General features: G+C 71.3%; 44 protein-coding genes and 1 tRNA gene (1 of these 45 cut by a window edge). 24 read left to right on the top strand and 21 right to left on the bottom strand.

Annotation, left to right across the window (positions count from 1 at the left end; genetic code table 11):
- The 3 genes from LZ198_RS14620 to LZ198_RS14610 all read right to left on the bottom strand — a co-directional run.
- A protein-coding gene (locus tag LZ198_RS14620; protein ID WP_253972561.1) for a CHAT domain-containing protein crosses the window boundary here: on the bottom strand, positions 1-1,368 show its start. It extends 1,659 nt beyond the left edge of the window; the window shows 1,368 of its 3,027 coding nt (coding positions 1-1,368); the start codon lies at positions 1,366-1,368; the stop codon falls past the left edge of the window.
- Positions 1,365-1,949 carry an RNA polymerase sigma factor gene (locus LZ198_RS14615; RefSeq protein WP_253972560.1) on the bottom strand — a complete coding sequence of 195 codons (585 nt, stop codon included), beginning with the start codon at positions 1,947-1,949 and terminating at the stop codon, positions 1,365-1,367. Before LZ198_RS14615 ends, LZ198_RS14620 begins: the two co-directional genes overlap by 4 nt.
- Before the next feature lie 145 nt (positions 1,950-2,094).
- Complete coding sequence (locus tag LZ198_RS14610; RefSeq protein WP_253972559.1) at positions 2,095-3,702, bottom strand: sensor histidine kinase; 1,608 nt, start codon at positions 3,700-3,702, stop codon at positions 2,095-2,097.
- An 83-nt stretch (positions 3,703-3,785) separates the two neighbouring features.
- Here LZ198_RS14610 and LZ198_RS14605 point away from each other — a divergent pair, with 83 nt between their 5' ends.
- The 3 genes from LZ198_RS14605 to LZ198_RS14595 all read left to right on the top strand — a co-directional run bounded on the left by LZ198_RS14605 (position 3,786) and on the right by LZ198_RS14595 (position 5,888).
- On the top strand, positions 3,786-4,655 hold the full coding sequence (locus tag LZ198_RS14605; RefSeq protein WP_253972558.1) for a DMT family transporter: 870 nt from the start codon (positions 3,786-3,788) through the stop codon (positions 4,653-4,655).
- Positions 4,656-4,761: 106 nt separating this feature from the next.
- Positions 4,762-5,310 carry a hypothetical protein gene (locus LZ198_RS14600; RefSeq protein ID WP_253972557.1) on the top strand — a complete coding sequence of 183 codons (549 nt, stop codon included), beginning with the start codon at positions 4,762-4,764 and terminating at the stop codon, positions 5,308-5,310.
- Complete coding sequence (locus LZ198_RS14595) at positions 5,307-5,888, top strand: tRNA-uridine aminocarboxypropyltransferase (RefSeq protein WP_253972556.1); 582 nt, start codon at positions 5,307-5,309, stop codon at positions 5,886-5,888. Before LZ198_RS14600 ends, LZ198_RS14595 begins: the two co-directional genes overlap by 4 nt.
- Positions 5,889-5,907: 19 nt before the next feature.
- On the opposite strand, the gene LZ198_RS14590 is transcribed toward LZ198_RS14595, so the two are convergent.
- Positions 5,908-7,350, bottom strand: a complete 1,443-nt coding sequence (locus LZ198_RS14590; protein ID WP_253972555.1) for a protein-disulfide reductase DsbD family protein — start codon at positions 7,348-7,350, stop codon at positions 5,908-5,910.
- Between the two features lie 62 nt (positions 7,351-7,412).
- Positions 7,413-9,242, bottom strand: a complete 1,830-nt coding sequence (locus LZ198_RS14585) for an SPFH domain-containing protein (RefSeq protein WP_253972554.1) — start codon at positions 9,240-9,242, stop codon at positions 7,413-7,415.
- 361 nt (positions 9,243-9,603) lie between these two features.
- Between LZ198_RS14585 and LZ198_RS14580 the strand changes: the two genes are divergently transcribed.
- From LZ198_RS14580 to LZ198_RS14550, 7 genes are all read left to right on the top strand, one after another.
- Entirely contained in the window at positions 9,604-10,965 is a 1,362-nt protein-coding gene (locus LZ198_RS14580) for an IscS subfamily cysteine desulfurase (protein ID WP_253972577.1), read from the top strand.
- Between the two features lie 98 nt (positions 10,966-11,063).
- Complete coding sequence (gene iscU, locus LZ198_RS14575) at positions 11,064-11,465, top strand: Fe-S cluster assembly scaffold IscU (protein ID WP_234065097.1); 402 nt, start codon at positions 11,064-11,066, stop codon at positions 11,463-11,465.
- Positions 11,466-11,500: 35 nt separating this feature from the next.
- The gene (locus LZ198_RS14570; RefSeq protein WP_253972553.1) at positions 11,501-11,902 is read left to right on the top strand and encodes a HesB/IscA family protein; all 402 of its coding nucleotides are present in this window, start codon (positions 11,501-11,503) and stop codon (positions 11,900-11,902) included.
- Between the two features lie 108 nt (positions 11,903-12,010).
- Complete coding sequence (gene hscB / locus LZ198_RS14565) at positions 12,011-12,571, top strand: Fe-S protein assembly co-chaperone HscB (protein WP_253972552.1); 561 nt, start codon at positions 12,011-12,013, stop codon at positions 12,569-12,571.
- Positions 12,568-14,412 carry a Fe-S protein assembly chaperone HscA gene (gene hscA, locus LZ198_RS14560; RefSeq protein ID WP_253972551.1) on the top strand — a complete coding sequence of 615 codons (1,845 nt, stop codon included), beginning with the start codon at positions 12,568-12,570 and terminating at the stop codon, positions 14,410-14,412. Before hscB ends, hscA begins: the two co-directional genes overlap by 4 nt.
- A gap of 1 nt (position 14,413) precedes the next feature.
- Positions 14,414-14,791 (top strand): 2Fe-2S iron-sulfur cluster-binding protein, encoded by a 378-nt coding sequence (locus tag LZ198_RS14555; protein WP_253972550.1) that lies wholly within the window; start codon positions 14,414-14,416, stop codon positions 14,789-14,791.
- A 93-nt stretch (positions 14,792-14,884) separates the two neighbouring features.
- Positions 14,885-14,968: transfer RNA gene (locus LZ198_RS14550), tRNA-Leu, on the top strand.
- 59 nt (positions 14,969-15,027) lie between these two features.
- Here LZ198_RS14550 and LZ198_RS14545 read toward each other — a convergent pair.
- Together LZ198_RS14545 and LZ198_RS14540 are read right to left on the bottom strand one after the other, a co-directional pair.
- The gene (locus LZ198_RS14545) at positions 15,028-16,080 is read right to left on the bottom strand and encodes a lysylphosphatidylglycerol synthase transmembrane domain-containing protein (protein WP_256559577.1); all 1,053 of its coding nucleotides are present in this window, start codon (positions 16,078-16,080) and stop codon (positions 15,028-15,030) included.
- Positions 16,081-16,118: 38 nt separating this feature from the next.
- Positions 16,119-17,594, bottom strand: coding sequence for an alkaline phosphatase family protein (locus tag LZ198_RS14540; protein ID WP_253972548.1), 1,476 nt, complete (start codon positions 17,592-17,594; stop codon positions 16,119-16,121).
- A gap of 365 nt (positions 17,595-17,959) precedes the next feature.
- On the opposite strand from LZ198_RS14540, the gene omp85 reads away from it, so the two are divergent.
- The 4 genes from omp85 (at position 17,960) to LZ198_RS14520 (ending at position 26,263) form a co-directional block, all read left to right on the top strand.
- Entirely contained in the window at positions 17,960-19,030 is a 1,071-nt protein-coding gene (gene omp85, locus LZ198_RS14535; RefSeq protein ID WP_253972547.1) for an Omp85 family outer membrane protein, read from the top strand.
- Between the two features lie 433 nt (positions 19,031-19,463).
- Positions 19,464-21,650, top strand: a complete 2,187-nt coding sequence (locus LZ198_RS14530; protein ID WP_253972546.1) for an RCC1 domain-containing protein — start codon at positions 19,464-19,466, stop codon at positions 21,648-21,650.
- Between the two features lie 92 nt (positions 21,651-21,742).
- Positions 21,743-23,959 carry an RCC1 domain-containing protein gene (locus LZ198_RS14525; protein ID WP_253972545.1) on the top strand — a complete coding sequence of 739 codons (2,217 nt, stop codon included), beginning with the start codon at positions 21,743-21,745 and terminating at the stop codon, positions 23,957-23,959.
- Positions 23,960-24,040: 81 nt separating this feature from the next.
- Positions 24,041-26,263 (top strand): RCC1 domain-containing protein, encoded by a 2,223-nt coding sequence (locus LZ198_RS14520; RefSeq protein WP_253972544.1) that lies wholly within the window; start codon positions 24,041-24,043, stop codon positions 26,261-26,263.
- 94 nt (positions 26,264-26,357) lie between these two features.
- Here the strand turns inward: LZ198_RS14520 and LZ198_RS14515 are convergent, their stop codons facing one another.
- From LZ198_RS14515 to fni, 6 genes are all read right to left on the bottom strand, one after another.
- Complete coding sequence (locus LZ198_RS14515; RefSeq protein WP_253972543.1) at positions 26,358-26,945, bottom strand: DUF642 domain-containing protein; 588 nt, start codon at positions 26,943-26,945, stop codon at positions 26,358-26,360.
- A 218-nt stretch (positions 26,946-27,163) separates the two neighbouring features.
- Positions 27,164-28,243 (bottom strand): mevalonate kinase family protein, encoded by a 1,080-nt coding sequence (locus tag LZ198_RS14510; protein WP_253972542.1) that lies wholly within the window; start codon positions 28,241-28,243, stop codon positions 27,164-27,166.
- Positions 28,243-29,229, bottom strand: coding sequence for a diphosphomevalonate decarboxylase (gene mvaD / locus LZ198_RS14505; RefSeq protein ID WP_253972541.1), 987 nt, complete (start codon positions 29,227-29,229; stop codon positions 28,243-28,245). The genes LZ198_RS14510 and mvaD overlap by 1 nt, the downstream gene beginning before the upstream one ends.
- A gap of 8 nt (positions 29,230-29,237) precedes the next feature.
- Entirely contained in the window at positions 29,238-30,170 is a 933-nt protein-coding gene (gene mvk, locus LZ198_RS14500) for a mevalonate kinase (protein ID WP_253972540.1), read from the bottom strand.
- Between the two features lie 4 nt (positions 30,171-30,174).
- Positions 30,175-31,503, bottom strand: a complete 1,329-nt coding sequence (locus LZ198_RS14495) for a hydroxymethylglutaryl-CoA reductase, degradative (protein WP_253972539.1) — start codon at positions 31,501-31,503, stop codon at positions 30,175-30,177.
- 32 nt (positions 31,504-31,535) lie between these two features.
- On the bottom strand, positions 31,536-32,594 hold the full coding sequence (fni, locus tag LZ198_RS14490) for a type 2 isopentenyl-diphosphate Delta-isomerase (protein ID WP_253972576.1): 1,059 nt from the start codon (positions 32,592-32,594) through the stop codon (positions 31,536-31,538).
- A 162-nt stretch (positions 32,595-32,756) separates the two neighbouring features.
- Here fni and LZ198_RS14485 point away from each other — a divergent pair, with 162 nt between their 5' ends.
- On the top strand, positions 32,757-33,167 hold the full coding sequence (locus LZ198_RS14485; RefSeq protein ID WP_253972538.1) for a hypothetical protein: 411 nt from the start codon (positions 32,757-32,759) through the stop codon (positions 33,165-33,167).
- Positions 33,168-33,216: 49 nt separating this feature from the next.
- Here LZ198_RS14485 and LZ198_RS14480 read toward each other — a convergent pair whose 3' ends face one another.
- A complete protein-coding gene (locus LZ198_RS14480; RefSeq protein WP_407667426.1) occupies positions 33,217-35,616 on the bottom strand; it encodes a TonB-dependent receptor family protein in 2,400 nt (799 codons plus the stop codon).
- 177 nt (positions 35,617-35,793) lie between these two features.
- On the bottom strand, positions 35,794-37,263 hold the full coding sequence (locus LZ198_RS14475) for an NHL repeat-containing protein (protein WP_253972536.1): 1,470 nt from the start codon (positions 37,261-37,263) through the stop codon (positions 35,794-35,796).
- 187 nt (positions 37,264-37,450) lie between these two features.
- On the opposite strand from LZ198_RS14475, the gene LZ198_RS14470 reads away from it, so the two are divergent.
- The 3 genes from LZ198_RS14470 (at position 37,451) to LZ198_RS14460 (ending at position 41,256) form a co-directional block, all read left to right on the top strand.
- A complete protein-coding gene (locus tag LZ198_RS14470) occupies positions 37,451-38,683 on the top strand; it encodes an imelysin family protein (RefSeq protein ID WP_253972535.1) in 1,233 nt (410 codons plus the stop codon).
- Positions 38,676-40,109: an HTTM domain-containing protein gene (locus tag LZ198_RS14465; RefSeq protein WP_253972534.1), complete on the top strand. Its 1,434-nt coding sequence runs from the start codon at positions 38,676-38,678 to the stop codon at positions 40,107-40,109. The genes LZ198_RS14470 and LZ198_RS14465 overlap by 8 nt, the downstream gene beginning before the upstream one ends.
- Positions 40,110-40,275: 166 nt before the next feature.
- Positions 40,276-41,256 carry a zinc metalloprotease HtpX gene (locus tag LZ198_RS14460; protein WP_253972533.1) on the top strand — a complete coding sequence of 327 codons (981 nt, stop codon included), beginning with the start codon at positions 40,276-40,278 and terminating at the stop codon, positions 41,254-41,256.
- A 27-nt stretch (positions 41,257-41,283) separates the two neighbouring features.
- Here the strand turns inward: LZ198_RS14460 and LZ198_RS14455 are convergent, their stop codons facing one another.
- On the bottom strand, positions 41,284-42,093 hold the full coding sequence (locus tag LZ198_RS14455; protein ID WP_253972532.1) for a 2-oxo acid dehydrogenase subunit E2: 810 nt from the start codon (positions 42,091-42,093) through the stop codon (positions 41,284-41,286).
- 241 nt (positions 42,094-42,334) lie between these two features.
- On the opposite strand from LZ198_RS14455, the gene LZ198_RS14450 reads away from it, so the two are divergent.
- On the top strand, positions 42,335-43,375 hold the full coding sequence (locus tag LZ198_RS14450) for a coiled-coil domain-containing protein (RefSeq protein ID WP_253972531.1): 1,041 nt from the start codon (positions 42,335-42,337) through the stop codon (positions 43,373-43,375).
- Positions 43,376-43,635: 260 nt separating this feature from the next.
- On the opposite strand, the gene LZ198_RS14445 is transcribed toward LZ198_RS14450, so the two are convergent.
- Positions 43,636-44,100: a MarR family winged helix-turn-helix transcriptional regulator gene (locus tag LZ198_RS14445; RefSeq protein ID WP_253972530.1), complete on the bottom strand. Its 465-nt coding sequence runs from the start codon at positions 44,098-44,100 to the stop codon at positions 43,636-43,638.
- A 112-nt stretch (positions 44,101-44,212) separates the two neighbouring features.
- Between LZ198_RS14445 and LZ198_RS14440 the strand changes: the two genes are divergently transcribed.
- The 3 genes from LZ198_RS14440 to LZ198_RS14430 all read left to right on the top strand — a co-directional run bounded on the left by LZ198_RS14440 (position 44,213) and on the right by LZ198_RS14430 (position 49,962).
- Positions 44,213-45,592: a TolC family protein gene (locus tag LZ198_RS14440; protein WP_323382580.1), complete on the top strand. Its 1,380-nt coding sequence runs from the start codon at positions 44,213-44,215 to the stop codon at positions 45,590-45,592.
- A complete protein-coding gene (locus tag LZ198_RS14435) occupies positions 45,589-46,737 on the top strand; it encodes an efflux RND transporter periplasmic adaptor subunit (RefSeq protein WP_407667427.1) in 1,149 nt (382 codons plus the stop codon). Before LZ198_RS14440 ends, LZ198_RS14435 begins: the two co-directional genes overlap by 4 nt.
- 78 nt (positions 46,738-46,815) lie before the next feature.
- Positions 46,816-49,962, top strand: a complete 3,147-nt coding sequence (locus LZ198_RS14430; protein WP_253972528.1) for an efflux RND transporter permease subunit — start codon at positions 46,816-46,818, stop codon at positions 49,960-49,962.
- Positions 49,963-50,035: 73 nt separating this feature from the next.
- Here LZ198_RS14430 and LZ198_RS14425 read toward each other — a convergent pair whose 3' ends face one another.
- The 3 genes from LZ198_RS14425 to LZ198_RS14415 all read right to left on the bottom strand — a co-directional run bounded on the left by LZ198_RS14425 (position 50,036) and on the right by LZ198_RS14415 (position 53,486).
- Positions 50,036-50,410 (bottom strand): DUF488 domain-containing protein, encoded by a 375-nt coding sequence (locus LZ198_RS14425; RefSeq protein WP_253972527.1) that lies wholly within the window; start codon positions 50,408-50,410, stop codon positions 50,036-50,038.
- A gap of 1,156 nt (positions 50,411-51,566) precedes the next feature.
- On the bottom strand, positions 51,567-52,481 hold the full coding sequence (locus LZ198_RS14420; RefSeq protein ID WP_253972574.1) for a glutaminase: 915 nt from the start codon (positions 52,479-52,481) through the stop codon (positions 51,567-51,569).
- A gap of 21 nt (positions 52,482-52,502) precedes the next feature.
- Positions 52,503-53,486 (bottom strand): GlxA family transcriptional regulator, encoded by a 984-nt coding sequence (locus LZ198_RS14415; RefSeq protein ID WP_253972526.1) that lies wholly within the window; start codon positions 53,484-53,486, stop codon positions 52,503-52,505.
- Positions 53,487-53,713: 227 nt separating this feature from the next.
- On the opposite strand from LZ198_RS14415, the gene LZ198_RS14410 reads away from it, so the two are divergent.
- Together LZ198_RS14410 and LZ198_RS14405 are read left to right on the top strand one after the other, a co-directional pair.
- On the top strand, positions 53,714-54,133 hold the full coding sequence (locus LZ198_RS14410) for a PaaI family thioesterase (RefSeq protein ID WP_253972525.1): 420 nt from the start codon (positions 53,714-53,716) through the stop codon (positions 54,131-54,133).
- A gap of 163 nt (positions 54,134-54,296) precedes the next feature.
- Entirely contained in the window at positions 54,297-56,729 is a 2,433-nt protein-coding gene (locus tag LZ198_RS14405; RefSeq protein WP_253972524.1) for an ABC transporter permease, read from the top strand.
- Positions 56,730-56,784: 55 nt separating this feature from the next.
- On the opposite strand, the gene LZ198_RS14400 is transcribed toward LZ198_RS14405, so the two are convergent.
- Entirely contained in the window at positions 56,785-57,495 is a 711-nt protein-coding gene (locus tag LZ198_RS14400) for a 2OG-Fe(II) oxygenase (protein ID WP_323382577.1), read from the bottom strand.
- Positions 57,496-57,671 lie beyond the last annotated feature (176 nt).

Here is a 57,671-nt window from a genome sequence, read left to right as displayed (position 1 = left end):
CTCGCGGTCGGCGAAGACGCGGATCCACGGGTCCTCGGACGCGCCGGCCAGGCGCACCAGCGCCGCCGAATCCACCGACTGCCCCGCGCTGCTCGCGAGGATGAGCGCGCCCAGGTACAGGTCCGACTCCCCGGAGCGGCGCAGCGTCTCCAACGCGGCCCCGTCGAACGGGACGTCCTCGCGCACCAGCCTCGCGTAGAGGAGGGCCAGGGGGCCACGACGGGAGAAGTCCCGGCTGGCCACGCGCGCCACCGCGTCCTCGAGGACGTGTCCGCCGTAACGCGCGTCGAGCACCCGCGACAGCGGCGTCAGTCGCAGCGCGTCCTCGCGCGAGCGCGCCGCCCGCAGCGCGTCGTAGAAGCCCAGCCGCAAGATGCCCGGGTGCACCCGCGCCTGCTCCAATGGCAGCCGCGCGCCGTCGGCCCCCGTCAGTTCGCGCGCCGCCGCATAGGCCTCCTTCCAGGCCCGTCCCCGAGCCTGCGTGGCGTCACGCAGCACGCGCTCCGCCGCCAGGGCCTCCTCGCTCCACCCTGGCTCGCCCAGCCTCGCGACCTCGCCGAAGGCCTGGGCCGCCAGCAGCGACAGGCCCAGCTCCCGCAGGACCAGTCCCCGGTTCCACAGCGCCTGGGGATGGCGAGGGGCGCGCTCCAACACGCCAGACACCAGCGCCAACGCTTCCTCCAAGTGCGCGTTGCGCTCGTCGAGGGAGGGCGCCTGACGCGCCTGCTCCAACGCGAGGAGCGCCAGGTCGCTGTCGCGGTCGGCGGACGGCGGCAGTTGCTTCATGAAGGCCAGGGCCTGCCGGGGCGCGCCATACAGCAGGTACGCCGTGGCGATGCCGCGCAGGTCGCCGCGGGCCTCCATGCGGGAGAGCTCCTGCAGCGGCAGCGCCGCCACCGACGGACGGAGGCGGGCCGCGCTGCGCTCCGGGACAAAGGCCCGGTAGCGCGCATCCACCGGGGGATACGTCACGCGCCCCTCGAAGGCGCGCGGCCCATCCAGGTCCAGCCACGCCATGCGTCCGGCGTCCCATTGGTCCACCGCGGGCAGGAGCAGCATCAACGCCAGCACCGCCGCGAGGGTCTTCAGCCCGGACAGCACGCGCCGCCAGGCTCGGAGGGGAACCGGCGCGTCGGGGACGGCGTCGGGCGATGGGCCCTGGTGTCGGTCCGCGGCGGCCTGAGCCTGGGCCCGCGCCTCGAACTCGGGCGACAGGGACATCTGCGCCAGCATCTCGAGCTGCATGGCCTCGTGGAAGTCGCGCTCGCAGACGTAGCAGTGCAGCAGGTGCTCTCGGAAACGCGCGTGCTCGTCGGGTGAGAGCTGGTCCGCCAGGAAGCGGTGCAGCTCGTTGCATTCGAGGCTCATCGGCGCGGCCCCTCGCGTCTGCGAGCCTCCGCGGTCTCCTTGAGCAGCTCCCTCAGCAGGCGCCGGGCCTGGGTCAGCCGCGCGCCCACCGTGCCGGGCGGCTCCCCCGTCAGCTCGCTGATGCGCGCGTAGGACAGCCCCTGGAGGTACAGCTCGAACGTCGTGCGCACCTTGGGCGGCAGGTACGGCAGCACCGCCTGGAGGTCCGCGACCTCGATGTACCGCCAGAGCTCATCCTCCTCTCCGCCGTCGTCCGAGTCCTCCTGGAGGCGGAACAACGCCTGGAGGCGGTCCTCCTCGCTCCGCCTGCGACGGTACCGGTCGAGGTAGCAGTTCTTGGCGACCCGCACGAGCCAGGCCCGTTGCGACGCCTCCTGCCAGTGACGCAGCTCTCCCCACCGGAGCAGGGCTCGGAGCAGCACGTCGTGGACCAGGTCCTCGACCTCCTGTTCCGAACCACGGCAGTACTTGCCCAGCACCCGGAAGAGGGGGGGCTGGAAGTGCTGGGCGAACTGTTCGAACGCGAACTCCGGCCTGTCGGTCTCACGTCCCACCACCGTCAGCCTGGGCTTCGCGCGCATACCCCCTCCTGGTTTCCACCAGAGAACGCAGCACGTCGGCTTTCTTGCCCGAACGTCACCTCCTCCACGGTCGCTCCATCCCGCGGACGAAGGAAGTGCCCTCAGGTAGGAGGCGCGCCTTCCGGCTCAGCCACCCCGCACGCGCTCAGCCCGCGGCGGCGGCCAACGGTGAGGGCTGGCGCAGCGGCAGCGCCAACTCGAAGCGCGCGCCGCCCCACCGCTCGGAGCGCGAGGCGCGCAGGGTTCCACCATGTCGCTCGACGATGCCCCGGGCGATGGCCAGCCCCAGCCCCGTGCCGGGCCGAGGGCCCTCCCGCTTGCGCCCGGTGACGAAGGGCTGGAACAGGCGGGACAGCAGCTCGGGTGGAATCCCCGGGCCGCTGTCCTCCACGATGACCCGCAGCATCTCCCCACCTGAGGCGCAGGACACGCACAGCCTGGGCGAGGGTACGTCGCGCAGGGCCAGCAGCGCATTCTCCAGGAGGATGACGAAGACCTGGATGAGCTGTGCCTGATCGGCCTCCAGCGCCGGCGCCTCACCCTCCGGAGCCTCGAACACCACGTGCGGGGCGAGCTCCCCCAACCCCTGCCGCGCGGTGGACCAGGCCAGGGCCACCGTGGCCGAGACGTCCACGGGACGCAGCTCCAGGGGCCGGGGCCGGCCGTAGCGCAGCAGCTCGTCCACGAAGTGACTGGCCCGGGCAATCTGCTCGCGCATCGCCCCGAGCGACTCCGCGTCCACGCCCTGGCGCTCCAGCAGCTTGAGGTGGGCGCCCAACACGCCCAGCGGGTTGCGCACCTCGTGGGCCACGGCCGAGGTGAACTGGCCCAGCTCCGCGAGCCGGGCGGACTGGTCCGCGCGCGCCTCCTGCGTGGCCAGGGCCTGCGCCAGCTCGCTCCCGGTGGCGCGCCCCTTGAGAAGCCGCCGCCCCAGCCACTCCTGGAAGCCCTGGCGCACCGGCTCGAAGGCGAGCGCGGCGAGGGCCAGCAGCGCGAACGCGGCGCCCCGGTACTGCGCGAGCCACGGCTGGCCGCTGCCGTCCATGAGCGTCAGCACGCCGAAGAGGAAGCCCGCGGACAACACCGCCGCCATCGCCGAATACAGGAGGCTGCGCTCCATCAACCGCCGGTCTCCGGACGGCTGGTACGCGTCGATGACGTGGACGAGCACCAGCAGCGCGGCCAGGACCAGGTAGAGGCCCCAGGGCAGGACGTACCCGCCCGACAGGAGCAGCGCGGTGCCCGTGCCCCCCGAGTACGCCAGCGCGCCGACGATGCCCAGGCTGCGCAGCAGCGGGCGGCGCGCCGGGGACTCCGCCCGCCAGGCGCGGTACAGGTGGAACAACGGCACGCTGGTGGCGGACACCGACAGCGCCATGATGGGCCAGAACAGCGGCCCGCGCTGCATCGCGAGCGTCCCGTAGAGCGCGTCCGGGGCCACCACGCCCACGCCCGTCACCACCGCCGCCACGCCGTAGGCGAACACCACCAGCCCGTACGAGCGCTGCCGGGTGAGGTCGTACGCGGCATGGAGATAGGCGGCGGCGACGAACGCGCCACTGGCGGCGAAGCGCTCTCCGAGCCAGGCCCACGAGGGCACACACAACAGGAGCAGCGACCCGCTCCACGCGGCGGTCGCCAGACAGTAGAGCGTCAACCCGAGCGCGCCGCGGCCCCTCAGCGCGGTGGTGAAGCACAGCAACAGCGCCACGCTGACGACGGGCGCCAGGCTGTAGGCGAACAAAGGCCCCATGGACGCAGTGTGGCAGATGTCCCTAGGCTGCGCGCCCCGTCGAGTCACGAGGACGACCGACGTCACCAGGAGTCACGAGCACAGTGCGGCACTTCGCGATGGTCGCGGCCGGGGCCACCCTCTGGGGTTGCTGGTCCCTGTTCCTGAGGCCCGCGGGCCTGACGTGGTCCCAGAACGCGTTCCTGGCGCTCGTCGCCATGTCCCTGCCCGTCCCCCTGCTCGTCCGCGGGGCGGCGTGGAGGGACAGGCGGGCGACCCTGGCGCTCGTCGTCGTCGGGCTGGCGGACGCGGCCAACATCAGCCTGTTCTTCGCGGCCATGAAGCACGGCCCGGTGTCCGTGGCGGTGCTCACCCACTACCTGGCCCCGCTGGGGCTGGCGCTCGCCGCGCCGTGGGTGCTGGGCGAGCGGCGCTCGGTCCGCGCGCTGGTGGCCGCCCCGGTGACGCTGCTGGGCCTGGCGCTGCTCATCGGCCGGCCGGAGGGGACGGGCGACGCGGGCCTCACGGCGGCGCTGGGCTCGGGCAGCGCCCTGTTCTTCGGCATCATCGTCCTGGGCACGAAGGCGGCGACGCGGGCCTACTCACCGGTGGCAGTAGCCTCGCTGCACGCCCCGGTGTCGCTCGTCGCCCTGCTGTGCATCGCGGGGACGGGCGCGCTGCCTCCGGCGCTGGACGGGGCCACGCTCCAGGTGTTCGCCGGGGGGGCGGTGTGCGGCCTCGCGGGCACCTGCCTCTTCAATGCCGGGCTGCGCCATGTCCCCACCGCCTCGGCGGGCGCCCTCACCTACCTGGAGCCCCTCACCGCCTCCGTGGTGGGTTGGGCCGTCTTCTCCGAGGCGCTCACACCCGTGGGCGTGGGCGGTGGACTGCTGGTGCTGGCGGCGGGGGTCTGGGTCGCCTCCGAGCGGCGGGCCACCGCCTCCGCCGCCCCCACGCCCGCCGCCGCGCCTTGAACCCTCCCCCCAACTCCCCCCTTGCAAGGTCGGGGAATCCTTTGGTCCTCTTGGGCACCCGCAGGACTTCCCCTTTCCCTGCAGCGCCTGGCGACGCCGTATGCCCATGGAAACCGCCGCAGACAGCCGTGAGTACCGCGTCGTCTTCTTCTGTCCCGCGTCGAGCGCGAGGCTGGAGAGGCTGGAGGCCCCCGTGCGCCGGCTGCTGTCGCGCATCCAGGCGCCTCCCGCGGAGCTGACGCTCATCCAGGAGTCGGGCGCGCTGTCCGAGGCGGGGTGGCAGGTGTTCCTCGTGCGCTCGCTGACGGAGCGCTCCGCGGCGCAGGCCATGGCGGCCTACGTGAGCGAGGCCACGTGCGCGCTCGCCGCCGAGGTGGACGCGGAGGTGCTCGGCCTCTACGTCGACGTCACCGCCGATTCGGCGCGCATCTGCCGCTGCGGTCCGGAGGAGGGCCCGGAGACGTTCGCCGGCCGCCGCCAGGCCGCCCTCACCCGCACGGCGGAGTGGCTGGAGGTGGCGCCCATCCTGCTCTCCACCATCTTCCAGCTCGACCTGCCGGACGCCGACTACGAGCCGGACGCGGACGACCGCTTCGTCGAGGAGAAGCTGCGCGAGGCGCGCGCGTTGATGGAGCGCTACCGCCAGGGGAAATGAGGTCCCGGACTCCGGAGGACCTCTCGGGCCGCTGTCCTCGCTGCTTCCTGCCCACCGCCCTGTGTCTGTGCGCCGAGCTGCCCCGCATCCTCACGCGCACGGAGCTGCTCGTCATCCGGCATCACAAGGAGACGCTCAAGTCCACCAACACGGCCCGCATGGCCGCGCTGGCGCTGCCCCGCTGCCACATCGTCTCCTACGGCTCGCCGGGCCAACCCTTCGACGCGTCCGTGCTCGAGGACGACGGGGACACCTGGCTCTTGTTCCCGGACGCGCAGCAGTCACCCACCGCCGACACGGCCCCGCCCCGCCGGCTCATCGTCCTGGACGGGAGCTGGGGGCAGGCGCGCCGCATGGTGCAGCGGGTGCCCGCGCTGCGCCGGCTGCCGGGGTTGAAGCTGCCGCCCCCGCCGCCGGACACGCGACGCCTGCGCCGGCCGCCGCACCCGGACGGCATGTCCACGCTGGAGGCCATCGCGGGGGCGCTCGCGTACCTGGAGGGGGACGCGGTGGCCGAGCCGCTCTACGCCCTGCACGAGCGCATGTTCGAGCAGGTGATGGCGAGCCGGGGCCGGTAGCGCGCCCGGCCCGGCCGCGTCAGCAGGCGGAGCCTTCCTCGCAGCGCGCCTTCTTCATCTCCGTGGCGAAGGGCACCGGCGCGAGGAAGCCGGTGATGCGCGGGCGCTGGAGCACCTTGCCCGCGGGCGACACGAAGGCCACCGTCGGCAGGCCCTCCACGCCGAAGCGCTCCATCAGCGCGTCGAGCGCGTCGTCGCTGTGGGTGGCGTCCACCTTGATGGTGAGGAACTGCCCCTCCGACGACTGGGAGATGACCTCCTGCGCCGGGTACGTCTCCCGGTCCAGCTCCTTGCAGGCCGCGCACCAGTCCGCGAAGAAGTCGATGAGCACGGGGCGGCCCTCCGACCGGGCCTGGGCGAGCACCTGCTCGAACTCGTCCGAGGAGAACGTGGCCTTCTTCTGCGGCATGACGTGGTGCCACCGCCACGAGGGAGCCTGGGGCGGCTCGGCCACGCCCAGGCGGACCCAGAGCGCGCCCACCGGGCCCGCGTCCAGCGCGCCGCCGCGCAGCACCAGGGCCACCACCACCAGCGTCACGCCCAGCGCCTTGAACGCGAAGTCGCGCGAGCCTTCCTTGAAGGAGCGGTGCACCGCGCCCACCAGCACGCCCACCAGGGCGAGCACGCCCGCGACCAGCGCGCCCGGCATCCGGCCCAGCTGCGCGCCCAGCCCCTTCACCACGTCGCGCGCCCAGGGCGAGGCGTCCTTCAGGTAGGACAGGGCCAGCGCGACGAGCATGATGCCCAGCACGCTCTTCACCCACTCCATCCACACGCCGCCGCGCGGCAGGCGCACCGTGGACACGCCCAGCACGAAGAAGGGCACGCCGATGCCCAGCGCGTAGATGAACAGCAGCGTCGCGCCCAGGGTGGTGTTCGCCGTCTTCGCCACGAAGGCGAGCAGGCCCGTGAGCACCGGCCCCGTGCAGGGCGCGGCCAGGAACCCCGACACGCTGCCCATCAGGAACGCGCCCGCCACACCCGCGCCGCCCACCGACGTCAGCCGCGTCTGCAGCCGCTCCGGCAGCGCGAGCTCGAACGCGCCGAACATGGACGAGGCCAGCAGGAGCAGGAACACCGCCAGCCCCGTCACCACCGCCGGGTGGCCCAGGAGCGCGCCGAAGGCCTGCCCCGTCTTCGCCGCGAGGATGCCCAGCGCGCTGAACACCACGCCCATGCCCACGATGTAGGACGCGGTGAGCAGCAGCGCCTTGCCCCGGCTCTCCGCCTTGCGGGCGCCGAACACCGACACGGTGATGGGGATGAGCGGGTAGACGCAGGGCGTCAGCGCGGTGAGCAGGCCGCCGGCGAAGACGACGGCCGCGCCGATGGCCAGGCTGCCGGACTCGAGGAAACGCGCCGCGTCGAGGTTCGCGTTGGGCCCGGTGGGCAGCAGCCACGGCACCACGGCCACCGCCACACCGGCCAGTACGGCCATCGCTCCCAGCTTCCTGGCATTCATGCGCGTCGCTCCGTCCTTCCCAGCACAGGCCCGCCTTGTATACGCAGGCCCCGGGCGACGGGCTACTGCGCGTTGGTGCCGAGCGAGGAGGCGGGCACCTTCAACCCGGCTGAACGCGCCAGGCCCATGACACCTTCCACCGCCGCCGCGATGTAACCGAAGGGATTGGCGCCATCCACCGCCGTGACGTGAACCTCGCCCATCTTCTGCTGGAAGGCCGCGGCCACCTGGGGCAACTGCTGCGCCAGCGTCATCTGGATGACCTCCGGACTGATGGTGTTCTCGATGTCACGCAGCGCCCGGGCCCGCGCCAGCTCCAGCTCCTGGCGGGCGTTCTCCCGGCGCACCTCCAGCTCCGCGATGGACACCTCCGCCTCCGCGATGGCGCGCTGGGACTGCACCACCTGGAGCCGCGCCTTGAGCTTCTCCACCTCCTGGAGCTGCTCGGCGAGCGTGCCCTCGTGCCGGGCGGCGGTCTGCTCCTGCTCGCGACGCAGCCGCTCCAGCTCCAGTTGCGCGCGGGCGTCCTCCTGCGCCTCCTCGCGGCGCAGTTGCTCCAGGGCGATGCGCGCGCGGGCCTCCTCCGCCGCCTGCTCGCGCTGCAGGCGCACCAGCTCGTACTGGGCCTGAGCGGCCTCCGCGTCCTGGACCAGCCGCTGCTTCTCCAGCTCCAGCTCCGCGCGCGCGGCCTCCGCGTCCTGCTCGCGCCTGGACTTCTCCAGGCCCATGCGCGCCCGCGCCGTCTCCGTCTCCTGCTCGCGCTGGAGCTTCTCCATGTCCGCCTGCGCGCGGCTCGTGGCCAGCGCGCGCTCGGAGACGAGCTTCGCCTCGGACAGGCGCGCCTCCGCGGCCAGCGCCTCCAGCTTGGCCTGTTCGTCCGAGGCCAGCTTCTTCTGGCGGACCTCCTGCTCCGCGGCGAGCTTGGCGAGCGCCACCTCGCGCTCCACGGACGCCTGCTCCTGCTTGAGCGTGCGCTCCTGGGCCAGCTTCGCCTCGGCCACGCGCGCGTCCACCGCCAGCGTCTCCAGCCGGGCCTGCTCCTCGGCCGTCTGCCGGCGCTGGCGCACCTCGTCCTCGGCCTCCAGGCGCTGGAGGTTGAGCTGCCGCTCCGCCTCCGTCTCCTCGCGGTGGACGAAGCGCTCCTTGGCCAGCTCCGCCTCGCGCGCTTGGCGCTCCTGCTCGCGGCGGAAGCGCGCCTGCATGTTCTCGAAGACGGTGGACGACAGGACGCGCACGTCCTGGATTTCGATGGTGTCCAGCAGCACGCCCCAGCCCGCGTCGGTCGGGTCCTGTACCCGGCCGTGTCCGGACAGCACCGGGGCGATCTCCCGCATCAGCTCCGCGGCGATGCCCTCCTTGCGCCGCGACAGGCACTCCTCCACGGACAGGTTCGCCACCAGCCGCCGGGCGGCGCCCACGAACATCTCCCGCAGCAGCTCCGCCAGCTTCTCCTGCGCCCGCTCCGGGAAGGAGAAGTTGAGCATCCGGAACGCCACCAGCGGGTCGGCGATGCGGTACACCGCGAGGCCCGTCACCTGCACGCCCACCTTCTCGCTCGTCACCTGGTCCGCGGTGAACTGGAGCCGCTGGATGCTGGTGGGGACGATGGCCACCGAGTCGCCCGGCCACTTGAAGCAACTGGCGCCCTGGCCGCTCACGTCGCGCACCCGCCCCCGGCGCATGTGGACCAGGAACTCGCTGGGCCGCGCGGTGATGAGCCCCCAGCGCTTCATCTTCTCCGGGTCCTCCGCCGGCTTGCCCGCACGCCACCCTTCCGCGTACCGGGGGCGCTCCAGCCCGCCCTCCATCCGCACCAGCGGCGTGCGCCCGCCGCCCTCCCCGGACTCCGACTGCTCCTTCGACCTGGCCGTCTGCTTCGCGTTCGCGCTCATGCCTGCCTCCTCGTCGCGCGGTTCCGCTGTGCAGCCCCCCGGCCAGGAGGGCCCCCTCAACGATTCCAGGCCCTTGGCCCCACACGCCGCCCCATTCCGGAGCACCCCGCCCCGCCTTGGCCCACCCCGGGCGATCCATCCCGGCGCACCGGCCCACCCCCCTGGACACCCCTACCGGTGCCCTCCCGACACGTCTGGCGTGCTCCTTATGTTCGCTTGACCCAAGGGCACCCGATTTTATAATTGACCAGTCCGGTCCACATTCATGTGCGACCGTGTAGGCCCCTCGCGGAGCGCCCACCGTTGGCGCCGGGGAGCGGGGGCGCAGGACGCCCCCTTCAGGAAGGTGTGGGAAGCAATGGTGAAGCTGCCGATCTACATGGACAACCACGCCACCACGCCGCTGGACCCGCGCGTGCTGGAGGTGATGCTCCCCTACCTCCGCGAGGACTTCGGCAACGCGTCCAGTCGCAACCACGTCTTCGGGTGGAAGGCGGAGGCGGCGGTGAAGAAGGCGCGGGCCCAGGTGGCGGCGCTCATCGGCGCGTCGGACCAGGAGATCGTCTTCACGTCGGGCGCCACGGAGTCCGACAACCTCGCCATCAAGGGCGTGGTCGAGTACTACAAGTCGAAGGGTGACCACATCATCACCCTCAAGACGGAGCACAAGGCAGTCCTGGACACCTGCAAGCGCCTGGAGCGCGTGCGCCAGGAGCGGCTGGACGAGCTGAAGCTGCTGCGCCTGTCGCAGTTGGCCGAGCGCGACGTCTCCCCGGAGGAGGTCGCGGAGCTGGCGGTGAAGCACGACCTGGAGAACGACGCGACCTACCGCAAGTGGGCGGAGATGCCCACCGGGGGCGCGCGCGTCACCTACCTGGACGTGGAGCAGGACGGGCGGGTGAACCTGGAGAAGCTCGAGGAGGCGATGACACCCAAGACGGTGCTCGTCTCCATCATGTTCGTGAACAACGAGATCGGCGTGGTGCAGCCCATCGCCCAGATTGGCGAGCTGTGCCGCAAGAAGGGCATCCTCTTCCACTGCGACGCGGTGCAGGGCATCGGCAAGGTGCCCTTCGACGTGGAGGCCATGAAGGTGGACCTGGCCTCCATCACCTCGCACAAGATGTACGGCCCCAAGGGCATCGGCGCGCTGTACGTGCGCCGCAAGCCGCGCGTGCGCATCGCCCCCATCATCGACGGCGGCGGCCACGAGCGCGGCATGCGCTCCGGCACGCTGAACGTGGCGGCCATCGTCGGCTTCGGCCACGCGGCGGAGCTGGCCCGGCTGGAGCTGGCGGACGAGGCGGCGCGCATCCTCCGGCTGCGGGAGAAGCTGCGCAAGGGCCTGACGGACGCGCTGGACATGACGGTCCTCAACGGCTCGCTGGAGCACCGCCTGCCGGGCAACCTCAACATCTCCTTCGCCCACGCCGAGGGCGAGTCCCTGATGATGGGCATCAAGGACGTGGCGGTGTCCTCCGGGTCCGCGTGCACCTCCGCGTCCCTGGAGCCCTCCTACGTGCTGCGCGCGCTGGGCGTGGACGAGGAGCTGGCGCACAGCTCCATCCGCTTCGGCCTGGGCCGCTTCACCACGGACGAGGAGGTCGACTACGTGGTGAAGCTCGTGGTGGACAAGGTGCGCAAGCTGCGCGACATGAGCCCGCTCTACGAGATGGCCAAGGAAGGCATCGACCTCAAGAGCATCGAGTGGACGGCGCATTAGCGCGCCTTCCCGAGCGGACAGCGGGGCGCAGGCCCCCTCGACCGGTGGACGTTGCCCGGCGGAACCTTTGGTGAGAAGCATCCGTTGAAGGAGTTGGCATGGCTTACAGCGACAAGGTCATCGACCACTACGAGAACCCCCGCAACGTCGGGTCGATGGACAAGGAAGACCCCAACGTGGGCACCGGCCTGGTGGGCGCGCCCGCGTGTGGCGACGTGATGCGCCTGCAGCTCAAGATCTCCGACGACGGCCTCATCGAGGACGCGCGGTTCAAGACGTTCGGCTGCGGCTCCGCCATCGCCTCGTCCTCGCTCGTCACCGAGTGGGTGAAGGGCAAGACGGTCGACCAGGCGATGACCATCTCCAACAAGGACGTGGCCCGCGAGCTGGCGCTGCCGCCGGTGAAGATCCACTGCTCGGTCCTCGCCGAGGACGCCATCAAGGCGGCCATCGAGGACTTCAAGAAGAAGCGCGCCGCGCGCCAGGCCAAGGCGTCCTGACGCCCGCGCGCCCGCACCCCTGAAGGAGGCATCCCATGAGCGAACAGGCGACCCAGCAGACGACGCAGACCCCGGTGCCTGCCCCCACGCCCGTGGCGAAGCCCGCCCCCAAGGGCATCGTCCTGGCGGACAGCGCGGTGGCCCGGCTGAAGGAGCTGCTCGAGCAGCGCCAGACGCCGGAGGCCGGCCTGCGCCTGGCCGTCAAGGGCGGCGGGTGCTCGGGCCTCCAGTACTCCATGGAGTGGTCGGAGAAGGCCCGCGAGCGCGACAAGATCTTCGAGAAGGACGGCGTGCGCGTCTTCGTGGACCCGAAGAGCTACCTGTACCTCATCGGCACGGAGCTGGTGTTCGAGCAGACGCTGATGGCGTCCGGCTTCAAGCTGAACAACCCCAACATCAAGGCCGCCTGCGGCTGCGGAGAGAGCTTCTCCGTCTGACGTGACGACAGGCCGCGCTCCACCCCGCCCCGGGTGGAGCCATCACTCCGGGGCCCGGCCATCCGCGCCGGGCCTTTTTTCGTTTCGCCCCTGCGAGGAGACCCCCTGGTGAGGACCCACTTCGACGTCTTCGGACTGGCCCGCGCCTATGACGTGGACGTCCCGGCCCTGGAGAAGCAGTACCGGGAGCTGTCGCTCCAGCACCACCCGGACCGGGTGGCCCCGGGCGACGCGAAGGAGCGGCTCAAGGCCCTGGAGGGCACCACCGCCCTCAACGAGGCCTTCAAGACGCTGAAGGACCCGGTGCGCCGCGCCTTCTACCTCCTGAAGCTGCACGGGGTGGACCTGGAGCGCGAGGACGCCGGGGCGCAGAAGGACATGCCCCTGGAGTTCCTGGAGGAGGTCATGGAGCTGCGCGAGGCGCTCGACGCCGCCATGGCGAAGAAGGACCTGGCGCGCGCCCAGGCCATGGGCACCCAGGTGGGCACCCAGCGCAAGGCGGCGCTCGACGAGGCGGCTGGCGCCCTGCGCCACCTGGAGGCTGCGGGCACGCCCGGCGAGGAAGCGGCGGCCCAGGTGAGAAAGGCATCGCATGCCCTGGGGCGGGTGCGCTACTTCACGCGCTTCCTCGAACAGGTGGACGCGTTCGAGGAGGAGAGTCTGTCGTGAGCAAGAACGGCTACCTGCAGATCCACGACCCGCTGAAGCCCAAGGGGCACGCGGTGGGCATCGACCTGGGCACCACCAACTCGCTCGTCGCGGCGGTGAGCCAGGGCAAGCCCCGCTGCGTCCCCGTGGACGACGGCGACGCGCTGCTGCTCCCCTCCGTGGTGCACTACGGGAAGGACGGCGGCGTGGTGGTGGGCGCGCGGGCCCGGCCCCTGGCCGCCGCGCACCCCACCGACACCATCGCCTCCGTGAAGCGCTTCATGGGCCGCAGCCCGGACGACGCGGAGACGCGCAAGCTGGGTCACTACGACTTCGTGCCCGGCGGCAAGGTGGTGCGCTTCAACGTCGCGGGCGGCAACCCGGTGACGCCCATCGAGGTGTCGGGTGAAATCCTGCGCGCCCTCAAGCGCCGCGCGGAGGCCCACTTCTCCGGCAAGGTGGAGCAGGCCGTCATCACCGTGCCCGCCTACTTCGACGACGCCCAGCGCCAGGCCACCAAGGACGCGGGCCGGCTCGCCGGCCTGGAGGTGCTGCGGCTGCTCAACGAGCCCACCGCCGCGGCGCTCGCCTACGGCCTGGACAAGGGCAGCCAGGGCACCTTCGCCGTCTACGACCTGGGCGGCGGCACCTTCGACATCTCCATCCTCAAGCTGGTGGACGGCGTCTTCGAGGTGAAGTCCACCGGCGGCGACTCCGCGCTGGGCGGCGACGACTTCGACCGCGCCATCGCCCAGCGGGTGCTGGAGGCGCTGGGCGAGACGTCCCCCGCCCCGTCCCTCGTCGCGGAGGTGCTGGCCGCCTCGCGCAAGGCCAAGGAGGCCCTCACCGACGCGCCGGAGGTCTCCCTCCGTGCGGGAGGCCGGGAGCACCCGGTGAAGCGCTCGGACTTCGACGCGTGGATCCAACCGCTGGTCCAGAAGACGGGCCTCGTCTGCCGCCGGGCGATGAAGGACGCGGGCGTGGCGGCCGGGGAGCTGGACGGCGTCATCCTCGTGGGCGGCGCCACGCGCGTGCCGGCCGTGCGCCGGTACGTGGCGGAGCTGTTCGGCCGCGAGCCCCTGGGCGACATCGACCCGGACCAGGTGGTGGCGCTGGGCGCCGCGGTGCAGGCGGACCTGCTCACCAACGCGGACCGGCAGGACGAGGTGCTGCTGCTCGACGTGATTCCGCTGTCGCTCGGACTGGAGACGATGGGCGGCATCACCGAGAAGCTCATCCAGCGCAACTCCACCATCCCCACCGCCGCGGCCCAGGTCTTCACGACGTTCAAGGACGGGCAGACGGGCCTGGACGTGCACGTGGTGCAGGGCGAGCGCGAGCTGGTCGACGACAACCGCAGCCTGGCGCGCTTCACCCTCTCCGGGATTCCGCCGCTGGCCGCGGGCATGGCCCGGGTGGAGGTGCGCTTCCAGGTGGACGCGGACGGCATCCTCTCCGTCTCCGCGAAGGAGCAGTCCACCGGCGCCACGCAGTCCATCACCGTCAAGCCCAGCCACGGCCTCACGGAGGAGGAGATCGAGCGGATGCTGCTCGACTCCATCGACTACGCCGAGGACGACATCCAGGCCCGCCAGGTGCGCGAGCAGCGCGTGGACGCCGAGCGCGTGCTCGCCGAGGCGGACCGCCAGTTGCGTGAGCACGGCGCCCTGCTCCAGGCCGGCGAGAAGGAGACCATCGACGCGGCCATGGCCCGCGTGCGCGAGGTGGCCCAGGGGCAGGACCACCTGAAGATGAAGGAGATGCTCCACGCGCTGGACGAGGCCTCCCGGCCCTTCATCGAGCGGGTCATGAACCAGGCCATCACCCAGGTGGTCGCCGGACACTCGGTGGAGGAGTACTGACGTGCCCAAGGTCACCTTCAAGAGCCCGCTGGCCGAGGTCGGCGTGGACGTGCCGACCGGGACGACGCTGCTGGACGCGGCCGAACAGTGTGGCGCCCAGGTGGGCCACAGTTGTGGCGGCGTCTGCGGCTGCTCCACCTGTCACATCTGGGTCCGCAAGGGGCTCGACTCGCTCAGTGAGCAGACGGACGCGGAGGCGGACCGTCTGGACATGGGGTTCGACGTGCGCCCGTACTCCCGGTTGAGCTGCCAGACGGAGCTGGGCGCCGAGGACATCGCCGTCGAAATCACCGAGGAGTCCCTCACGGCCTTCATGGACGAGAACCCGGTCATCCGCCGGGCGCTCGAGGCCGAGGGGAAATGGCCGCTGAAGAAGTGAGGTTGTTACGTAGTTCTTGACGGCGCGGGGCAGTACACCTATATGTCCCGCCCATCGCAGCGCCGCACAGCGCGGCTCCGCGATGCACCGCCTGCCCAGGTGGTGGAATTGGTAGACACACTAGATTCAGGGTCTAGCGCCTGCAAGGGCATGGAGGTTCGAGTCCTCTCCTGGGCACAGTGAGAAGGGGTCCCGGTTTCAAACCGGGGCCCCTTTTCTCTTTTCAGGGGTCGGACTCACGGCGGTGCGGGTTCCACGGACTCGTGCGCCACGTGGTGCGCCGCCTCGCGCGCCAGGCTTCCGCCCTTGCGCAGGTCGCGGATCCGGATCTTCCGGACGTGGACGGAGATGGCCCCCACTCCGGCCTGGCTGAGCACCGTGCCCAGGTGGGTCAGCGTGGCGAAGGCCGCGGCGTCCTCCGGGCTGGCTCCCAGGCCGCGGGCCGCCCAGCTCGTCACGAAGTAATAGAGCCCCATACCCGCCGGGACGCCCGGCAGCGCCTGCCCCAGGGAGATGGCGCCCAGGACGACGGCCCCCGCGAACAGCCCCCCGCTGATGCCGATGCCGTGCAGCGCCAGCCCGTAGGCCAGCGCGGACGCCAGCACCGGCCCCACGGAGAAGACGAACACCCGGGCCATGCCCCGCGTGGAGCGCGCGGTGCCCAGCCCGTCGCTGACGTGGTGGAGGAAGGCCTCCACCCGGGGCAGCCGGTGGCGCTGGTGCAGCGACTCCGCCAGGGGCGTGGACCAGTGGGCGAGGAGCACCACCAGCGCCACCAGCCCCACGCACAGCGACACGGCCACCTTCAACTGTCCCTCGAAGCGCGTCAGCGTGGCGCCGAAGGGCCCCAGGAGCGACACGGAGACGAGCAGCATCAGCGCGGCGAACTCCATCAACTTGCACACCGCCACCGTGCCCAGGCAGCGCAGGAAGGGGATGCGCTCGGTGCGGGACAGGAGGAAGGAGCGGAGGATGTCGCCCAGCTTGCCGGGCAGCGCGTTGTGGACGAAGGCGCCGATGGCCACCAGGTGGTAGCGCTCCCGGAACGGCACGCGGCGACGCAACGTGCTCTGCCACTGCACGGCGCGCAGGGGGATGATGGACGCCTGCAGCAGGACGAAGGGCAGGAGCCAGAGCAGGTGGCCGGGCAGCTCCCGGACGAACGCTCCCAGGGGGAAGCGCGGCTGGAGCAGCGGCCCTGGCGCCTTCAGGTTCCACCGGAAGAAGGCCGTGGACAGCAGGACGACGGACACGACGAGGCCCACCACGGCCAGCAGCACCCGGCCCAGCGCGGCGCCTCGGGGAGACGGCTCCGGTCCGGCTTCGCTCACGGCACCCACCGCAGCCGGGGCGCCGGCGCCAGATACGCCTCCGCGAGTCGCTCGTGGAGTTGCGCGGCGTGGCCCAGGCCGGACAAATCCAACGGCGCGTCCGCGGGCCAGCACACCAGGCTCTGCGCCTCCGTGCGTGTCACCCCACCGTGCGAGCCGAACTCCCAGGCGAAGCCCACCGTGCCGCCTCGGCGCACCGCCGCTCCGAAGAGGATCAGGTCCCCCGCCGTCGTCATGGACGGCAGGCCCCGCAGCAGGTCCGCCACCGCGCGGCGGCTGAACTCGGAGGACAGCGGCGCGCGCTCCAGCTCGTCCGGTCCATACACGCCCCCCTGGATGATGGCCGCCGCCGAGCCGCCCCGCCGCAGCGCGACGATGCCGAGGTCAGGCTCCCGCGTCGCGCGCCCCAGCACCTCGGGGTGACGGGCGAGCAGCGCGCGGGCCTCCGACGGCTCCCGCGCCCCCGTGAGATAGAGGTGCGCGAAGTTGCCGCACTCGGAGATGACGGGCGTGAAGGGCGCGCGGGGCGAGGTGTCCGGCGACGGTGGCGCGCGGCCGTTGCACAGCCCCCGCACGACGTCGTCGGAGGGCCCCGCGGAGGCGCCCTCCAGCAACAGCGACGCCAGGCGCCGCCCCTGGCGCTGCTCCAGGGGGAGGCTGTCGACATGGCCGTGGTCGGAGAAGAACACGACGTCGTAGGGGCGCTGCACGGAGCGCGCGACGGCATACAGCTCCGCGAGGTGCGCATCCACGCGGTGCAGCTCCGCGAGCGCGAGGGGCGAACGTGGCCCCCGGCGATGGGCCACCTCGTCGTAGTTGCCGTAGACGAGGTAGATGACGGGCACGCCGCGCACCATGTCCACCACGGCCTTGGTGTGCGCGAAGCTCCAGCCGAGCCGTTGGAGCAACAGGCGACTGACGAGGAAGGCCGGCTCGTGCCGCCAGTCGTGGAGCGCGCGCGACCACTGGATGACCTCGCGGGTCGCGTTCCAGGTGTCCGAGCCGAACGAGCGCAGGAAGCGCCAGACGCCGCGCGTGCCCGCCGCCGTCAGCCCCATCATCTCGTACGAGAAGGCGCGGGCCATCTGTTGGAAGCTGGCCAGCGTGCTCATGCTCAGCGCGTTGTCCGCGCCCGCACGGAACAGGGAGAAGTAGCCGTGACCGCCCCCGTCGAGCAGGCTCTCCCGGCCCGCCCCCCGCAGGCGTTGGTCGATTTCCTGGGCGTCCGCGGGGTTGCTCATCCGCACCTTCCGTCCCAGCTCGCGATCGAACCACGCATAGGCGGGAAGGTTCGATTCCCTCAGGCCATAGAGCAGTCCCGCCTGGAAGTACGGCGTGGACGTGGGCGCGCCCCAGAACGCGTCATCCAGATGAAACATCCCGGAGCGGATGAGTCGTGAGACGAACGGCATCCGCCCGCTGACAATCGCCTCGTCCAGGAGGGCCTTGGATACTCCATCCAGGTGGACCATCAGGAGGTTCCGGCGCCGATTTACCGCCGCGGGCGGAACTTTCGGCCCGATTCGCCGGATGGCGCCATGGGCCCACATCATCAAAGCTGGAGTCATGGCTCCACTCACGTTGACGGCTCCCCTCCCCCGGCAGCCAAAATGAGCACTTGGGGGGACGGCCGCCTTCAGTCGAGGGCAGCCCTCCTGGAATGCAGGCGGGCAGGTAGCGCCGTCCTTCTGTCGGGATGGTTCCGACACAGTGAGGCGTCACCACGGTCCCCATGCATCTTCCCGCTGCTCTCCTGCTCGCCACCCTGAGTGCCTCGCCGGTGCAGCCCTCGCACCGTCCCGCGCCCGGGCTGGCGCCGACGAAGCAGGAGTCGGGGATGGATACCATCGCGTTGCCGATGGTCAGCTACAACTCGGACCAGGGCATCGGCTACGGCGCGGTGGGCGCGGTGTATCTGTACGGCGCGGGCAAGGAGCCGTACGCGCACGCCATCGGCGCGCAGATCTTCTTCAGCAGCCGCGGCATGCAGAGCCACTACCTGCGCTACGACGGCCCCCGGCTCATCGGGCCGCTGCGGCTGGAGGGTGGGCTCGAGTATCGACGTGAGCTGCGCAGCCCGTTCTTCGGCGCCGGCAACCTGTCCGCGCCGGACTTCCGGGGCGACCTCGACAACGAGCGCTACACCTACGACAAGGGCTCGCCCGGCCTGTGGTTCCGCCTGCGCGGGCGTCCCTTCGGCGCGACCCATCCGCTGCAGACGTACGTGGGCTACGGCTGGCGACACACGAGCGTGGAGCCGTACGACGAGTCCATGCTCACGCAGCAGCAGCCGGTGGGCATCGAGGGTGGCTCCACCGGGCAGTTGCTCGCGGGCGCGCTGTGGGACACGCGCGACGACGAGGTGGATCCGCTGGAGGGCGGCGTCGAGGAGATCGCCCTGCGCGTGTCGGGGGTGGCCACGGGCAGCAAGTATCAATACGTGGGGCTGACGCTGAGCGAGCGCCGCTACGTGCGGCTGTCTTCGCGGCTCACCATCGCCCAGCGGCTCACGCTCGACATGCTCTTCGGGGACGTGCCGTTCTTCGAGTGGAGCAACACCGGCGGCGTCAACGTGTCGGAGGGCATCGGCGGGATGAGCAGCGTGCGCGGCATCGAGCGCAACCGCTTCTCCGGCAACATCAAGGCCTTCAGCAACACGGAGCTGCGCTTCCACGCCGCGCAGTTGAAGGTCTTCGGCCGGGACATGAAGCTGGGCGCGGTGATGTTCCTCGACCTGGGCCGCGTCTGGCACCCGGGCGTCGCCGACGGCAAGTGGCACGCGTGGCACCCGGGCATCGGCGGTGGCGTGCGCCTGTCGCGCCGCGCGGCGGTGGTCCGCATGGACTACGCCCGCTCCACGGAGACCGGCCGCCAGCGCTGCTACATCACCTTCGGCCACATGTTCTGAGCCACCTTCCGGCCCGACGCCCCTGACGCATCGCGCCCCGGAGCCTCCGGGTAGCCGCCCTCGGCGCCGGGACTCCCCTCCGCGGCCATGGCGCCCGTGCCTTCCTGCGAGTCATACACCTCTCGAAGACTCCAAGCACAGACACACCGATGCAGGACTGACCGCCAATCCGACCTCGCAGGAGGGGCCGCTCCCAAACCGTGTCAACCTCCCGCCCCGCGCCATCACCTGCCACAACGCATCCCTCACGGCGCTCGTGCCGGCTGAGGTCCGGCTGGGTCGAAGAGAGCCTGGCGAGGCATCGCCAGACACCGGGGGCGGGCCTCGGATGGGCCCAGAAGACAACAGTGGGCTGGACACTCGTGAAGCGCGCGTGTCCGGCGCCTTGAATCCGCCCCCCGCGCCTCGTCAGACTTTGGGCGTGGGGTGAGCCATGCCATGCATCACATCGTCCCGGCTGTGGGGAGTCCTGGGCGCGCTGCTGTGTCTGCAATGGAGCGCGGCCTGCGAGGCGCCCCCCATCCGCTCCGGAGCCGAAGGCAGACACGACGCCGCGCTGGTCCGCACCCGGCCACGCGTCCGGCTCGCCGCGGGCGCAGCGCATTCGCTCGCCATCCATCCCGACGGCACGGTGTGGGCAGCGGGCAACAACGACTTCGGCCAGCTCGGCACGGAGGGTATCGCCAGCACCTCGACGCCGCTCCAGGTCCCGGGAGTGACCGGCGCTACGTCCGTGTCGGGTGGTGAGTCCCACTCGGTGGCCCTCCGCGCCGATGGCACCGTCTGGGCCTGGGGCGACAACTCGACCGGCCAGCTGGGTGACGGCACACGCGTTCCTCGTGCCACGGCGGGCCAGGTGCCGGGACTCACCGGGGTGACCTCCCTCTCCTCGGGGAGGAACCACGTCCTGGCGGGAAAGGCGGACGGCACGGTCTGGGCCTGGGGCTTCAACGAGTTCGGCCAGGTGGGTGACGGCACCCGCGTCACGCGCAACACGCCGGTCCAGGTCCAGGGATTGACCGGCGTCGTGGCGGTGGTCGCCGGCCACAACACGTCCTTCGCGATCCGCTCGGATGGGACGTTGTGGAGCTGGGGCATGAACTTCAACGGCCAGTTGGGCAATGGCTCATATGCCCACGGTGTCGTGCCCGGACAGGTCCGAGTCCTGACGAACGTGGTGGCCGCGGCGGGAGGGAACTCGAACGCGCTGGCGGTCCTGTCGGATGGGACGGCCTGGGCCTGGGGGTCGGACGAAGCTGTCGGCTACGGCGTGACCACGCCAGTCGCCATCCCTGGCACGACGGGCTGTCGCGACGTCATCGCGGGCAATGGGTTCGCGCTCGTCATCAAGTCCGATGGAACGACTTGGAGCTGGGGGAACAACGACACCGGACAACTGGGCGATGGGACCAAGACGCTCCGCAACGCCCCCGTCCAGGTCGCCGGGCTGACGGGTGTCTCGGTGGCCGCCGCGGGCAACACCCACGTGCTGGCGCTGCGCTCGAATGGGAGCATCTGGGGCTGGGGCTCGAACCGCCACGGGCAACGTGGGGACGGCGCTCCCACGCGGTACACCACGCCCGTGAGTGTCGAGGGCGCATCGACGGGCGCGCTGGCGGTGGCGACGGGCAGCGCCCACTCCCTGCTGCTCCACCACGACGGCACCGTCTGGGCATGGGGCCGGAATGGCGAAGGGCAGCTCGGCGATGGAACCCGGCAATGGCACCCGGCGCCCGTGCGGGTCCCCGGGCTCGACGGAGTCACGGGCATCTCGGCGGGCGGTGGAGCCTCGCTCGCGCTCCGCCACGATGGCTCCGTGTGGAGATGGGGTGGAGGCGTCCCGACGCCGACCCAGGTCCCCGACCTCACCCAGGTCATCGCCATCTCCACGAGCCGCACGCACGCGCTCGCCCTGCGTGACGATGGAACGGTCAGAGCCTGGGGCACCAACGCCTTCGGCGGTCTGGGAGACGGCACCACCACGTCGCGCGCCAATCCCGTCCGCGTGCTCGACCTCGACGGAGTCATGAAGGTGGCCACCGCCCCCGCCTTCTCGCTCGCGGTGCGGCATGACGGCACGGCCTGGGCCTGGGGCGCCAATGGGAACGGACAGCTCGGAGACGGGACGACCGAGTTCCGAACGACCCCGGTCCAGGTGCGAGGACTCACGGAGGTCACCTCCATCGCGGGAGGGACACACCACTCCATGGCCGTGCGTGCCAATGGAAGCGGCTGGGCCTGGGGATATGACTATCTCCACGCCGGGATGAGTGGTCATCGCCATGACAACCGCGTCCCGGCTCCCATGACGGTGACGTCATTGCTCGACGTCGTCTCCGGCGACTCCACGGCCTTCGCCCCCGCGACGAATGGCAGCCTCTGGGCGGGAGGAATCAACGACTGGGGACAGGCCGGAAACGGGACGACCACCCACGCCGAGGACCCCGTCCTCGTCACCGGAATCGCCTCGGGCGTGACCTCGCTCGCAATGGGTGACAGCCACGCGCTGGCCATCCTGCCGGATGGAAGCGTCTGGGCCTGGGGCAACAACTCGGATGGGCAATTGGGACACGGCGCGGCCTTCGACGCGCTCGTCCCCGCACCGACGATGTGGTGGTGACCCGCCCCGCCCCGCCCGCAATGCCTTGAATTTAACCTTCCCCTCCGCGTCGGTGTTCTGCTTCGCAACACCAGACGAGGGGGAAGCAACACATGAAACACATTGCAGTATCGAAGTGGGGCGGAGTCCTGCGCGTCGCGTTGGGGCTCCTGTTGAGCGTGGGCTGTGGCCAGCCGTCGGAGCCGACACCGGCGGAGACCGACACAAGCCAGACCTCGAGCATCGCCAGGACACAAACCAAGGTCCGGCTGGCGGCGGGCGCGTATCACTCGCTGGCCATCCGTCCGGACGGGACGCTGTGGGTCGCGGGAAACAACGACGATGGACAGTTGGGGACGGGGGACTTCGAGAGTACGTCTACGCCGGTCCAGGTCCGGGGAATGACTGGCGTCCAATCCGTGGCTGGCGGCATGAGTCACTCGGTGGCGCTCCGCAGCGGCGGCACCGTCTGGACATGGGGCGCGAACTGGATGGGACAGTTGGGCGACGACTCCCATGATTCCCGCCCCACGGCGGCCCAGGTCCCCGCGCTCTCGGGAGTCGTCTCGGTCGCCGCGGGTTGGTATCACACGCTCGTGGCGAAGGCGGATGGCACGGTCTGGGCCTGGGGCTACAACTACTTCGGCCAGTTGGGGGATGGCTCGACGACCGATCGCCGCGCCCCCGTCCAGGTCCAGGGCCTGACGGGCATCGTGGCCGTGGTGGCCGGAGCCCAGAACTCGTTCGCGCTCCGCTCGGATGGCACCCTGTGGAGCTGGGGCCAGAACTCCGAGGGACAGCTCGGCAACGGGACGTTCGAGCACAGCGCCATCCCCGTCCAGGTCCAGGGGCTGACGGGTGTCATGGCCGCGTCGATCGGCAACGCGCGCGCGCTGGCCGTCCGTTCGGACGGCACCCTCTGGGGCTGGGGCATGGAATTCGCGCTCGGCTATCGCGTGGCGACGCCGACCCAGTTCGAGGGGCTGACACGCTTCAAGGATGTCGCCGCGGGGACCGGCTTCTCCTTGGCCATCAAGGCGGATGGGACCGTGTGGAGCTGGGGCGATGGGGCCCAGGGAGAGGTGGGGGACGGCACCAAGCGCATGCGCATGGCGCCCGCCCCGGTGCCAGGACTCACGGGTGTCACCGGGGTCGCCGCGGGAATGGACCATGTCCTGGCGGTGCGCGCGGATGGCACCCTCTGGGGCTGGGGAAGCAACAGCGACGGGCAGCTCGCGAACGGCGCCGTCATCCGCTACGCCACGCCCGCGCCCGTGCAGGGTGCCCCCACGGGAGTGCTCGCGGTGGCGACGGGCCGCGCGCACTCGCTGCTGCTCAACCACGACGGCACGGTCTGGAGTTGGGGGTTGAATACCTGGGGACAACTCGGAGACGGAACGCCGACCTCCCGCCCCGTCCCGACCCAGGTCCCCGGACTCGACGGCGTCACCGCCATCGGCGCGACGTACGGCGAGTCGTTCGTGCTGCGCGCCGACGGCACCGTCTGGAAGTGGGGCTACATCTCGAGCACCCCCACGCCGATTCCCGACCTGACCCGCGTCATCGCCCTCTCCGTGAGCGAGACACACGCCCTGGCGCTTCGCGATGACGGAACGGTCTGGGCCTGGGGACAGAACGCCGCGGGCAACCTGGGCGATGGAACGACGACGTCGAGCGACGTCCCGGTCAAGGTCCTGGACCTGGACGGCGTCGCGAAGGTGGCCACCGCGAACTCCCTCTCCTTCGCCGTCCGCCACGACGGCACGGCCTGGGCCTGGGGACAGAACGGTGCGGGGCAGCTCGGCGATGGCACGGCTGAAGACAGACACACTCCGGTCCAGGTGAGGAACCTCACGGACGTCGTCGCCATCGCGGGCGGCGAATACCATGGCATGGCCGTGAAGGCGGACGGCACCGGCTGGACCTGGGGGCTGGACTACTACCAGGCGGGAATGAGCAACCTCCCCCGCGAAGCACACCTCCCGGTGCGCATGTCGGTCGACGGCCTGGTCGACATCGTCTCCGGCCCCACGACCGGCATGGCGACGAGCATCGACGGCCGCGTGTGGACCGGTGGCTACAACGACATGGGTCAGCGCGGAGACGGCACCACCCAGAACAGCCCCGTGCCCAGCCCCCTCAGCGGAATCACCACCGGCGTGACAGCGCTCTCCATCGGCTATCACCACTCGCTCGCCGTCCTCCCGGATGGCACCGTCTGGGCATGGGGTGACAACTCGGATGGGCAACTGGGTTACGGCGAGCCCTTCGACAAGCTCGTCCCCATCCGCACCTCGCTGCTCGTCCCGTCCGGAACGGGTCCATTCTGATTTCTCATCTTTCGAATCTCACGGACTGAATATGGAATCCGAGTTCTCGTCTGGACAGCGTCTTCCACACGAGGGTCTCACATGACACATCCGTCGTTCTCGCGATTCCGCGGTGTATTGGGCGTCGCGCTGGGGCTTCTGCTGTCCGTGGGTTGTGGACAGCAGAGTGCCAGTCTCGATTCCACAGAGGCTGAAGGCAGTCAGGACACGGCGCTCTCCCGCACGAAGCCGAAGGTGCGAATCGCGGCGGGGATCCGCCACTCCCTTGCCATCCGTGCCAACGGGACGGTGTGGGCCTCGGGCAACAATACGTCCGGGCAGCTTGGCAGGACTGGCATCACCAACACTTCGACGCCCCTCCAGGTCCCCGGTTTGACGAACGCCACCTCCGTGGCCGCGGGCGATGAATTCTCCGTGGCGCTCCTCTCCACGGGTACGGTCTGGACCTGGGGTTCGAACCAGACGGGGCAGTTGGGTGTCCCTACGAGCAGCACGCCGGACTACGGGCGTGCCGTGCCTGACCAGGTCCCGGGCTTGACGGGGGTCGTGGCCATCGCCGCGGGCTACAGGCACGTGCTCGCGCTCAAATCGAACGGCACCATCTGGGCGTGGGGTGAGAACTGGAACGGGCAGTTGGGGGACGGCACGAACACGGCCCGATCGACACCCCTCCAGGTGACGGGGCTGACGAACGTCGTGGCCGTGGTCGCCCAGTCGTTGGGGTCCTATGCCATTCGTTCGGATGGAACGGTCTGGGCCTGGGGGTTCAATCGTTTCAATACCCTTGGGCGTGAGGGCGCGGACAGCGCAGTCCCCGTGCAGGTCCAGGGGCTGACGAACGTCGTGGCCCTGTCGGTGGGCTTTGCCCACGCGTTGGCCGTCAAGTCAGACGGCACCGTCTGGAGCTGGGGAGAGATACTGTATGGCGCCCCCGTGTCCCAGCCGACGCCCATCCAGGTTCCGGGATTGACGGGATGTGTCGACGTCGCCGTGGGCAGGGCCACCTCTTTCGCCGTCAAGGCGAACGGCACGGTTTGGAGCTGGGGCTTCAACGACCGAGGGCAGCTGGGTGATGGGACCCGGAACATCCGGAGTGAACCCGCGCAGGTGCCGGGGCTGACGGGCGTCTCCCTGGTCGTCGCGGGGGACACCCATGTCCTCGCCATGCGTACCGCTGGGGACATCTGGGCATGGGGAAGCAATGATGATGGTGAGCGGGGAGACGGTGGGCCGTCTCTGTATGCCACCCCCGGGCTGGTGCAAGGCAGCTTCCCCGGAGCGCTCGCGGTCGCGGCGGGTGCCACGCACTCCTTGCTGCTGGCCACGGATGGGACCGTCTGGTCCTTTGGATACAACGACAGTGGCCAGCTCGGTGATGGCACGACGACCCGCCACACCTTGCCGGCGCAGGTGCCGGCCCTCCAGGATGTCACGGCCATCGCGGCCGGAGGTAACCGCTCGCTGGCCCTTCTCAGTGACGGTTCGGTCTGGCAGTGGGGTGGTCCCTTCAACCTGCTGACGCCCACCCTGGTTCCGGGGCTCTCGGACGTCACGGTCATCGCCATCGCAGTGCGTGAGTCCCATGCGCTGGCCCTTGGCATGGACGGCAAGGTCCGCGCCTGGGGAGAGAATTCCAGCGGCGAGTTGGGTGACGGCACGACGACCTACCGGACGACCCCCGTCCAGGTTCTCGGGCTGGAGAATGTGATGAAGGTCGGCGCGGGCCGCCGGACCTCGTATGCCATCCGTTATGACGGGTTTGCCTTCGCCTGGGGTGAGAACGGCAACGGCCAGCTCGGCGATGGCACGACCACCGACCGCTACACGCCCGTCTCGATTTCGGGGCTGGACAATGTCACCTCCATCGCCGGAGGCGCCGCCTACGCCATGGCCGTGAAGGCGGATGGCACCGGCTGGCGGTGGGGCACCGACAACAGCTACCGCGCGAGCATGCCCGCCGTCGCCAACGGCAGCCTGGTGCCGAGCCCCATGTCCCTCCAAGGCGTGCAGGAGGTCGTCTCGAGCGACGACACGGCCTATGCCTGGGACGGCAACGGCGTGCTGTGGGCCGCGGGGGCCAATTTCTACGGGCAGCGAGGCAGCGGCACGCGGAGCGTCACTTCGCCCCCCAATCAGGTCGTGGGCATCACCCACGGCGTGACGATGGTCGCGGCGGGCAACGAGCACGCACTGGCCATCCTTCCGGATGGGACCGTCCAGTCCTGGGGCCAGAACACCGATGGCGAGCTCGGACGCGGCGTGCCGACCGAGGCGCTCCTCCCCGTCTCGTCACTGTTGGATTGAGCCACCGCCCCCCAGATGAATCAGGGCCCCGGGGCGTCGCAGGTCCCGGGGCCCCGGGGCTTCAATCGTGTGTCCTCATGGACTCACGGACGGCTCACGGACCATCCACCGTGAGGTCGTCGATGGCCAGGCCGCAGCTCACGCCGCCGGAGGTGCTCTCCAGTTTGATGAGCGAGCTGGAGGTCGTCGCGGTGAAGACGAACGTGCGCAGCGTCCAGCCCGGCAGCGAGTTGGAGACGCTCGCCGTGGACGGGCCGTAGGTCAGCGTCGCGGTGCGAGTCCCCGTGCAGCTCGGAGGCAGCGCCACGTAGAAGCGCACCGTGTAGCCATTGCCCGCCACCGTGGGGACGATCTGCTCGATGCTGCCGGCGCCGTAGCCGTTCAGGTCGATGGACTTGCTCCCGCTGTTGGGCGTCTTGTACGTGCTGTGCATCACCTTGATGCTGCCGCCCACCGTCCAGTTGGTCAGCGTCGTCGCCCCCGTGGTGAGGACGGTGTAGTTGTAGCTACCCGGCGGCGCCGCCTCGAAGCCGCTGTTGGTGGCCTTGTTGATGCCCTGCTCCACCGAGCCCAGCTCCGGCTCGCCCGCCGCCAGCCCCTCCGGACCGCCACACCCGGACAGCACGAGTCCCAACGACAGACCCGTCATCACGCCCCCTCGAATCATCTCATTGATGCGCATGTTCACCTTTCGTGTCGACCGCGACGGTTCAGCGTTCCCCAAACGCCGCCGCTCTCGCGGTGCCGAGCAACGGCGCCGTGAACACTAGTCACACCCGAAGTAAACGACGACTTCCGGACGCTTCGGAGACGTTCTTTCCATGCGACGAGAGGAATTGAGCCATCCGACCCGGGACACGAGACACCCGGGTAACGGCTCACAGTGTCACGGATGACTGCTCACACGAGCGCGTCGACCCAGGTGCGCAGCCGGGGGTCGAGCTGTGCCTCGCCCCGGACGCCCGCCTCGGGCGACAGCGTGAGCGTGTGGAAGCCGCGAGCAGCCAATCCCTGGCACAGCTCGGCGCGCTTCGCGTCATCCGGGGCGAAGAGGATGCACCCATCCCCTCCCCCCGCGCCGGACTGCTTGCCCGCGCAGCCATAGGAGGCGGCGATGGCGAGGATGCGGCGGATGCCCTCCGTCTCCAGGGGGCCCAATTCCAGGAGCAGCGCGTGCTGGGCGGCCACCGCCTCCGAGAAGGCCTGGAAGTCACTTCCCCCCAGCCCATCCTCGATGGCCTGCCCCAGGGCATCGGAGCGCGACACGAAGGCCCGGCGGCCCGCCTCCTCCAGCCGCGCCTCCACCTGGCCGATGAGCACGCGCGTGGACGCGCTCTCGCCCGTGAAGGCGTAGGCCATGGACACCCGGGGCGTGGGCAGCCGCCACACGTCCACGGCGGGTGCCTCCGCCAGCGCCGCGCGCAGACGGCTGCCATTGCTGGCCTCGGCCAGGGTCGCCACGTCGTAGCGCCGGTAGCGAAGCACGCCGCCGGCGAAGCTCGCCGCCACGTCCCCGCCGCTGCCCTTGCCGCCCTGCCCGAGCGAGTGCGACACCAGGGCCAGCTTCAGCGCGTCGAAGCGCTCCTCCAGCACGTAGCGCGCCGCCTCGGCCGCGAGCACCGTGGCGCACGCGCTGCCGCCCATGCCCAGCTTCTGGCCATTGGGGCCCACCGCCGAGGGCGCCACCGCGAAGTCGAAGCCGGGGCTCGCCCGGCCATGCGCGCGCAGCGCCTCGTCCAGCGTCCGCGCGACGAAGGAGAAGCCCGCCGGCACCTCGCGCGCCCACGCCACGCCCCGGGGGGTGACGCTGCCCGCCAGGGTGCCCTCCTCCAGGCACACGTGGACGCGTGCGTCCACGCGCCGGCGCACGTACGCCCCGGTCCGAGGCGCCACCGCCGCCACCCGCGCCACCCCACCCCACAGCACGGCGTACTCGCCGGAGACGAACAGCTTGCCCGGGGCGGAGAGGGCGCGCTCCATCAGAACAGGTGCTCCGGCGTCAGCGTGGCGTCACCGCCGGGCACGCAGCGAATCACGTCCAGCGCGCCACACGCGCGGGCCAGCGCCTCCGCCGCCACCTCGTGCGCCGCGTCCGTCAGCAGCACCGGGTTGGGCCCCGCGTCCAGCGTGAACCACACCGGCACGCCCTTCTTGCGGGCCTCGCGCAGGTGCTGGATGAGGCCCAGCGTGCCGGCGTTCAGGTAGCAGAGCGGCGGGTTCGCGGCGAGCGACGCGGCATGCATCCGCCACGCGTTGCGCTCGCACAGCTCGCCCAGCGCCTGCAGGTCCTTCCGGGCGATGAGCTCGCGGGCCACGGGGACCTCCGCCTCCGCGTCCTTCACCCAGGCCGGGTAGTACGGGCTCGTGTCCACGGTCTGCTTCATCCCGTCGCGGGACTTCACGTCCTTCTCGCCCCGGTCGACGACCGCCACCACCATGCGCAGGTCCGGCCAGTGCCCAGCGGCGAAGCGCTGCACCGCGAAGCTGTCCTCGCCGTCCGCGCGCTCGCCCCGCTGCCACTCGCAGAAGCCGCCCTCGATGCTGCGACAGGCCGACCCGCTGCCCAGCCGCGCCAGGATGCTCTCCGCGCGCGTGTCCCGGGGGAGCCCGGCCGCCGCGCGCGCCGCCACCGCCAGCGCCGCGAAGCCCGCCGCGCTCGACGCCAGGCCCGCCGCCATGGGGAAGTCGCCGCGGGACACCATCCGCGCCGGCCCCAGCGCCGTCTTCGCCTGCGCCCGCACGGACTCCAGCAGGCGCAGCACGCGGTCGCGCTCTCCCCCCTTGGCGGTGTGGCCGTTGAGCTCCACCTGGTCGCTGGCGACGCCGAACTCCACCGTGGTCGTCACCGACAGGGGCGACAGCGTCAGCGACAGGCTCGACTGGTGCGGGAGGATGAGCGCTTCGTCCCGCTTCCCCCAGTACTTCACCAGGGCGATGTTGGGATGCGCGAGGGCAGTGGCTTTCATGGGGACACTCACGACGCCCGCGGACCCGCGAGCTGGCTGCTGAAGCAGCGCACACCGAGCCGGGTGAGCTGCGTCACCACCGACTCCGGTTCGACGAACAAGCCGACCACGGCGCCACCGTCCCCACCGGCTCCGGTGAGCTTGGCGCCCAGGGCTCCCAGCCCTCGCAGCCGGTACACCATCTCCTCCAGCGGAGGCGACGACAGGCCGAGCGCCGACAAGAGGCCCTGGTTGACGTTCATCGCGTCCCCCAGCGCCTCCAGGTCACCCGCCTCCACCGCCTTCGCGCCCTCCATCGACAGCCGGCCGATCTGCGCGAACAGCCGCTGGTAGCGCTCGGGCCAACGCGCCTGCCGCGCGCGCAGCGCGGACACCGTCACCTTGGTGGGGCTGCGCTCGCCGGCCAGCGCCACCACCACCTTCAGGGGCTTGGGGCTGTCCACGGTGCGGCCCTTGCCCACCGACGCCGCGCCCGGCGCGCGCCGGTACAGCAGCAGCCGCTCGTGGGCGCTGGTGGTGTGGTCCACGCCGGACGGCGTGCCGTGGAACTCCTGCTCCATCGCCCAGGCCAGGCGCGCGGCCTCCTTGGGCGAGGGCTCCTGGCCGGCGGCGCGCAGCAGCAGCCTGGCGCACGCCACGGACAGCGCCGCGGAGCTGCCCAGCCCCACCGACAGCGGCAGCTCCGGGTCCAGCGTCACCTTCACCGCGGGCTCGCCCACCAGCTTCGCGGCGCGCGCGAACGCGCCGGTGAGCAGCGAGCGCTGGGCGCGGCTCAGCGTGGCGGGCAGGGACAACTGGCATTTCTTCGCCGGCACGCCGCGCGCGCGCACGCCGTACGACAGCGGCCCGCACAGGGCGGGGTGGCCGTAGACGACGCTGTGCTCGCCCAGCAGGATGACCTTGCCAGCGCCGAAGGTGGACAGGGGGGATTCGGTGGCCACGGCGCTAGACGTTGGTTCCGGTGGCGGCCGCCGCGTCCTCGGCGGGAAGGCTGGCGAGGATCTCACGCGCCTTCTCCACCTTCACGTGGCCGGCCTTCACGAGCAGGTCGGCGATCTTCTCCACCCAGTCGCCGCGCGCGCCGGCGGTCACCGCCACGCAGCGCGCGTGCAGGGCCATGTGCCCCTGCTGGATGCCGATGCTGCCCAGCGCCCGGAGCGCCGCGAAGTTCTGCGCCAGGCCCACGGCCGCGAACACCATGGACAGCTCGCGCACGCTCGAGGCGCGCAGGAGCTTGAGCGCCGTCTGCACGCCCGGGTGGATCTTGATGGGCCCGCCCACCAGCCCCAGCGCCATGGGCAGCTCGATGCGGCCCACCAGGTGGCCCTCCTCCAGGTACCACGTGGAGAGCGGCCGGTACTGGCCCCCGCGGCAGGCGAACGCGTGCGCGCCCGCCTCGATGGCGCGCCAGTCCTGCCCCGTGGCGATGGCCACGGAGTCGATGCCGTTCATCACGCCCTTGTTGTGCGTGGCGGCGCGGTACGGGTCGGCCTCCGCGAAGCGGCTGGCCTGGGCGATGCCCTCGGCGATGACCTCGCCCGGCATCTCGAAGTCCGCCAGCAGCGCCAGGGGGATGCGGCACATGGCGCGCGCCAGCCGGCGGTCCGCGAGGTTGGAGAGGATGCGCAGGTACACCTTGCCGCCGGTGATCTGCTCGACGAGCGGCGCCACGCCCTCCGCCACGGTGTTGATGAGGTTGGCGCCCATCGCCTCCTGCGTGTCGATGAGGACGTGGACGATGAGCAGCGGCTCGCCGCGCGGCCCCTCGGGGGCCGGCAGCACGCGCACCTCGATGTCCCGCGCCCCGCCGCCACGGGCCACCATGGCCGGGTGGAAGCTGTTGGCCAGCGCGAGCAGCTGCTCCTTGTGCGCGAGGATCTTGTTGGTCGCCTCGGTGGGGTCGCCGTACCGGGTCACCTGCACCTGGCCGATCATCATCGAATCGTCGGCCTCGGCGGTGAAGCCGCCCGCCTCGCGGACGATCTTCGCCGCGAAGGACACCGCCGCGACGACGGACGGCTCCTCCACGGCCATGGGCACCAGGTAGTCGCGCCCGTTCACCTGGAGGTTGAGCCCCAGGCCCAGCGGCAGGGAGAAGGTCCCCACCGCGTTCTCGATCATCTGGTTGGCCAGCACCGGCTGGAGCGCCTCGCTCCCACGGAGCTGGTCCAGCTCACCTTGGGAGAGCCGCAACATCCGCGCAAGCTGGGCGAGTCGCTCCTCCATCGGCAGCTTGTGGAACCCGGAGAGCCGGGACGTCACGGTCTCAGACATTGGTCGTCCTTCTTCCCACGTCGGCGCGGCCACTACAGCGCCGCCATCCAGTCCTTCAATACACCGGTCACCACGCGAGGGCGCTGTCGCAGCTCAGCGCAACTTCTACTCCCCGTCAGGACGAGCGCCTGTCGCAGCCCCGTCAGGATGACCTCGAGTTCCGTCTCCGCGCCCGCCAACCCGCCCGCCTGTTGAGCCCGGAACAGCGGCAGGGCCATGCCCGCCACGTCCGCGCCCAGCGCCAGCACCTTCGCCACGTCCAGCCCCGTCCGGATGCCGCCGCTGCCCACCAGCCGGACCTCGGCCCCCACGGCCGCGCGCACGGTGGCCACCGCCGCCGCCGTCGGGATGCCCCAGGCGCTGTACTCCGCGCCCACCCGGGCTTGTACGCCCGAGGCCCGGAGTTGTTCCACGCGCACCCAGGAAGTGCCGCCCAGGCCCGACACGTCGATGTGACGGACCCCCAGCCCCGCGAGCCGCCGCGCCACCTCGGGCCCGATGCCGCAGCCCGTCTCCTTCACCAGCAGCCGCTCGCCCAGGGCCTTCACCAGCGACTCCACCACGGCGTAGCCGCCCCGGAAGTCCCGGTCCCCTTCGGGCTGCGTCAGCTCCTGCCCCGCGTTGAGGTGGAGCGCCACCCCGTCCGCGCCGATGGCGTCCATCAGCCGCCGCACCCCGTCCACGCCCAGCCGCACCGCCTGGTAGAGGCCGATGTTCCCCAGCAGCGCCACCGTGGGCGCCACCTGCCGGACCTGGAACGACGCGGCCCGCGCCACGTCCTCCGACATGGCCCGCTGGCTGCCCACGCCGAACGCCAGCCCGTGCCGCTCGGCCAGGAGCGCCAGGTCACGATTGACCGCGCCCGCGCGCTCGGTGCCGCCCGTCATCCCGGTGACGAGCACCGGGTGGCGCAGCCGCTTGCCCAGGAAGGGCACCGACAGGTCCACGTCCTCCACCGCCATCTCCGGCATGGCGCAGTGGACCAGGTGCACGCACTCCAGCAGCGTGCTGTTCCCGCCCGGCTCGACGTCACCCGTCGCGCACAAGTCGAGATGGGCGTCCTTGCGCCGGGCTGTGGTGTCCTCGACCATCGCTGGGGTGTCCATCCCGAATTCCCCGCGAGGCGTGTAAGTGCTTGCAGGGTCGGGGGTTTCCTAGCAAGCGGCGGGGGACGGGTGCAAGCCAAAGGGCCTGGACGGTCGCTCCACGAGGCTCGATGGACGGGGGCGGCTTTTGGACGGTATGAGGCCCGGGTGAGCGCCACCCCGCCGTCCAAGGTTGTCGTCTTCCTGCACAGCGGGGACTACGACCGGATCCACCAGGGCCTGTCCATCGCGGCGGCGGCGGCGGCGTCCGGACGCCGGGTGGAGGTGTATCTCTTCTGGTGGGCTCTGGAGCGGTTCCTGAAGGACGCGCTGGACGAGCCGGACTTCGCGGGGCGAGTGGACGTGAGCGACCGCTTCGAGTCACGGGGTATGCCCACCCTGCGCACGCTGCTGGAGCACCTGACGGAGTCGGGGCTGTGCACGCTCGCGGGCTGCACGGGCTCGCTCGGCGCGCTGGGCGGCGAGGAGGAGGCCGCTGGCAGCGGCATCCCGCTGTGGCTGGGGTGGAGCGCCATCCTCCAGCGCACCGCCGGGGTGACGGACCGCTTCTACCTCTGAAGGCGCGGCGCGCCCCGGCACCACGTCGCCGGGGCACACCCCCGCGTGTTCAATGAGACAGCTTGAGGCCCACCATCGCCGTGCGGGGGGCGTTGGGGCGGGCGCCGAAGGGCCGGCGGGAGACGATGTCCGCGGAGTCGAACACGTTGCGCACGCCGAGGTAGAGCTGGCCCCAGCGGGAGAAGTTCCAGCTCGCGTTGACGTCGAACGTCAGCATCGCGTCCGTGAGCTCGCCGGGCGGCGCCTCGCCCTGCCCCGCCTGCTCGCGCATGGCGTCGATGTAGAGCGCGCTGACGGCCACGCCGCCGAGCGCGCCCTCCACGCCCGCCGTCGCGTACACCTGGTGGCGGGGGACGTACGGCAGCTCGTCGCCCGCGCGCACGTCGCCGTACTGCGGGTCGGCCGAGCGGAAGTCGTTGAGCAGCTCCGTGCGCGTGAAGGTGTAGGAGACGGAGACGGGGAACGTCATCCCGCCGCCCGGGCGGAAGGTCTTCTCCGCGAAGACCTCCAGGCCGTAGATGCGGGCCTGCCCGGCGTCCGTCTGCCGGTCGAGGTCGTCGTCGACGCAGCCGCTGGAGAAGGTGCAGATGGCGGTGAGGTTCGAGTAGTCGTTGAAGAAGCCCACGACCTCGAGCCGCTCGCCCCGCCGCGTCCAGCGCGCGCCGCCCTCGTAGTTGATGCTGCGCTCGGCCTCCACGGAGCCCGGCTGTCCCGGCGCCGGGGGCGAGAAGCCCCGGTACACGCCCGCGAAGAGGCCCAGGTCGGGCGTCAACGCGCCGAAGGCCCCGACGCCCGGCATCAGCACCTCGAGCGCGCCCCGCGTCTGCTCTCCCGTCAGCCAGTCGTTCGAGCGGGAGCGGATGACCTCCAGGCGGACACCGGGCGTGAGGACCCAGCGCCCCCAGGCGATGGCGTCCGTGACGTGCAGCGCGACGGCGTGGGTCTCGTCCTTGTTGTGCGCCGTGGTGAGCGTGGGCTGGCCTCCGTGGACCAGCTCGCCCCCCACCATGTTGAAGCCATCCTCCGTGTGCTTCCGGTCGATGCTGTCGTAGTGGTAGCGCGCGCCCACCTCCAGGCTGTGGCTCAGCGGGCCCGTCGTGGTGGTCCACCGCGCGACGCTCTGGAGGCCCTGGGACACGAAGACGCGGTCATTCGGACCGATGAACACCATGTCCTGGGACGTGGACGAGTCGAGCTGGCCGGTGAGCACGCCGTAGTAGATGGCGTTGCGCGCGCTCGTCGGGTCCGCGAGGACGTTGGCGATGGCCGCGCCGCCCATGCGGTTCACCTTGCGCCAGATGCGGCTGAAGTCGTTGCGGTAGGCCGTGGTGGTGATGGCCAGGGAGCCCGCCTCCAGCACGTGGCTCAGCGCGACCTGCGTCCGGTGCCACTTCATCCGGTCCAGCGCGCTCGCGGCGTAGCGCCGCAGGGGCGCCGCCCGGAAGTCCTCGTCCGACAGGCCGAGGTACGTCTCGTGGGACAGCTCGTCGGAGTAGCCGAGCTTCAGGTTGAGGGTCTGCCGCACCGGGCCCTCGGCGACCAGCCGGTAGCGGGCCTTGGCCATCCACTCGTTGCGGTGGAAACCCGTGGGGCCGCCTCCGTCGAGTTCCTTGAAGCCGTCGCTGCGCAGGTGGATGCCCTCCACCAGGAAGCCCGCGCGCTCGGTGCTCGCGCCGAACACGCCGTGGGCCTTGCCGTAGAGGTCGGTGCCACCGGCCACGTCCAGCCACGCGGACTCGGCCGCGGGGATGTCGCGGGTGATGAACTCCACGGAGCCCGCCACCGTCTGCGGGCCGTGCTGGATGGCGGAGGGCCCCTTGAGCACGCGCACCGACTGCATGCGGGTGACGAGCGGGAAGTAGTAGGCGGCCGGCGCGGAGTACGGCGCGGGGCCGAAGAGGACGCCGTCCTCGAGCAGGGTGACCTTCTTGCTGCGGTCCGGGTTGACGCCGCGCAGGCCGACGTTCGGGCGCAGGCCATAGCCGTCCTCGCCGCGCGCGTACACGCCGGGCACCGTCATCAGGATGGCGTTCGGGTCATCGCGCTCGAAGCGCTCCAACTGCGCGGGCTTGACGATGTGGACCGAGCCGCTCGTGCGCGTCTCCGACGTGCCCACCACCACGCTCTCGAACTTCTTCTCGCCGGGGTCGGACGCGCCTTCCGTGGCGGGGAACAGCTCCACCGCCGGCGCCCGCCCGGCGTCCGACTCCGTCGCGAGCGGGGCATCGGCCGCGGTGGGCCCGCCGTCGACCCCTGGGGCGGCGACGGGCGCCACGTCCCCCTCGGGCGTCGACGGAGCGGCGCTCGTGGGTGGCGCCTCCCCCGCGGGCGGGCCTTCCACGGGCGTGACGACCGCCCCGGTCGCGGCGCCCTCCTGGGCCACGCCCCCGGACGCCTCGGTCTGCGCGCCAGCGGACGACGCGACCCCCATCATGAGCACCGGGAGCATCCAGCCCCGTGCCCGCCTCGACCTCTCCATGAACCGTGCCATCTGCGCCGTACGCCCTTGTCCTGGTGTGCTTCCGTGGCTCTGTGCCAGACGCCAGGAGCCGAGGCGGCGGGGCCCGCGAGAGGCCCGCCCCTCGGCTCCGGGACTGGGTGCTGCGTGTGTCCGTCGAGCCGACGACTACTTGTCGGCCGTGCCCGCCACGACGATCTTGCCGTCGGACTGGATGACGATGCCGCGGATGGCCTCCTCGACCTTGCCCACGACGAAGTTGTGCTTGGCGAAGCCGCCGGTGCCGAACGTGGTGTCGAGCGAGCCGTCCGTCTTGTAGCGCGCCACCACCATGCGGTTGTCGCCGCCCTCGGTCACGAAGCCCGCCGCGTAGATGCGGTTGGACGCGTCGAAGGCCACCGCCCAGTAGCGGTCCGGGTCGGTGTCGGAGACGGCCGCCACCTTGGCGACCTCCGGGCCCACGCCAGTGGCCAGCGGGATGATGGCCAGCACGCCGTCGTCGTCATCGCCGCCACCGGCGCGGTAGCCCGCCGCCGCGGCCCACTTGCCGTCCGCGGACTTCGCCACGCCGAAGAACGCCTGCTCCGGACGCTCGAAGTCGTACGTCTTGTAGCCCTCGGCCGCGAAGGTCGTGTCGCGCGCGCCGTTCTTGTCGAGCATGAAGACGAGGGCGGCGATCTTCTGCGCCGCGGGCGTCGCGCTGCCCACCGTGCACACGCGGTCGTCGTTCAGCACCACCAGGTTGCGGCCGCGGTCGTTGTCGCCCACCAGGTCCAGCAGCGCCACGCCGCCGGTGCCCCAGTTCTCGTCGCGCACACCCGTGGCCGAGTACTTGAAGTTGACCACGTCCACCGCGCCCGACGACGCGCTGCGGCCGTAGCCGGTGGTGACGTAGCTGCCGTCCTGGAACTGGCCCACCGCGTAGGCCTCCGCCATGCCCCACTCGGGGTTGGACGCGCTCACGGGACCGAACGGCGCGGAGTTGACCACGCCCTTCCAGCCGAAGGTGTTGTCCGGCTTGCCCGCGTCGTCCAGGCGCACCAGCACGATGCGGTTGGCCGCCTGCGTGCCCACGCCCGTCGGCTGGCTGGTGTAGCCGGAGGCGACGATCTTGCCGTCCTTCTGCACGATGCCGTTGCGCGCGCCGTCGCTCAGGTTGCTCACGTTGAGCGTGTGCACGCCGTCCGTGCCGAACGTGGTGTCCAGCGCGCCGTTGGCGGTGAAGCGCACGACGACGCGGTCGGCGTCGACGCGGTCACCCTCGCCACGGCGGGCGCCGAAGACGACCAGCCGGTTGGTCTCGTCCGCGGCCAGGCCCCACACGGAGTCACGCGTGCCACCCGCCACCGTGCTCAGGTCCAGGCGCGTGGTGCCGCCCGCGCCGAACGTCGTGTCCAGCGTGCCGTCCGTGTTGAAGCGCGCCAGCGCGATGTCGCTGTCCACCACCTGCGAGCCCGAGTCCGGCGTGCCCGAGTCGGGAACCCCGGAGTCCGGCGTGCCCGAGTCCGGAACCCCGGAGTCCGGCGTGCCCTGCGGCGTCTCGTCGTCGTCGTCACCGCAGCCGCCGAGGAAGCCCAGCGAGAGCGTCAGCAGCGCCACGCCCGCGAACGATGCCCTCTGCCCCATCCTGCCCTTCATGCGTCCCTCTCCCTTTCGAAATATTTCAACACCTGAAAATGATAATTGTTCTCAAAAACTAACCGGGCTCGTAGAATGGATCCAGGTTTCCTGTCAAGCCGGACAGCTTCGGCCACAGGGAGAAGCGGGGAAGGTCTCCCGCTTCTGGTTTTGGTGACGACTTCGACGTGTCCGTGAGGCAGCTCCCATGAATCCCGTGTCGCCGCGTTCCTCCGCCGCGTGCCGCCTTGGCGCGCGCCTGCTCCTCTCCGCCCTCGTGGGCCTGACGGCCTGCAAGGAGTCCGGAGATTCGCCTCCGCCCAAGCCCCCCGGGCCGACGGGGACGGAGTCCGCGCGCGCGGAGCTGTTGCGCGCCACGGGCGCGTGCGTGGAGAAGACGGCGCGGGAGTTCCTCACGACGGCCACGGCGCTGGCGGACGCGACGCGCCAGTACGCGGCGGAGCCCACCTCCGCGCGGCAGACGCAGGCGCGCGACGCGTTCCACGCCGCCATGGACGTGTGGCAACGGGCGGAGGTCATGCAGGTGGGCCCGGCGGCGCCGCGCAGCCTCCCGGGCGGCGCGGAGCTGCGGGACAACATCTATTCGTGGCCGCTGGTGAGCCGCTGCGCCGTCGAGGAGCAGGTGGTGGCCAAGGGGTACGAGGCGCCGGGCTTCCCCACGTCGCTGGTGAGCCGCCGGGGCCTGTACGCCGTGGAGTACCTGCTCTTCCACGAGGGCGAGGACACCGCCTGCCAGGCCACCTCCCCCATCGTCGCGCAGGGGACGTGGGCGGCGCTGTCGTCCGAGGAGCGCGCGTCGCGCAAGCGGGCGTACGCGGCGGCGGCGGCGGCGGACGTGCGCGAGCGCGCCACGCAGTTGGTGGGCGCGTGGGCCGCGGACCAGGGCAACTTCGCGCGCACGCTGGCGACGGCGGGTGAGTCCGGCAACACGGTGTACACGTCGAGCCAGACGGCGCTCAACTCGGTGAGCGACGCGCTCTTCTACTTCGAGCGCGAGGGCAAGGACCTGAAGCTGGCCCGGCCGCTGGGGCTGCGGGACTGCTCGACGGAGTCCTGTCCGGAGCACCTGGAGTCGCAGTTCGCGCACCGCTCGAAGGCGAACCTGCGCGCCAACCTGGAGGGCTTCCGGCGCATCGCCCAGGGGTGTGACGACGCGCACGCGGGCACGGGGTTCGACGACCTGCTGGAGGCCGCGGGCGCGGAGGCGCTGGCCACGCGGATGACGGAGCGCTTCGACGCGGCGACGGCGAGCTTCGCGGCCATCGAGGAGGCGGACCTCAAGGAGGCCCTGGCCCAGGACAAGCCGTCCGTGCGCGCGCTCTACGACGCCGTCAAGGGCATCACGGACATCCTCAAGACGGAGCTCGTCACGGTGCTGGACCTGGAGCTGCCCCAGTCCGTCGAGGGGGACAATGACTGAGCCGGTCCCCGGCCGCGCCACCTCGCGCCTGTGGGCCGTGTTGCTGGCGCCGCGGGACATCGCGGCGCTGGTGGCCTTGCGCGTGGGGCTCGGCCTGCTCATCACCGTCTCGGCGCTCCGCTTCCTCGCCTACGGCTGGGTGGACGTGCTCTTCGTGCGCCCGCGCTTCCACTTCACCTACTGGGGCTTCGACTGGGTCCCCGCGCTGCCCGACGGCTGGATGCACGCCCTCTTCGCCGCGCTGGCGGTGCTGGGGCTGTGCCTGGCGACGGGCCTGTTCTACCGGGTGACGACGGTGCTGCTGTTCGGGGCCTTCACGTACGTCCAGCTCGTCGACGTCAGCAACTACCTCAACCACTACTACCTGGTGAGCCTGCTGCTGGGGCTGCTCGTCTTCGTGCCCACGCACCGCGCCTTCTCGCTCGACGTGCTGCGCGGCGCCACGCCCCGGGCGGACACGCTGCCCTTCGCGTGCACCCTGCTGCTGCGCTTCCAGGTCACCGTCGTCTACGTCTTCGCCGGGCTGGCCAAGCTCACGTCCGACTGGCTCCTGCACGCGCAGCCCCTCAACATCTGGCTGTCGGCGCGCACCAGCCTCCCCGGCGTGGGGCCGCTGCTGGAGCAGCGCTGGGTGGCGTACGGCGCGGCGTGGGCGGGCTTCCTCTTCGACACCACCATCGTCGCCTTCCTCCTGTCCCGCCGGCTGCGCCCCTTCGCGTACGTCGTCGTGCTCGGGTTCCATGCCGCCACGTCCCTGCTGTTCCCCATCGGCATGTTCCCCGTCATCATGGTGACGGCGGCGCTGGTGTTCTTCGAGTCCTCGTGGCCCCGGCGCGTGGGACGGCGCCTGCGCGCGCTGCGGCATCGCGAGTCCGGGCCGAGCCCCGTCGTCGCGTCCGCGACGCCCATGCCCGCGCGCTGGCACCGCGCGGCGCTGGGCGTGGCCGTGGCCTACGGGCTGCTCCAGGTGGCGCTCCCGCTGCGCACGCACCTGTATGGCGGCAACGTCCTCTGGCACGAGCAGGGCATGCGCTTCTCGTGGCGGGTGATGGCCCGGGAGAAGAACGGCAGCGTGACGTTCATGGTGCGCGACCCGGCCACGGGCCGCGAGTGGCACGTCGCCCCCAGCCAGTACCTCACCCGGCTCCAGGAGCGGGAGATGTCCGTGCAGCCCGACCTCATCCTCCAGCTCGCCCGCCACATCGCCCGCGACTTCGAGGCACGAGGACACCACGACGTCGAGGTCCGCGCGGATGCCCGCGCGTCCTTGAACGGGCGGCCGGCGGAGCCCCTGGTGGACCCGTCCGTGGACCTCGCGCGGCAGGTGGACGGGCTTGCGCCCAAGGGGTGGATCCTCCCGGCGCCGGACACCCAGCCCATCCACCTGCGGCCGACCCTGCGGGCCTCCCGCGCGCCCACCGGGTGAGCCCGGCCCACATGCGGGAGACGCGGCGCCCGGCGGCTCGCCCGGGCGCCGGCCAGGTGTATAAGTCCCCGACATCATTGGCCTGGGGGTGGGCTTTCGTTGACGGCTCGCCCCGCCTGTTTACGTTTCTGAAGCCCCTGAGCGGGCGAAAGGAACGAACACGGTCATGGCATTCACCGACACCCACGAAACTTCCCGGTACGGCGGCGGACGTCCGGCGCCGCGCGGCGGCGGTGGGTGGCACCGCCTCGGCAACGCGCTCAAGACGACGGTGCTGCTGGCGGGGCTCACCGCGCTGGTGCTGGTCATCGGCCAGCGGCTGGGCGGCGCGCAGGGCCTGATGTACGCGGGCTTCTTCGCCGTCGTGATGAACTTCGGTTCGTACTGGTTCAGCGACAAGATCGCCCTGGCCATCCACGGCGCGCAGCCGCTCCCCTACGAGCAGGCGCCCTGGCTGCACCAGATGGTGGAACGGCTGGCGGCCCGCGCGGGCATGCCCAAGCCGAAGGTCTACATCCTCCCCACGCGCGCGCCGAACGCGTTCGCCACGGGGCGCAACCCCCAGCACGCGGCCGTCGCGGTGACGGCGGGCATCCTGGACATCCTCGACCAGCGCGAGCTGGAGGGCGTGCTCGCACACGAAATCGGGCACGTCCGCAACCGGGACACGCTCATCGGCACGGTGGCCGCCACGCTGGCGGGCATCATCAGCTACGCGGCGCAGATGCTCTTCTGGTTCGGCGGCTCGATGCTCAGCCGGAGCGACGACGACGAGGGCGGTGGCATGGCCGGCGCGTTCGCCAACCTGGGCCTGCTGCTGGTGGCGCCCATCGCCGCCACGCTGCTGCAGTTGGCGGTGAGCCGCTCGCGGGAGTACGGGGCGGACGCCACGGGCGCGGAGCTGAACGGCGACCCGGACGCGCTGGCCGACGCGCTCCTGAAGCTGGAGCGCGGCTCGGAGCTGATTCCGTATGATCGCGCGCCGGCCACCTCGCACCTGTTCATCGTCAACCCGCTGCACCGCGGGGGCGTGATGGGCCTGTTCTCCACCCACCCGCCCATCCCCGAGCGGGTGCGCCGCCTGCGCGAGATGGGCATGCGCGCCGGCGGTGCGCGCGGCCGTGGCGGCTGGGAGTACGCGTACTGACGCAAGCCCGGTCGCGGGGGTCGGTCGTCACGGCCCCCGCGCCACCGGCCCGAACCCCGCGGCGGGGTCCTCGAGCAGCGCCTGGAGCGCGCGGGCCAGCACACCCGCGTGGAAGCCGTCGATGAAGCGGTGGTCAATGGAGGCGTTGAGGCTCATCACCCGCCCCACTCCCACCCGCCCCTCCTCCACCACGGGCACCTCCCGCACCGCGCCCGGCGCGACGAACACGGGCACGCGCGCGAACGGAATCAGCGGCAGGTACGCCGCGTCCAGCCCCAGCGCCCCCACGTCCGCCACCACCGCGCCGCCGGCCACGTCCTTCGGCAGGCCGAAGCGCGACAGGTCCAGGTTGAGCGTCGTCGCCAGGAAGGACAGGCCCGTGAGGAACCACCGCGTCAGGGGCGCGGGCAGGGCCTCCACCACGCGGGGCGCCTCGTCACGCGCCGAGCCCAGCTCCCGCACCACGTCCTCCAGCGACTTGCGGTCCGCGTCCTCCACCCGCACCAGCCTCCAGCGCGCGCCCCCCTCGGGCCCGGGGCTCGCCACCAGCGCGGACACGCTCACCCGCTGGCGCAGGTAGATGCGGCCGAAGCGCACCACCGCGTTGGCGTCCGGACAGCGCCGCAGCGCCTCCGCCAGGGCCTTGAGCACCAGGTGCGTCACCGTCAGCTCCAGGCCGGTGCTCCGCCGGAAGGCGGCCATGTAGGCCAGCGCCTCGTCCATGCGCACCGTGAGCGTGCCGTAGACCGTGGGGTCATACGGCGCCCCCCAACTGCCCAGCGACAGCTTGCGGAAGCTCGACAGGGGCTTCTTCCGAATCAGCTCCAGGTGCGCCATCTCACGCCCGCTCCTCCAACGACACGCTCCCTGGAAGCATCGCCGCTCGCGCCGGGGCAGGGAAGACCCGGGCGCGAATGCCTGCCAGGGGGCACCGGGACAGGGTCGAGGCTGCGCCCGTTGCCCCGCCAGGGTCTGGAGGTGGGGCTCGTCACGACGCCTTGCAGCGTACTCTTGACGCCTCGGCGCTGGGCGCTAGGCTGCCCCGCTTTTTGCAGATCCCTCCCGTGGAGGTCGTCCCGTGTCGTTCCTGGTCATCGCCCTGGCAGTCGGGCTCGCCATCTCCCTCTATTTCAACCTCTTCGGCGGCGCGAAGCAGGCCGCGCTGCCCGCTTCCACCTCCTCCCACCACGCGCCCCGCGCGGACACGGAGGCGGACCAAAAGGCCGCGCGCGCGAAGGCCGAAGCGGAGCTGCAGCGCAAGCAGAAGGAACTCGACGAGGTCCGAGGCCAGTTCCAGGAGGTGAAGGAGCAGCTCAAGCAGACCAAGCGCAAGGTCTTCGAGCAGAAGGAGTCCGACAAGGGCTCCCAGGACCTGGCCAAGGCGCGCGCCGAGGTGGAGCGCAACGCCTCCATCCAGCTCGAGCAGACCCGCCAGGAGCTGGCCGCCGTGCTGACGGAGAACCAGCGCCTGAAGGCGGAGTCGGAGTCGCGCGGCCGTCGTCGCGAGCAGACCCCGGCCCCGGCCGCCGCCGTCGCCGCGCCCGCCGCCGCCCCGGCCCCGCAGATCGCCGCCCCCGCCAAGGAGGGTGAGTCCGTCGTCGCCGCCGCCGTCCCGGTGGCGCCCGCCGCCGAGGCCTCCCGCGAGGAGAAGAACGTCCGCCGCTTCCGCGAGCTGAACGACGCGGACCGCGAGAAGATGGAGCGCCTGGAGCAGGCCGCCAACAAGGACCGCGCCCGCGCCGTGGATCTGGAGAAGGAAGTGCGCCGGGTGAAGGGCCGCGAGCAGACGCAGCAGCGCGTCTACGCCGCCACCAAGGGCGACCTGGACCTGATGAAGGACAAGTTCAAGGCCCTGGAGAAGCGCCTCAACCGCACGCTCCTGGAGCGCGACCTGCTCCGCCGCGCCATCAAGGACCTGGAGAAGAAGACGGGCATCCTCGCCGACCGCACGGAGCTGACGCCGGAGGAGATGGCCGCCAGCGACCAGCGCACCGAGGAGACCGCCCGCGTGCGCGCCGAGTCCGAGACCCAGGCCGCCGCCCAGCAGCCGGCCGAGGCCCCCACCGCGACCGAGGCCCAGGCCGCCGAGTCCGAGGCGAAGGCCGCGCCGCAGGCCTGAGTCACCCACAGGTGATGTCGGGCCCGAGGGGCTCGGTCTTCCGGCGGCGTCCGGAAGCCGGGCCCTTCGTCGTTTCCAGCGCCAGGACCGGGCGAGCGGCCTCGCGAGCGCGGCACGACGGACCACCAGGAGCCGGTCCCCCCGTCGATTCCCGTCCGGAGGCGGACGGCGTCACGGACAGGTCACGTCGGCCCCGTGCGGCGCCACCTCCTGAAGACGCCTGTCGGAGGTCGGGCCGTCGTCGCGGGGGCCCCGGAGGCTCAGTCGCCGCCGCAACCTTCGGACGAGCCAGGCTCCACCGTCCCCTGGGGGTGGGCGGCCAACCCCCGTTGCAGCTTCGCCATCAACCGCTGCAGCTCCGCGAGCTCCGCCTCCGGCAGGTACTGGAGCAGCTCGCCGTCCAGCTCGCGCAGCGTCTCGCGCAACAGCCCCAGCTCCACCTCGCCCTCGGGGGTGAGCTCCAGCCGTACACAACGGCGATCCTCCCCCGCCATCCGCCGGACGAGGCCATCCTCCGCGAGCCGCTCGACCAGGCGGCTCGCCGCGGGCGCGTCCACCATCAGCCGCTCCGCGAGCGAGCCCTGATTCCGCACGCCCTCGGAAATGGCCTTCAACGCCAACAGTTGGGTGATGGGCCTGCTCGTCCTCCCGCCGAGCCTCTCCGAGAGGTGCCGGCGGACGGTGCGACGCAGGGAGGCAAGTTGCTCCGCGAAGGTCATTCGCATGCCGAAATAGTTGTCAGCTACAACGGTTGTCAATTACATCGGCGCGACGCGAGCCGTCGAAGTCGGGGGGAGTCGGGTCGCACACGAAGTCACTCTTTTCCTTCCCCCAGGTATGTCCGTCTCCTCAGCCCTCCTCCTGGCGTTCGTCACGGCGTCGACGCCGGCGGCGCCGTCGACCAGCTCCGTCCCTCCACCGGTTCCGTTCCAGCCGAAGGTGGAGGACCCCATGCTCACCCCGGTCCCGCCCGCCCCGCAGCTCGTGGGCTCCTGGGACCAGGCGCTCGCGCTCGTCAAGGAGCGCTCCACCGACCTGCGCGGCGCCGAAGCAGGCATCGAGCGGGCCGAGGGCCGCTGGCGCCAGGCGCTCTCGACGCTCCTGCCCAACGCGCGCGCCACGGCGAGCGTCGCCCACGACATCCTCAACCCCGACACCCCGGTGGGCGTCTTCGCCACCTCCAATCTGGAGGGCCGCACGCCGACCACCCCCATGGTGGGCGTACTCACCGCGACGCTGAGCCAGTCCCTCGTCGATGTGGGCGCATGGCGGGGCGTGTCCTCCGCGGCCTCCTCCGAGCGGGGCGCCCTGGCGACGCTCCACGACACGCGCCGCCGCCTCACCCTGGGCCTGGCCCGGGCGCTGGTGGCGACGGTCGCCGCCGAGCGCGCCGCGGAGCTCAACCGGGTGGGCCTGCTCCAGTCCCTGGAGCGCTCCGCCCTCGCCCAGCGCTCGTTCGAGCTGGGGGCGAGCAACCAGCTCGACGTGGTGCGGGTGAACCAGGACGTGGCGCTGGCGCGTGGCGCCCTGGTGTCCGGCGACGAGCAGCTGCGCCGGGCCCGGGAGGCCCTGGGGCTGGCCCTGGGCTTCGGCGCGCCGGTGGGCGTGTCCCCGGACTTCAACCTCTCCGGCCTCATGGAGGACACGCGCAAGTCGTGTGTCGCCCTGGACGACCAGGACACCCGGCCGGACCTCGTCGCCGCGCGCGCCCAGGTGGAAGCAGCGCGCGACAGCCGCCGCCAGGCCTCCGCCGGCTACCTGCCCACCCTGGGCCTGCAGAGCAGCCTCCAGGCGGTGACCACGGACCCGGACTTCGGCCGCTTCTCCACCTGGAGCATCGCCGCGGTGCTCACCGTCCCCATCTGGGAGGGCGGTCTGCGCGGGGGCCTGGTGCGCGAGCGCGCCGGCATCGAGAAGCAGGCGGAGCAGACGCTGGAGAGCAGCCGCCGCGACGTGTCCGTGGAGGTGGCGCAGGCCCGGCGCAGCGTGGACGTGGCGGACGCGCTGGTGAAGACGGCGTCCGAGTCCCGCGAGCTGGCGGACCGGACCGACCGGCTGACCCGCCGTTCCTATGAAGTGGGCCGCGGCAGCAGCCTCGAGCTGGTGCAGAGCGGAGCGGCCCTGCGCCAGGCGGAGCTGACGCTGGCGCTGCGTGAATTCGAGCTTGTCCAGGCGCGCCTGGACGCATTCTTGACGGAGGCCCGGTGCGACTGGTGAGACGGGTGCGCCCCCTGGAGGCGCTGAAGAAGACGGTGTGTGGGAGTGCCGTGCTGTTGCTGGCGGCGGGGTGCTCGGGCAAGGCGCCGGCTCCGGCCGCGCCGCCCCCGCGCGAGGTGCAGGTGTTGACGCTGGCGCCCAGCGAGGTGCGGGACACCGGGGAGTACCTGGGCTCGCTCTTGTCGCGGCAGAGCGTCACGGTGCTGCCGCAGGTGGGCGGCTACGTGCGCCGCATCCTCGTGAAGCCCGGCCAGAAGGTGGAGGCCGGGGCGACCATCCTGGAGGTCGACTCCCGCGAGGAGACGGCCGCGCTCGACAGCGCCCAGGCCCAGCACAGCTCGGCGGAGGTGGGCCGGGAGCTGGCGCGCCGCACGTACGCGCGCACGGAGGCCCTCTACAAGGAGGGCCTCGCCAGCGCCCAGGAGATGGAGCAGGGGCGCGCGCAGCTCGACGCCGCCGAGGCCTCCGCGCGCTCGGCCGCCGCCCAGGTGGCCCAGCGCCAGGTGCAGCTGCAGTTCCACGCCGTGCGCGCGCCGTTCGCGGGCACGGTGGGCGACGTGCTGGTGCGCCTGGGTGACTTCGTCAGCGCCACCACTCCGCTGACCAGCATCGCCCAGGCGGACGTGCTGGAGGTCAGCGTGTCGCTGCCGTCCGAGCGGGCGCGCGCGCTCAAGCCCGACACGGCGCTGGAGATCCTCGACGGCCAGGGCAACGTGCTGCTCACCAGCACCCTGTTCTTCGTGGCGCCCCAGGCCGACCCGCGCACGCAGCTGGTGGAGGTGAAGGCGGCCTTCCAGAACACGGTGGGCCTGCGCCCCAGCGAGCTGGTGCGCGCGCGCGTCGTCTACGCCAAGCACGACGCGCTGCAGATTCCGGCGCTCGCGGTGGTGCGCCTGAGCGGCCAGCCCTTCGCCATGGTGGTGCAGGACAAGGAGGGCAAGACGGTGGTGGAGCGGCGCCCCATCACGCTCGGCATGCTGGGCAACATGGCCTACGTCGTGGAGAACGGCCTGAAGCAGGGGGACCGCGTGGCGGTGTCCTCGCTCCAGGCGCTGCGCGACGGCATGCCCGTGAAGGTGAAGACGGCCGACGCCCCGGCCACCCAGGTGACGGCGCCCGGCGCATCCGCCGCGGGCAGCCGCTGAAGCAGGCACGGGCCCCGGGCCTCGCACGCGCCGCGCGCGAGAGGCCTGGGTCCCCCACCAGATTGAGGGCCTGAAGCCGTGTTCGTCGATTTCTTCATCCGCAGACCTGTCTTCGCCATCGTCTGCTCCATCCTGCTGACGTTGGTGGGGGCCATCGCCATCCCCACCCTGCCCATCTCCCAGTACCCGGACCTGGCGCCGCCCCAGGTGACGGTGACGTCCACCTACGTGGGCGCCAGCGCGGAGGTGGTGGAGAGCGCCGTCACCATCCCCATCGAGCAGGAGCTCAATGGCGTGGAGGGCATGCGCTACATCACCTCCACCAGCGGCAACGACGGCACCAGTCAGATCACCGTCACCTTCGAGCCCACGCGCGACATCGAGGTCGCCGCGGTCGACGTGCAGAACCGCGTCAGCCGCGCCGCCGCGCGCCTGCCCTCGCAGGTGAACCAGACGGGCATCGTCGTCAACAAGGCCTCCAGCCAGATGCTGATGACGGTGGCGCTGTCCAGCCCGGACAACCGCTACGACGCGAAGTTCCTCAGCAACTACGCGGACGTGAACCTGAAGGACGCCATCAAGCGCGTGCGCGGCGTGGGCGACGTGCGCATCTTCGGCGAGCGCAAGTTCTCCATGCGCGTGTGGCTGGACCCCACGGAGCTGGCGCGCCGCAAGCTCACGCCCCAGGACGTGACGCGCGCGCTCCAGGAGCAGAACCTCCAGGTGGCCGCCGGCCAGGTGGGCCAGCCGCCCTCCACGGATGACCAGCCGTACCAGCTCGCCATCCGCGCGCGCGGTCGCCTCGTCGAGCCGGAGGAGTTCGGGGAAATCGTCCTCATGCGCGACCCGAGCGGCAAGAGCGTGCGCGTCAAGGACGTGGGCCGCGTGGAGCTGGGCGCGGAGAACTACGGCACGCTGCTGCGCTTCAACGGCAAGACGGGCGTGGGCCTGGCCATCTTCCAGTTGCCCACGGCCAACGCGCTCGACGTGCGCGACGGCGTCTACCGGGAGCTGGACCGGCTGTCCGAGCAGTTCCCGCCGGGCATGGAGTACCAGACGGGCACGGACACGACGCTGGCGGTGCGCGCCTCCATCCACGAGGTCATCCAGACGCTCGTCGAAGCCATCGTCCTGGTCATCCTCGTCATCTTCCTGTTCCTGCACGGCTGGCGCAGCGTGCTCATCACCGCCTTCACCCTGCCCGTCTCGCTGGTGGGCACGTTCGCCTTCGTGAAGTTGATGGACTTCTCCATCAACACGCTCACCCTGTTCGGCCTGACGCTGGCGACGGGCCTCGTGGTGGACGACGCCATCGTGGTCATCGAGAACATCGAGCGCCTCATGGCGGAGCGGGGCCTGACGCCCCGGCAGGCGGCGCGCGAGGGCATGAAGGAGGTGGCCGGCGCGGTCATCGCCATCTCCATCGTGCTGGTGGCGGTGTTCGTCCCGGTGGCCCTCTTCCCGGGCACCACGGGCTCCATCTACCGGCAGTTCGCGCTCACCATCGCGGCCTCCGTGGCGCTGTCCACCTTCTGCGCCCTGACGCTGACGCCCGCGCTGAGCGCGCGCATGCTCAAGCACCACCACGGCGGGGAGAAGTGGGTGTTCTTCCGCTGGGTGGACAAGGTGCTGGACGCGACCCGCGCGGCGTACGGCCGGGGCCTGCGCGGCATGTTGAAGCACCCCGTGCTCGTGCTGCTGGCGTTCCTGCTGTGCATCGGCGGGACGGTGGTGTTGTTCCGCGTGGCGCCCACGGGCTTCATCCCGGACGAGGACCAGGGCTACGTCATCATCTCCATCCAGGGCCCGGAGGGCATGTCCCTGGCGCAGGTGGAGAAGGTGCTGGCGCAGGTGGAGGATGTCCTCAAGGGTCAGCCGGAGGTGCGCGCCATGTTCGCCATCGGCGGCTTCTCCTTCCAGGGCTCCGGCTCCAACATGGCCACCGTCTTCACCAGCCTCAAGCCGTGGGAGGAGCGCCCCGGCAAGGAGCACACGGTGGCGGCGCTGGTGGAGCGCCTGCGTGGACCACTCGCCCGCATCGGCGGCGCGCGCGTGCTGCCCTTCCAGCCCCCGGCCATCCGCGGCGTGGGCAGCGTGGGCGGCTTCCAGTTCATCGTCGAGGACGTCGCCGGCACGCGCACGCTGGACGAGCTGGCCGGCTCCACGGACGAGCTGGTCGCCAAGGGCAACGAGGACGCGCGGCTGCGCGGCGTCTTCACGGCCTTCAACGCCAACACGCCGCTCTTGGACGTGGAGGTGGACCGCCAGAAGGCCAAGGCCCTGGGCATCCCCATCGAGCAGATCTTCGGGACGATGCAGGTCTACATGGGCAGCCAGTACGTCAACGACTTCAACTACGCCAACCGCACCTACCGCGTGTACACGCAGGCCGAGCAGCAGTACCGCGACAGCCCGGCGGACATCGGCTCGTTCTATGTGCGCAGCGACAGCGGGGACATGATTCCGCTCGAGTCGCTGGTGAAGGTGACGCCCACCGTGTCCGCGCAGGTCATCCGGCACTACAACCTGTTCCGGTCGGCGGAGATCAACGGCCAGGCGGCGCCGGGCGTGTCCTCCGGTCAGGCCATCGAGGCGATGGAGTCGCTGGCGGCGCAGTACCTGCCCCAGGGCATGTCGGCGGAGTGGACGGGTATCAGCCTGGAGCAGAAGGAGAGCGGTGGTCAGACGATGATCATCTTCGGGCTCGGCCTGCTCTTCGTGTTCCTGGTGCTCGCGGCGCAGTACGAGAGCTTCAGCCTGCCGTTCGTCATCATCCTGTCGGTGCCCCTGGCCATCATGGGCGCGGTGGCGCTCCAGCTCATGCGCGGCTACGCCAACGACGTGTTCTGCCAGGTGGGCCTGGTGATGCTGGTGGGTCTGGCGAGCAAGAACGCCATCCTCATCGTCGAGTTCGCCGAGCAGCTCCGGGAGAGCGGCAAGAGCGCGCTCGACGCGGTGGTGGAAGCGGCCGAGGTCCGCCTGCGTCCCATCCTCATGACGTCCATCGCCTTCCTCCTCGGCGTGGTGCCGCTGATGACGGCGCAGGGCGCGGGCGCGGCGGCGCGCAACTCGCTGGGCACGGCGGTGTTCGGCGGCATGCTCGTGTCGACCGTGGTCAACCTCATCTTCATCCCCGGCCTCTACGTGCTGATGCAGAAGGTGCGTGGAGACGCGAAGCGTGAGTCGGCGGAGGACGAGCTCCCGGCCCCGGCCCACGCGCCGTAAGGCCGCTGCTTCACCGCGAGGCACCGTCGGGCGCGAGGGTCCTCCCCTCGCCCACCCGGCGGTGCCTTCGTCGTTACTTGCGCCGGGCGGCTTCGATGAGCCCGGCGAGGATGCTGCGGTGGCACACCTGCTCGAGGATGCAGTCGCGCGAGCACAGCAGCGTCACCGTCTCGCCCCGGTCCACGCGCGCCGCGAGCTCCGCGATGAGCGCCTGCTGGGCCTGCATCTCCTGGATGTACCGCTCGCGGTAGGCGTCCAGGGTGATGGGGGTGCGGCCCTTGCCGTAGAAGGCGTCGAAGAGTTCCGGGCTCGGCGCCAGCTCCCGGTGCCACACGTCCCAGGTCTCCTGCGACTTGGGCAACCCTCGCGGGCGGTAGCGGCAGACGAGCACGCGAAGACCGGCATCGAGCCCCATGGGGGAACACCAGCGCTGGGTCTTGATGGGCATCGATGGTCAACCTTCGGCCTGGCTCGCCCTATTCCGGAGTGAGTCGACCCGACTTCTTACCGGACGAGAGGGTCACGAGGACGCGAGGATCCTCGCAAGTCCCTGTAAGTGCTGGAGTGTACCGTCGCGCCGCGCGCGGCACGCGCCCTGCTATGTGCTGCCTCGACGAGGCGCGACGGTGAGGAACCGACACGGCTCGGGCGAATGGGGCGGGACGGGCAGCACGGCGGGGCAGGACGGGCGGCGGGTCGGACGGGCAGAGCGGGACGCAGAACTGGCGGCACGCAGGATGGGGCGGCGGGTCGGACGGGCGGGACGCAGGACAAGCAGCACGTGGCATGGGCGGCGGGTCGGACGGGCGGGACGCAGGACAAGCAGCACGTGGCATGGGCGGCGGGTCGGACGGGGCAGCACGCGGAACGAGCAGCACGCGGGACGCGGCAGTACAGGGCGGCGGGTCGGACGGGGCAGCACACAGAACGAGCAGCACGCAGGGGCTGGACGCAGGACGGGGCGGTACAGGGCGGCGGGTCGGACGGGGCAGCACGCAGAACGAGCAGCGCGCAGGGGCTGGACGCAGGACGGGGCGGTACAGGGCGGCGGGTCGGACGGGGCAGCACGCAGAACGAGCAGCACGCAAGGGCTGGACGCAGGACGGGGCGGTACAGGGCGGCGGGTCGGACGGGGCAGCACGCAGAACGAGCAGCACGCAAGGGCTGGACGCAGGACGGGGCGGTACAAGGCGGCGGGTCGGACGGGGCAGCACGCAGAACGAGCAGCGCGCAGGGGCTGGACGCAGGACAGGGCGGCGGGTCGAACGGGGTAGCACGCGGCACGAGCAGCACGCGGGACGCGGCAGTACAGGGCGGCGGGTCGGACAGGGCGGGACGCAGGGACGAGCAGCACGCAGGACGGGGCGGCGGGTCGGACAGGGCGGGATGCAGGGACGAGCAGCACGCAGGACGGGGCGGCGGGTCGGACAGGGCGGGACGCAGGGACGAGCAGCACGCAGGACGGGCGGGTTGGACGGGCGACGAGAGGAGCGGGGGAACGGCTCCTGGAGTGAACGGCTCGGGCGGGAAGGTCGGGAGGAGGGAGCCGGTCCTCGGCGGAAGCGTTTCTTCGCGAGGACCGGTTCGTCTTCGACCGCCGAGACTCAGAACACAGAGAGGCCCGTCAGGGTCGTGAACCGGTCCAGCGCCTCGACACCGGCCACGGAGTTGCCGTGGGCATCGAGCCCTGGACTCCAGACACACAGACCACAGACGTTCGGAATCACGGCGATGATGCCGCCACCGACACCACTCTTCCCGGGGAGGCCGACGCGATAGGCGAACTCCCCCGCGGCGTCGTAGGTGCCGCAGGTGAGCATCACCGCGTTCATCTGCTTGGCCTGGCTGCGCGTCAGGAGCCGTTCGCCATTGGCACGCTCGCCGTGGCGAGCAAGGACACCACACGCGCGCGCGAGGTCCGCGCAGCTCATCGACAGCGAGCACTGCCAGAAGTAGTGCTCCAGTACCCGAGGCACCGGGTTCTCGATGTTGCCGTAGCTCGCCATGAAGTGCGCCAACGCGGCGTTTCGATGGCCATGCTCGGCCTCCGACGCGGCGACCACCGGGTCGAAATCCACGGCGGGGTTCCCGCTCTCCGCGCGGAGGAACTCGCGCACCGCGCCACGCGAGTCTCCCGTCAGGCTCAGCAGCCGGTCCGTGATGACGAGCGCGCCCGCGTTGATGAACGGATTGCGCGGCACACCCTGCTCGTACTCGAGCTGCACCAGGGAATTGAACGGGTTGCCCGAGGGCTCCTTCCCCACCCTGCGCCACAGCGCGTCCCCATCCCGCGCCAGCGTCATCGCCAGCACGAAGACCTTCGAGATGCTCTGGATGGAGAACGGCATCCGCCAGTCCCCCACGCCGTACAGCCGGCCATCCACCGTGGCCAGCGCCATGCCGAAACGCGTGGGGTCCACCGCCGCGAGCGCGGGAATGTACTGGGCCACACGGCCCTGCCCCACGACCGGCCGGACCGCAGTCATCACCTCGTCCAGGACCACCTGGAAGTCATGCATCGCGAGCAACCCTCACACCACTCACCCTGACATGGAACCTGCCTTCTCGCGATACGACCGGGGCGACATCCCCGTCCACTTCTTGAACGCCGAGGAGAACGCCGCGGCATCCGCGTAACCGAGCTCGGCCGCGACCTCGGCGATCCCGAGCCCCCCTCCGCGCAACAAGCGCTTGCCCTGCTCCTCACGCAGATGCCGCAGGTACTGCTGCACGGTGATTCCCGTCGCGGCCTTGAAGCGCCTCCGGAGGTGCCGCGGGCTCATCGCCGCGAAGCGCGAGACGGACTCCAGGGTCTCCTGGGGATGGGTCTCGAGCCGCTCCTGCACCCGGAGGATGGCGGCGTCACCGTGGGCACGGGTCGACGCCAACGCGAGCACGGGCGCGCGAAAGAGCGCGTCGTCTTCGCCCAGCGCGGAGCTGAAGACCCGATCGCCGAACATCGCTCCGAAGCGCTGACGGAGCACATGACAGATGAGCAGGGTCCCCGCGGACGCGTTCTGCGCCGTCAGGAACTGCCCGTCCCGGCTCATCGTGTAGCGGCGCTCCGCCATCCATTGCGTGCTCGGGTACTGGCTCTCGCTGCGCGACACGAAGGCCCAATGGGTCGTCGCCAGCTCCCCCTGGAGCAGCCCCGCGTCCGCGAGCACCCAGCTCCCCGTCGTGAGCGCCAGCATCCGCGCGCCCCCCTTCGCCTGGGCCCGCAGCCAGGGCGCGAGGGCCACCGCCACGCCCGGGCGCAGCGCCGCGCCACTCAGCGAGGGCAGGACCACCAGCTCCGCCTGCGGAACAGCGGGTGACGCCCCCTCGACCAGGGGCTCGGCCTGGAGCCGCTGCCCCGACGCCGCCTCGATGACGGGCTGCGCCGCGATGAAGGCAAACCGCAGGGAGGACTCCTCGCGAGGCCGGAGCAGCATCCGCCCAATCGTGCAGACGTCCGCGGCGAGGTGCGCGCTGCTGGCCCAGACGCCTGGATAGAGGCAGATGGCGACCCGAAAGACACGCATGCCCCTGGATTGAATCGTGAAGTCGGGTGGAAGGAAACACCCGCGTGGCGGCGTCCGGCGCCATGTGCACGACCGCTCGCTCGCGCGCGGTCCACCCCCTGCGTGTCCCCTTCCGACATGTCTTTGTCCGCGATGAGCATGTCGGGCCTCGCTCGACCTGGGTACCTTCATCGCATCGAGCGGCGAGTCCTCCCGCCAGGTGCCCACCCGACATCCAGGAGTCCCTCATGAAGCCCGAAGAGCACGGCCACGCCTACTTCGCCCACGATGAGCTGGCGCGAAACCTCGCCATGCAACTCGATGCGGTCGAACGAGGCTTCGCCCGCGTGCGGGTTCCCGCGACGGGGCAATGCCGCAACGGCATCGGCACCCTGCATGGCGGCATCATCATGGCGAGCGCGGATATCGCCTTCGCCGTCGCCTGCAACACGTACCCCGACCGGGCCGCAGGCGTGCAGATGAACCTCGCCTTCGTCGCGGTCCCCGAGGCCGGGGACATCGTCGCGGAGGCACGGGAACTCCAACGCGGTGGCCGCGTCGGAAACTATGAAGTGAAGGTCCTCGACACCCGGGCGCGCCTCGTCGCGCACGGCACCGCGATCGCCTACATCCGCCGAGACCCGGCCACTCCGACGTCGCGCCCCTGAACAGCGCCACGCCGCGCCCCGCCATCACAGGGACGCGGTTGTTCGCTTGCGGGAAGCACGCGTCCCAACAGCGAACAGGGAGCGTGCGCTGGACTTCGACCCGCACGACTGTCGGAGCTTTCGCGGACTCCGTGGCATGCCCCATGCTCTCGGGTCACGCACCATGGACTCTCTCCTCCAGGACGTCCGTCACGCGCTGCGCAGGTTGGGGCGAGGCCCGACCTTCACGCTGGTCGCGGTGGCCACCCTCGCGCTCGGCATCGGCGCGAACGTCGCCATCTTCAGCGTGGTCCGCACGGTGCTGCTGCGACCGCTGCCCATGCACGACGACGCGCGCCTCGTGCGGCTGTACAGCGTGGGGCAGCGAGGGCCCGGACCCACGTCGCCCCCGGACCTGGCCGACTTGCGGGAGCAGACGCGCTCCTTCGTGGGACTGACGGCCGCGACGTCCACGGAGGTGACGCTCGGCGCGGACAGCATGGAACCCTCGCCGGAGAAGCGACAGGCGGGCCTCGTCACCGCGGACTTCTTCCAGGTGCTCGGACCTCGCATCCAGCTCGGGCGCGCATTCCACCCGGAAGATGGGTTGCCGGGCGCCCCCAAGGTGGCGGTCCTCTCCCATGCCCTGTGGCAGCGCCGCTTCGGAGGGAGGTCGGACATCGTCGGGCGCACGCTGAACCTCGGCGCGCCAGAGCCCTTCACCGTGGTGGGCGTCACCGCCGAGGGCTTCGACTTCCCGGCGCACGCGGAGCTGTGGACGCCCCTCACCTGGGACGAGTCGATGACGAGCCCGGAGTCGCGGGGCGCGCACTGGCTGGAGGTCTATGGGCGACTGTCACCGGGAGTCACGCTGGAGCAGGCGCGCGAGGAGGTGTCCACGGTCGCGAGGAACCTCGCGGACAGCTACCCGAAGACCAACACGAACCTGGGCGCGAGGGTGGAAGCCCTGCGGGACGTCTTGCTGGGGCCGTCGCGTCCATCACTGTTGATGCTCACGGGAGCGGTCGGCTTCGTGCTGCTCATCGCATGCGCGAACCTCACCCACCTGTTGCTGGCGCGCGCCGCCTCCCGCGAGGGAGACCTGTCCATCCGTCTCGCGCTGGGCGCGAGTCGCGGCAGGCTGGCGCGCGAGCTGCTCGTGGAGACAGGGGTGCTCGCCCTCGTGGGTGGCGCCACGGGGCTGCTCGTGTCGATGTGGGCGTTGGATGTGTTGGTCGCGCTGGGCCCCCGCGACATCCCTCGCCTCGACGAGGTCGCCGTCGATGGAGACGTGCTGGCATTCACCGTCGGCGTCTCGGTGCTCACCTTGCTGATGGCGGGCCTCGTGCCCGCGCTCGTCTCGACCCGCCTGGACCTGGGGCGAGGGCTGCGCATCGCCGGAACGGGGGCTGGCGGCAGTGCCCTCCACCACCGGACCCACTCGCTGCTCATCATCGGAGAGACGGCGATCGCGGTGGTGCTGCTGGTCAGCGCGGGCCTGTTGTTGCGCAGCTTCGTCACGCTGCGCGGTGTCGACCCCGGCTTCCAGCCCGACGGCGTCCTCACCCTGCGGCTCGACCTGCCGCCCAATCGGTATCCCATCGGCTCCGCCTCGCCCTTGGCGTTCCACGACCAGCTCCTGTCGAGACTCCGTGGCCTCCCCGGAGTGGAGAGCGCTGGCGCCATCGCGGGCCTCCCGATGGACGGCGGAAAGATGCTGCTCGAGGTGAAGGACCCGGCCCGCCCCATGGCACCGGACGCCATCCCCTGGCAAGCCAGCGTACGCATCGTCACCCCAGGTGCGCTGGAGGCGCTGCGCGTGAAGGTGCTCGACGGCCGCGGCCTGACGTCCGAGGACCGAGGTGCCGGAGGTCGCGCGGTGCTGGTCAACGCGGAGGCGGCCCGTCGGTTCTGGCCAGGCGAGCCCGTCCTGGGGCGCACGCTGGACACGACGATGAACTGGGGCAACGGGAACTTCGGTGGCCGCGTGGTCGGAGTGGTGGAGGACATGGCCATCGACGGGCTGGCCGCGCCCGCGGTCCCCGAGGTGTACGTCCCCTACGAGCAGGCTCGCGGAACCAGCATGACGCTCGTGCTGCGAACCTCCGGAAACCCACTCACGCTGGCGGGGGCGGTGCGCGACGAGCTCCGCGCGCTCGACCCGCGCCTCGCGCTCGGCAACGTGCGCACGCTCTCCTCGGTGGTGGACGGAACGGTGGCGCCGCTGCGCTTCTACCTCCTGCTGGTCGGCATCTTCGCGGCGACCGCGATGGCCCTGGCCGCGGTGGGCCTCTATGGCGTCGTGACCCATGTCGTGTCCCGACGCACGCGGGAGATGGGCATCCGCCTGGCCCTCGGCGCCCGGGTCCATCAGGTCACCGGCCTGGTCCTGTCGCGCTATCTCGGCCTGACCCTCGTGGGGCTCGTCGTCGGGCTGGGGCTCTCCGTCACCGCCAGCCGCGCGCTCACCCACCTGCTCGGGGGCGTCCCAGCCACCGACCCGCTCACCTATGCCCTCGTTCCCCTCCTGCTCGTCGCGGTAGCCGCCCTCGCCATCTTCATCCCCGCGCGCCGAGCCGCTCGTGTCTCACCCGCCGTCTCGCTCCGAGCGGACTGAGGGGACCTCCCGCGACGGAGCACCCCGGCACGCCGAGGCGTGATGCCTCGGCGGCTCACAGCGCATCGTGGAAGATGATGCCCAGGGTGTGGCGATGTCCCGAGCGCACACGGCTCACGCCGTGGCGCATGTTGACGCGATAGATGCCCCGAGTGCCCTGCACGGGCCGGTGATGGACGGGGAAGACGACGGCGTCGCCCTGCCGCAGCGGCACGACCTCGACGCGGGACTGCATGCGAGGACGTTGCTCCGTGAGCACGAACTCGCCGCCGGTGAAGTCCCGTTCGGGCTCCGACAACAGGAACGCCACCTGGAGCGGAAAGACCTCGTCGCCATAGAGGTCCTGATGGAGACAGTTGTAGTCCCCCTCTCCGTATTGGAGGAGCAGCGGCGTGGGCCGGAGCTGCCCGGCCTCATGACACCGTTGGACGTAGTCCGCGTGCGTGCCCGGGTAGCGGACGTCGATGCCCATGGCCTCGTTCCAGCGGTTCGCGATGGGCGCGATGCCCGGATAGAGCCCCACACGCAATCGCGTCACCACGTCCGGGAGCGGATAGGCGAAGTACTTGTACTCCCCTCGCCCGAAGCCGTGTCGAGTCATGACCACCCGACTCCGGAAGGGAGCCTCCTCCGCGTAGCGCGCCGAGATGGCCGTACATTCCTCGGGCGTCAACACTCCGCGGAGGGGCGCACACCCCCGGGCATCCAGCTCCGCGCCCAGCGCGCTCCAGTCGACCTGCGACAGGCGCGCGTCCAGCGTGGACACCGCGGGCCTCCTCGCTCGGGCCGCCGCCGTCACGGCCACCGCCCCGTCGCCAACTGTCCCAGCTCACCGCTCGTCAGCTCTCCCACCATTCGCCGCTCCCTCCGACAAGGCCCTCACCGCCCAGTCGGGAGACAGATGTCGCGTCCGAGCCCCGAGCGCGACCCGGAAGTTGCGGC

It is taken from the genome of Myxococcus dinghuensis (genome assembly GCF_024198235.1).
Classification (GTDB): Bacteria; Myxococcota; Myxococcia; order Myxococcales; family Myxococcaceae; genus Myxococcus; species Myxococcus dinghuensis.
Note: the sequence above shows the minus strand (reverse complement) of the source record. Positions and strands in the feature narration are given on the sequence as shown.

What these genes read in the sequence shown, in the direction of transcription:
- LZ198_RS14410 (WP_253972525.1), top strand. Translation starts at nt 53,714, where the DNA reads ATGAAGCCCGAAGAGCACGGCCACGCCTACTTCGCCCACGATGAGCTG.
- LZ198_RS14405 (WP_253972524.1), top strand. Translation starts at nt 54,297, where the DNA reads ATGGACTCTCTCCTCCAGGACGTCCGTCACGCGCTGCGCAGGTTGGGG.
- LZ198_RS14465 (WP_253972534.1), top strand. Translation starts at nt 38,676, where the DNA reads ATGACTGAGCCGGTCCCCGGCCGCGCCACCTCGCGCCTGTGGGCCGTG.
- fni (WP_253972576.1), bottom strand. Translation starts at nt 32,594, where the DNA reads ATGGTCGAGGACACCACAGCCCGGCGCAAGGACGCCCATCTCGACTTG.
- LZ198_RS14540 (WP_253972548.1), bottom strand. Translation starts at nt 17,594, where the DNA reads ATGGTCCACCTGGATGGAGTATCCAAGGCCCTCCTGGACGAGGCGATT.
- LZ198_RS14510 (WP_253972542.1), bottom strand. Translation starts at nt 28,243, where the DNA reads ATGGAGCGCGCCCTCTCCGCCCCGGGCAAGCTGTTCGTCTCCGGCGAG.
- LZ198_RS14615 (WP_253972560.1), bottom strand. Translation starts at nt 1,949, where the DNA reads ATGCGCGCGAAGCCCAGGCTGACGGTGGTGGGACGTGAGACCGACAGG.
- LZ198_RS14585 (WP_253972554.1), bottom strand. Translation starts at nt 9,242, where the DNA reads ATGAGCGCGAACGCGAAGCAGACGGCCAGGTCGAAGGAGCAGTCGGAG.
- LZ198_RS14445 (WP_253972530.1), bottom strand. Translation starts at nt 44,100, where the DNA reads ATGCGAATGACCTTCGCGGAGCAACTTGCCTCCCTGCGTCGCACCGTC.
- LZ198_RS14600 (WP_253972557.1), top strand. Translation starts at nt 4,762, where the DNA reads ATGGAAACCGCCGCAGACAGCCGTGAGTACCGCGTCGTCTTCTTCTGT.
- LZ198_RS14595 (WP_253972556.1), top strand. Translation starts at nt 5,307, where the DNA reads ATGAGGTCCCGGACTCCGGAGGACCTCTCGGGCCGCTGTCCTCGCTGC.
- iscU (WP_234065097.1), top strand. Translation starts at nt 11,064, where the DNA reads ATGGCTTACAGCGACAAGGTCATCGACCACTACGAGAACCCCCGCAAC.
- LZ198_RS14475 (WP_253972536.1), bottom strand. Translation starts at nt 37,263, where the DNA reads ATGAAGGGCAGGATGGGGCAGAGGGCATCGTTCGCGGGCGTGGCGCTG.
- LZ198_RS14480 (WP_407667426.1), bottom strand. Translation starts at nt 35,616, where the DNA reads ATGCTCCCGGTGCTCATGATGGGGGTCGCGTCGTCCGCTGGCGCGCAG.
- LZ198_RS14495 (WP_253972539.1), bottom strand. Translation starts at nt 31,503, where the DNA reads ATGTCTGAGACCGTGACGTCCCGGCTCTCCGGGTTCCACAAGCTGCCG.
- LZ198_RS14520 (WP_253972544.1), top strand. Translation starts at nt 24,041, where the DNA reads ATGACACATCCGTCGTTCTCGCGATTCCGCGGTGTATTGGGCGTCGCG.
- LZ198_RS14610 (WP_253972559.1), bottom strand. Translation starts at nt 3,702, where the DNA reads ATGGGGCCTTTGTTCGCCTACAGCCTGGCGCCCGTCGTCAGCGTGGCG.
- LZ198_RS14460 (WP_253972533.1), top strand. Translation starts at nt 40,276, where the DNA reads ATGGCATTCACCGACACCCACGAAACTTCCCGGTACGGCGGCGGACGT.
- LZ198_RS14425 (WP_253972527.1), bottom strand. Translation starts at nt 50,410, where the DNA reads ATGCCCATCAAGACCCAGCGCTGGTGTTCCCCCATGGGGCTCGATGCC.
- LZ198_RS14440 (WP_323382580.1), top strand. Translation starts at nt 44,213, where the DNA reads ATGTCCGTCTCCTCAGCCCTCCTCCTGGCGTTCGTCACGGCGTCGACG.
- LZ198_RS14525 (WP_253972545.1), top strand. Translation starts at nt 21,743, where the DNA reads ATGAAACACATTGCAGTATCGAAGTGGGGCGGAGTCCTGCGCGTCGCG.
- LZ198_RS14515 (WP_253972543.1), bottom strand. Translation starts at nt 26,945, where the DNA reads ATGCGCATCAATGAGATGATTCGAGGGGGCGTGATGACGGGTCTGTCG.
- LZ198_RS14570 (WP_253972553.1), top strand. Translation starts at nt 11,501, where the DNA reads ATGAGCGAACAGGCGACCCAGCAGACGACGCAGACCCCGGTGCCTGCC.
- LZ198_RS14470 (WP_253972535.1), top strand. Translation starts at nt 37,451, where the DNA reads ATGAATCCCGTGTCGCCGCGTTCCTCCGCCGCGTGCCGCCTTGGCGCG.
- LZ198_RS14415 (WP_253972526.1), bottom strand. Translation starts at nt 53,486, where the DNA reads ATGCGTGTCTTTCGGGTCGCCATCTGCCTCTATCCAGGCGTCTGGGCC.
- LZ198_RS14420 (WP_253972574.1), bottom strand. Translation starts at nt 52,481, where the DNA reads ATGCATGACTTCCAGGTGGTCCTGGACGAGGTGATGACTGCGGTCCGG.
- omp85 (WP_253972547.1), top strand. Translation starts at nt 17,960, where the DNA reads ATGGATACCATCGCGTTGCCGATGGTCAGCTACAACTCGGACCAGGGC.
- LZ198_RS14455 (WP_253972532.1), bottom strand. Translation starts at nt 42,093, where the DNA reads ATGGCGCACCTGGAGCTGATTCGGAAGAAGCCCCTGTCGAGCTTCCGC.
- LZ198_RS14530 (WP_253972546.1), top strand. Translation starts at nt 19,464, where the DNA reads ATGCCATGCATCACATCGTCCCGGCTGTGGGGAGTCCTGGGCGCGCTG.
- mvaD (WP_253972541.1), bottom strand. Translation starts at nt 29,229, where the DNA reads ATGAAAGCCACTGCCCTCGCGCATCCCAACATCGCCCTGGTGAAGTAC.
- LZ198_RS14590 (WP_253972555.1), bottom strand. Translation starts at nt 7,350, where the DNA reads ATGAATGCCAGGAAGCTGGGAGCGATGGCCGTACTGGCCGGTGTGGCG.